The following is a 55,616-nucleotide window of genomic DNA, read 5'->3' on the forward strand; positions in this document are numbered from 1 at the left end:
GGGGTGCGCCCAGAACCTCAGGTACGGGGAATGCACTGCGCCGAGTATCCACTCCCGGAAGCCGCGGGACCCGTCGGTCCGCGGTCTGACCGCGCGCATGAGCAGGGTGATGGGAGCGCCGAGCACCATCGGCAGCGGAACTGCCATCACCAGCAGCATGTGCTGGATCATGTGGGCCGAGAACAGCACCCGGCCATACACGGCGGCGCCGCCCGAGGTGACGTAGAACAGCCCGGCCATGCCCACCAGCCACAGGATCAGCCGGTGCACAGGCCAGGAGTCACCGCGCCGCCGCACGCGGACGAATCCGGCGATGTACGCGACCGACAGGCCCACGGTGACGACCACCCACAGCGGGTCGATCTGCCACTCGAGGAAGAAGTTCGCCCAGCTCGGGGGCGGAGGCAGCGGCTCACGCGTGAGGATCTCGGCCGGGGTGGGGCTCGCCGACGGCTCATCGGGAACGGGGGGCTGCGAGCGCGAGAGCACCACGCCCAGCGACATCACTGCACCGAACAGCAGTGTCTCGACGCCGAGCAGACGCCAGAGCTCGGTGCGCGAGCTCGGGGCGCCGCTCTGCAGACGGCCGATGACGAAGGAGCGGTGCCAGTACCCGATGACTCCGAGCACCACGGTGATGAGGATCTTGCCGACGATGACCAGGCCGTACGGGCTCATCCAGTCGTCGAGCGAGCCGACTCGCAGGCTTGCGTTGACCAGGCCCGAATAGACCATGAGCACCCAGGAGAACAGCGCCAGCGCTGAGAAGCGGGAGACGAGCACCGGCAGGTCGTCGCGCGGGGTGAGCACGGGCGCCAGCAGCGCCATCGCCACCAGACCGCCGAGCCACAGGACGACGGCCACGAGGTGAAGGCCGATGCTGTTGACCGCCTGCAGGTGCCCGCTCGCCTCAGCGGCATGGCCCATGAGTGCCTGCGGGATCAGCGGCAGCGCGCTGAGCACGGTGGTCAGCGCGATGCCGGTGTGGCTGCGCAGGGCGAAGACGAGAGTCGACACGGCGGCTGCCAGCAGCACGATGAGGGTCCACATCTGGCCGTACGGCACCTGGGTGACGTAGACGCCCAGCTGCGCGGTGAAGTCTCCCTGGAAGGCCTGCGCGCCGGCGGTGTCGACGAATGTCAGGACGAGCACCGCCACGGCGCTGATCGTCCACACGACCGAGGCGACCTCGGCGACGAGCAGGCTGCCGGTCCACGCCGGGTCGAGTTCGACGGGCACCTCGGCCGCCTTCTTGCGGTCCCGGTTCCGGATCCGCCTGGCAGGGCTGCGCGGGAACACCAGGGTGGCCAGCACCAGCGCGCCGATCGTCACCGCCATCGCGGCGTCGAACAGGAACTCCGCGATCGGCAGCCCGAACCGACCGAGCGGACCGGCATCATTGAGGAGGGTGGGAGCGGCCGCGCCGGTGAAGTCCAGCGCAATGGCGCCGACGACGAACCCTGCGAGCAGGAATCCCGGAATGGTCGCCAGGCGCAGCCGCGCGGCTGAGCGGGAGGATTCCGAACGGCCGGTCGTGGAGGTGCGGGCTGCTGTGGTGCTCACCGGGACTCGGACAGGTTCAGCCGTCGGTCGTGGAGAGCGGGGAAGCTGCGCCTGCGCTCGTGGATCGCGTCGATGTCGATGTCTGCGACGATGACGGTCTCATCACTGGCCGCCTCGGCGAGCACTGAGCCCGAGGCGTCCACGATCACCGACTGCCCGCCCATCTCGGTGCCGGCATGGTAGCCCGCGGTGTTGCAGGCCACGAGGGCGAAGAAGTCCTCGGCCGCGCGGGCGCGGGAGAACAGGCTCCAGTGGTCCACCCGAGGCGCCGGCCAGGCCGCCGGAACCGCCACCACCTCGGCGCCGGCGTCGAGCAGAGCGCGGAACAGCTCCGGGAACCGGAGGTCGTAGCAGGTGGCCAGGCCCAGCGTGACAGTCCGGCCGTCGACGTCGAGCGGCACAGTGACGATGTCCTGGCCCGCCTCGATGAGCTTGGGCTCGCCGGAGCCGAAGCCGAAGCGGTGGATCTTGCGGTATCGGGCGACGACCTCACCGGCCGGCGACACCACGACGGACGTGTTCCACAGTCCTCGCGAGCCGTCGGGCAGCTCGGGCATCGCGGTGACATCGTAGTCATGGGCGGCGATCCGCTCCAGGGCCTCCGCATCCGCCTCGAGGATCGAGCCCAGGTGGACGTAGGCGCCGATCTCCCGCGCGACGGCGGACAGCGCCTGGACCGTCGGGCCGCTCTCGACGGTCTCCGCGCGCCGGCCCCAGTCCCGGTAGGAGAACCCGCCGGGCGACCACAGCTCCGGCAGCACGACGAGGTCAGATCCCCGCTGGGCGCGGACGAGCTGGACGGCCCGTTCGATTCGGGCCGGCTGGGAATCCTCGTCGGTGTAGGACAACTGAATCGCTGAAACTCGCATGCATCAAGGGTAGTCGCGCGGCGGTTGAGGGACCAACGGCGGCCCTGCCGCTCACTGCCCGAGAACAGCAGAAAGGCCCGGATCCGCAATGGATCCGGGCCTTCGAGCCTGGTGCGAGGACTTACTTGTCCGGAGAACCTGCAGCGGCCTTGAGCTTGGAACCGGCAGAGAGCTTGACCGAGTAGCCGGCGGCGATCTGGATCTCCTCGCCGGTCTGCGGGTTGCGACCCTTGCGAGCGGCACGCTCGGTGCGCTCGATGGACAGCCAGCCCGGGATGGTGAGCTTCTCACCCTCGGCGACGACATTCGAGAACGACTCGAAGATTCCGTCGAGCACGTCGGAGACCTGCTTCTGCGTCAGTCCGGTGCTTTCTGCAACCTCGGAGACGAGCTCACTGCGGTTCTTAGCCATGGTGTGTCCTCCTCGGGACATAGGGTCCTTTGCTAACCGGTAACGAACCTACCAGAGATTACCAGCTGGACTTGGTAATTCCGGGCAGTTCGCCCTTGTGCGCCATTTCACGGAAACGGACGCGCGACAGGCCGAATTTGCGGAGGTATCCGCGGGGGCGGCCGTCGACCTGGTCCCGGTTGCGGAGGCGGACCGGAGAGGCGTCACGGGGCAGCTTCTGCAGACCCAGGCGAGCCTCCTCGCGCTGCTCATCGGTGCTGTCGGGGTGGACGAGCTGGCGCTTGAGGGTGGCGCGGCGCTCTGCGTAGCGATCCACGATCTCGCGGCGCTGCTCGTCGCGGGCGATCTTCGATTTCTTGGCCATCAGCGCTCAGCGCTCCTCTCGGAAGTCGACGTGCTTGCGGATCTTCGGGTCGTACTTCTTGAGCACGATCCGGTCGGGGCTGTTGCGGCGATTCTTCCGGGTCACATAGGTGTATCCGGTGCCGGCCGTCGACTTCAGCTTGATGATGGGGCGGATGTCCTGTGCTTTGGCCATCAGAGCTTCACTCCCTTGGCAATGAGTTCGCTGACCACGGAGTCGATTCCGCGGGCGTCGATGACCTTCATCCCCTTGGTGGAGACGGTCAGGGTCACGCTCCGGCGCAGCGAGGGCACGAAGTAGCGCTTCTTCTGAATATTGGGGTCGAACCGGCGCTTGGTCTTCCGGTTCGAGTGGGACACATTGTGTCCGAAACCGGGTACGGCTCCGGTCACCTGGCAGGTTGCTGCCATTTCTCTCCTCCAGTTTCACTAATGGTGGCGGTCCTCCCCGCAGGGGGCCGCGTGGTCGTCCAGGACCCGCGTTGGACGCGCCGCAGACATCACACAGTTGCGTCACCGGCGATTCGATCCCCGGTGAAGGGATTGTGTCGGCCACTTCCGCGCACGCCTCGAAAGGCACACGAATCCGTGACGAGATGTCTCATCAGCGCTGAGCTGAAGCCTGTGAGAGAGGGCCGAAGCTATGATGCAGCGCTCAATGAGCACTGTGCCGACGAACGACTGCGTTCGGGAGAACCCGATCAATCGACGACACAACAGATGACAATGATATTGGAAGGCGAGGGAGGCAGGCAAATTCAGTTGCCGGACGTCGCGCATCGTGCAAGAGTGTTCGCCATGGACTGCCCACAGGCCGCCCACGAGGCTAGGAACATCATCATATGAATCCATCCTCTCCCCACGGCGATGTGCCTGGTCAGGAGCGGAATCGGCCTCGGATCAAACCCGCGCAGAGTGACAGCTGGGGATCCGTCGCGGCCGACCGTGCCGACGCCGCACAACAGCAGCGGACCGAGGCGCAGCACTGGACCGGGACGCAGCATCAGGCCGGGACGCAGCACTGGACCGGGCCAGACGGCGTCGAATACTGCCGGACCGCCGACGGCGCCGAGTACTGGCGCGCAGGCGATGGCCGCTTCTATCCGCTCTCGTCGGCCCAGCCGGAACCCGCCCCGGTCGAGCAGTCGACCTACTACGACTACATCGCCGCGCACACGGGCGAGTTCCAGCGCACGGGTGCTGCGACCCCGGTCGGCGAGGAGTCACGCGCCGATGTGGGGCGCCGCAGAGGCCGTCGAACCGTCGGCGTCGTCCTCGGCAGCCTGGCAGCAGTTGCGGTCGTCGCCGGAGCAGTGGTGCTGGGCGGTCAGGCGTTCGGGCCCGATCAGGGCATTCGCGCCACCGAGCTGCCCGCCTCGAAGACCGCCGAGGCGCCGGTTGAGTCGGAGCCGGCTCAGGATTCGTCGACCGCCGCAGGCACCGTGGACCCCGGCGCGGTGCTGCAGGCACGCGCGGAACAGGACACGGCGAAGGCGATGGAAGACCTCGAGGGAGCATGGGTCGTCCAGCTCAGCGCCAAGCAGGAGGGCCTCAAGACGGAGGGCAGGACCTGGACCGAGGCGGACATCCTCGCCGAGTTCGAGCAGAACAGCTCGGAGCATCCCGACGCCCTGCTGCTGTGGAGCGGCGACTGGTCGACGTTCCAGTTCGACGACTACTGGGTGACGGTCCTCGACCAGGCATACGACACCCCGGACGATGCCCTCGCCCAGTGCCGGGAGATGGGCATCGACCGGGATCACTGCTTCGCGAAGAAGCTGTCGACGACCGACGGGCCCGAGGAGTCGACGAAGCTCAACCCCTGAGCCGCGACCCGCTCAGGCGAGCATGACGAGCGGCTCTTCGAGCGCCCGGCCGACATCGGCGAGGAAGCGGGAGATCGCCTCGCCGTCGACCACGCGGTGGTCGGCCGACACCGACAGGGTCGTGACCTCGCGGACGACGAGCTCGTCGTCGATCACCCACGGCCGCTTCCGCACGCTGCCGAACGCGAGGATCGCCGATTCCCCCGGGTTGATGATCGGGGTGCCGCTGTCGACGCCGAAGACGCCCACATTCGTGATCGTGATGGTGCCCCCGGCCTGCTCGGCGGGTCCGGTGCGGCCGGCACGGGCGGTCTCGGTGAGGTCGGTGAGCGCGGCTGCCAGCTCGGCCAGGCCCATCCGGTGGGCGTCCTTGATGTTGGGCACGATCAGGCCGCGCGGGGTCGCCGCCGCGATTCCGAGGTTGACGTAGTGCTTGACCACGATCTCCTCGCCGTCGAGCACCGCGTTGATCCGCGGAGTGCGCTGTGCGGCCCAGATCACGGCTCGGGCGACGACGAGCAGCGGCGAGACCCGGACGTCCTCGCCCAGCAGCTTCGTCGTCTTGAGGTGGCGGACGAATTCCATGGTGCGCGTGACGTCGACGTCGAGGAACTCGGTGACGTGGGGGGCGGTGAAGGCGGAGTCGACCATCGCCTTGGCCATCATCCTGCCGACGCCCTTGAGCGGGATCCGCTCCTCTGCCCCGGTCCCGGTCCCGGTCCCGATCGCCGAGGCGCCGGCAGCCGCGGTGTCGACCGCAGCAGCATCGGTTGCAGCAGCGGTCGTGTCGGTGCCCGCCTCGAGGTGGGCCAGCAGGTCCTCACGGGTCACCTCTCCCCGAGGACCCGTCGGCGTCACCTCGGACAGGTCGATGCCCCTGTCCTTGGCGAGCTTGCGCACCGGAGGCTTGGCCAGCGGGCGCGGACCGCCGGTTCCGGAACCGGCTGATTCGACCTGCTGGGCGAACGCCGCCGGGTCAGCGCCGGTCGACTCCGGTGCAGTACCCGGCAGCGCGGCTCCGGCGGCGGGTGCGGAGGTGTCTCGGCCCGCTGGTGCCGGCGCAGCAGCTGCTCCAGCACCCCTGCGGGGACGGCGCTTCGAGGAGGCGGCCTTGACGCCGTACCCGACGAGGTTGGGTCCGGCCGTGCCGGAATCAGCCGGCTGGCCGCCCTGATCGGCAGGGGCGGCGGGCGCCTCGGGCCGGCCTGCCGGCTCCGGCTGCGCGGTCTGCTCCGGTGCCTGCGGCTGTTCGGCGGTGCCGCCGGGCTCGCCGAAGCGGACGATCGGGGTGCCGACCTCGACGGTCTGGCCTTCCTCGACCAGCAGCGCGCCGATCGTGCCCGCCTGCGGGCTGGGCAGCTCGACGAGGGATTTGGCGGTCTCGATCTCCACCAGGACCTGGTTGACGGTGACAGTGTCGCCGGCGGTGACCTTCCAGGTCACGATCTCGGCTTCGGTCAGTCCCTCGCCGACGTCGGGGAGGATGAAAAGTTCTGACATGGGTACCCTTCAGCAGAGGTTCGGGCCGACGATGATCAATAGGCCAGGACGCGGTCCACACCGTCGAGGATGCGGTCCAGATCCGGCAGGTAGTGGTGTTCGAGCTTCGAGCCGGGGTAGGGCGTGTGGAAGCCGCCGACTCTGAGCACCGGTGCCTCGAGGTGATAGAAGCTGCGTTCGGTGATGCGGGCGGCGATCTCCGCGCCGAGCCCGAGGAACACCGGGGCCTCGTGCGTGACGACCAGCCGGCCGGTCTTCTTCACCGATGCCTCGATCGTGTCGAAGTCGATGGGATTGAGGCTGCGCAGGTCGATGAGCTCGACGCTGGTGCCCTCGTCGGCGGCCGCGGCCACCACATCGGCTGCGGTCGGCATCAGCGGTCCGTAGGCCACCAGCGTGACGTCGGTGCCCTCGGTCACCACCTGGGCGGTGTGCGGGCCCGGCCCGCGATTGTCGGTGTCGACCTCGCCGCGCAGCCAGTACCGGCGCTTGGGCTCGAAGAACATCACCGGGTCGGGGCTGTCGATGGCCTCCTGGATCATCCAGTAGGCGTCGTGCGGGGTCGACGGGGAGATGATGCGCAGGCCCGCGTGGTGGGCGAACACCGCCTCGGGGCTCTCCGAGTGATGCTCGGGCGAGCCGATCCCTCCCCCGTACGGGACCCGGATGACGACCGGCAGGCTCTCATGCCCGCGCGTGCGGTTGTGGAGCTTGGCCAGCTGCGTGACGATCTGGTCGTAGGCGGGGTAGATGAACGCATCGAACTGGATCTCGATGACCGGCCGATAGCCGCGGATCGCCATCCCGATCGACGTGCCGACGATCCCGGACTCGGCCAGCGGCGCATCGATCACCCGCCGCTGCCCGAAATCCTTCTGCAGGCCCTCGGTGACGCGGAAGACGCCGCCGAGCTTGCCGATGTCCTCGCCGATGAGCACGACCTTGTCGTCATCCTCCATCGCCTTGCGCAGACCGGCGGTGATCGCCTTGGACAGAGCCAGGGTCGGCATCTCAGCGGGCTCCTTCGGTCGAGTCCTCGAAGGAGGCCAGGTAGTCGAGATACTCGGCCCTCTCCTCCTCCACGAGGGAGTGCGGTTCCCGGTAGGCGTAGGCGAAGATCTCGGCCGGGTCCGGCTCCGCCATGCTGATGCAGTTCTCGCGGATCCGCGCAGCCAGGGCGTCGGCCTCCGCGTCGACCTCGACGAAGAACTCCTCGGGAGTGCCGAGCGACTCCAAGTGGGCCCGCAGCCGCGTGATCGGATCCTTCGCAGCCCACGCCTCCGTGGTGGCCGCGTCCCGATACTTCGTCGGATCGTCCGCGGTCGTATGAGCACCCATCCGGTAGGTGAACGCCTCGATGAGCATCGGCCCGTGGCCGGCGCGCACGCTGTCCAGCGAGGCACGGGCGACGGCGTACATCGCGATGATGTCATTGCCGTCGACCCGCACCCCGGGGACACCGAACCCCTGCCCGCGCATGAACAGCGGCACCCTCGTCTGCACGGAGGTCGGCTCGGAGATCGCCCACTGGTTGTTCTGGCAGAAGAACAGCACCGGCGCATTGAAGGCCCCGGCGAAGGTCAGCGCCTCGGACACGTCGCCCTGAGAGGTCGCCCCATCCCCGAAACAGGCGACTGTGGCGGTGTCGCGGGCCGGATCACCGGTGCCGACCTCTCCGTCAAGACCGACGCCCATCGCGTAGCCGGTGGCGTGCAGGGTCTGGGACCCGATGACGATGGTGTAGGTGTGGAAGTTGTGCTCCTGGGGATCCCACCCGCCGTGGTTCTGTCCACGGAACAGGCCGAGCAGGGTTTCGGGGGCGACACCGCGGCACCATGCCACCCCATGCTCGCGGTAGGTCGGGAACACGAAGTCCTGCGGCCGCAGCGCCCGCCCCATTCCGATCTGGGCGGCCTCCTGGCCCAGCAGCGGCGCCCACAGGCCCAGCTGTCCCTGCCGCTGCAGGGCGTTGCCCTCCGCGTCGACCCGGCGCACCAGCACCATGTCCTTGTAGAACCCGCGCAGATCCTCGTCGTCGAGCTCCGCGGCGAAGGCGTCGTATTCTCCCGAGCTGATGCGTTCGCCATCGGGCGTCAGCATCTGAATCATCCGGGGCTCAGAACTCGTCCTCGAGTCCGAAGCCTGCGCAATGTTCGATGTCATAGCAGTCTCCTCACGTTGTGGCAGGCCGGAACGAGATTGTCGTCCGGTCACCAGAACCTCACGGGGTGGTGCGCGGGTGTGCGCCCGACCCCGACATGGTGATGCGTTTCACATGGTGAATATACGCTAACGGAAAGTCAGGCACCGTGCCACTCCTGCATCCCGCACCACCTGTGCATCCGCACCACCTGTCGCAGCCGAGCTCCTGAATGGTCGTGACTTCCACGCTATGTCCCCACGCAGGCGCTTGTGGTCCGGCACCGAGGGACGCGGCCGAATTTCCACTCCCCTCACAATTGCTCGGACATCGGAGTATCTGCCCATGTCAGCGCCGTCGGCCCGTGTACTCGCGAGTGCGGGTGACCTCGCCGGAGAAGAACCCGGCGCTGCGCGCCGACCAGGCGAGCAGGGCCGCGTTGCCCCCGGCGTACAGCGACGCGATGGTCGTTTCGTAGACCGCCCCGCCGTGGGGGAACCCCGGGGAGGCGAGCCGCTGCCCGATCTCCTCATCGGTCATGCCCTCGAACATCGGGTCGTCGGCGAGCGCCTCGAAGTCGAGATCGACGGTGATCGTGCTCCAATGCGGATGGTCCGGGTTCTGATTGCCGTCGAGGTCGGGCACCAGGTCCTGCTCGTGCTCGATGGACAGGGTCGACACTTCAGGCGGGATGTCGAAGTCGGAGACCGGGCTCGCCACGGTGAACAGGGCCGTGACGTTGACGTCGGCGAGGAAGCCGGGGTCGGCCGCCAGTGAGGCCGCGGTCAGGCCGCCCTGCGAATATCCGACGAGCATGACCTCCTCGTCGGCGGCGATCCCGGCGTCTGCGACAGCCTGTCGGATGACTTCCCGCATCACGGTATCGTGGCCTGCCGCGCCTTCGACGTTGGTCGTCAGATCGGTCGAGTTGGCGCCCGGCGCGGTCGACCAGTCCGTCGTCGCAGGCACGTAGACGATCCACCGGGTGGTGCCGTCGGCGCTCTCGATCCGTTCGATCTGCACCATCCCGTTGTCCAGTCCGCGATGGCTGTCGAGTTCGCGGGAGAAGAGCTCCACGGCGTTCGCCGGGGCCGCCCGGGTGCCGCCGGGTGGCTGCGGCCGCTCGGCAGCGCTCACCTCGACTCCGGTCCTGCCGAACTGGCCCGCCAGCCGTCCGCCGCCGATCAGCATCTCGGTCAGCGACTGCGAGTCGTGCGGCCAGGGTGCCGCGTCGCCGAAACCTGCGTGAATTCCCGGCGGGACGCCGGCGAATCCGGCGACGAAGCCCGGCAGGACGTGCTCGATGACGACTCCGACCGAGTCGGACTCGGCGAACAGCGCCCGGCCGACTCCCTGCAGCACCTCGTCGGTGACCTCGGACAGGTCGATGCCGAGCGCCTCCTCCAGCGCGTCGTCGAGGCCGGTGCGGTCGATGACATAGATCGCACCGCCCACGAACCCTGCCCCGACGATGACAGCCGGCGTCATCAGGGCGGTGCGCGCGGCGTGCCCGAGCAGGTTTCCCATGCCCGAGAGGACCGCTTCGAAGGTGCGGGAGAGGAATCCCTCGGTCTCCCGATAGCTGAGGACGGCGTGCGCCAGACCCGTGCCCAGCAGGGCGAGCCGGGCCGACACTCCGGCCGCACTGAACGCGAATGCCGCGGATTCCCGTTGCACCGCGAACGCGGTGGCGGGTGAGGCCAGGGCAGAGGCTTCGAGGACCGGGTCGAGCTCGCGGACAGTGGCATCCATGAGCACCCCGGCGAGCTCGTCGGCGATGCGCAGCAGCTCGGCCGCCAGCGCATCAAGGTCCTCCATCGCGGCGCGCGTGCCTCCGGAGCCTCCGGTGACGGTGATCTCATGGGCCATGGCCATCCTCCGCCGCCCGGGTCGTGCCGGCACTGACGTGCGGTCGCAGCGCTCCTCCCGCAGATGCCGCCACCAGGCAGGAGCGCAGCAGATCGGCGCGCACGCGCTGCCGCACGCGTTCGCGCATGCCACCTGCTGCGTCGTGTCCGCCCGATGGCGCAGCAGACTGGGCCTCGGCATCGGGGTCGCCGCCATGGGGACAGCCAGGGCAGTCGTGAAGCAGCCATGAGCGGCCACCGGCGTCCCCGGCCGCGGAGGCGCGGGAGTGCCCGGAGACGCTGCTCACCGGTTCTCCGGACCCCTGCCCGTCGGGACTGCGGAGCCCGCAGGCGCCCAGCACTGTCACGGCTCCGGCGGGCACGAGGCCGGCGATCAGGTCCGGCAGGGCCGACGCGGCATCGATGCGGCCGAGCAGATAGCCGCTCGCCGGGTCGACAGGGCTCGATTCCGCCGAGGCGCCCTCCCAGGGGTGCCAGCGCAGCACCGCACAGCAGCCGGTGCCGAGCACTGCTGCCCCGATCACGATCCGGAGCTGATCGGTGGCGATGTGGAATGCCGCCTGCACCGGACCGGCGGCCAGGATCACCGCTGCGCGGGTCACCCAGTCCTGGGACAGGTCCGTCTGGCCATCGTCCAGCCCGAGCGCCCCGGGCACACCTGCACCATCCTCTCCGGAGGCACCTGCACCATCCCTTGCACGCACACCTGCACCATCCCTTCCGAGGTCGACAGCGCAGGAGACCGTCGTCGGGCGAAGGTCCGCGGGCCAGGCCCGGTAGAGGTCGGCCGGCAGATCCAGCACCGAGTCGGCGCCGAAGGGAATCCACCGCGTCATGCTCAGAACACCGGAAGCCCGGCGGCGGGCGAGGAGCGAATGGCTTCGATGTGCTCGGCATAGCGATCGACGATCACCAGGGCCTGATCGCGCAGGCGCAGAACCTCTGCCGCGGACTCGGCAAGCTGCTCCCGGTACCGAACAGCCGAGTCGGACACCCAATCAGACGCGGCGGCTCTCAGGCACACCGCCTCCACCTCGATGAGCGCTTCCGCGGTGGTCTGCCAGTCGAGCCGATTGCGTTCAAGTTCGTCGATGATCATGCGGCAAGCCAAACCGCATCCGTGCTGCCTGCGCTGCGCCTGCCGGACCGCTGTGCACGCTGCCGTCCGAGTCCACAGCTGGGCCGCCCCGCCGCCGCCTCTCCATCCACACGCGATCACCGCACCCGATCCCACGTTGTCCACACGCTGCGGACGCAGTGGACGGCCGGCCTTCGACGGTCACAGCCGCGGCCTCGCGTGAGATCATGGGTCCATGACTCGCGTGACACTAGCCCAGCTCGATCCCGAAATCGCCCTCGGACCCCTCGACGGTCGCTACCGCAGGGACGCCGCTCCGCTCGTCGACTATCTGTCCGAGGCCGCGCTCAACCGAGAGCGGATCCACGTCGAGGTCGAGTGGTTCATCCACCTCGCCGAGCACACCGTGGTTCCCGGCACCCGCCGACTGATCGACGACGAGAAGGAGCAGCTGCGCTCGATCGTCGAGGGCTTCGACCACGAGACCATCGCCGAGCTCGCCACGTTCGAGGCCGTCACCGTCCACGACGTCAAGGCGGTGGAATACACGATCAAGGAGGCGCTCAGCCACATCGGCGCTGATGACCTCGCCGAGCTCGTGCACTTCTGCTGCACCTCCGAGGACATCAACAATCTGTCGTACGCACTCAACATCAAGGGCGCTGTGGAGGACGTGTGGCTGCCGCGCGCGGCCGCGCTCATCGACGCCCTGGCGGACATGGCCGCCGACCTCGCCGAGGTGCCGATGCTCTCCCACACCCATGGGCAGCCGGCAACGCCCACGACCGTAGGCAAGGAGCTGGCGGTGTCCGTGCACCGCCTGCGCCGTCAGTACGAGCGGATCGCCCGGACCGAGTTCCTGGCCAAGATCAACGGCGCGACCGGCACCTACGCCGCCCACACCGTCACCGTGCCGGAGGCCGACTGGCCGGCGCTGTCGCGGGAGTTCGTGGAGAAGCTGGGGCTGACCTTCAACCCGCTCACCACGCAGATCGAATCGCACGACTGGCAGGCTGAGCTCTACTCCGACCTCGCGCGCTTCAACCGGATCGCCCACAACCTCGCCACCGACATGTGGACCTACATCTCGATGGGCTACTTCAAGCAGATCCCGGTCGAGGGCGCGACCGGCTCCTCCACGATGCCGCACAAGGTCAACCCGATTCGCTTCGAGAATGCCGAGGCGAATCTGGAGGTCTCCTGCTCCCTCCTCGACACCCTTGCAGCGACCTTGACGACCAGCCGCCTCCAGCGCGATCTCACCGACTCGACGACCCAGCGCAATATCGGCGTGGCAATGGGCCACTCCCTGCTGGCGATCAACAATCTGATCAAGGGACTCGAGAAGCTCGCAGTCAACACCGAGGCGCTCGACCGGGACCTGGACGCGAACTGGGAGGTGCTCGCCGAGGCCATCCAGTCGGTGATGCGCGCCGCCTACCTCAAGGGGGTGCCGGGCATGGACAATCCCTACGAGACGCTCAAGGACCTCACCCGCGGACACCGGGTGGATCAGGCCGAGCTGCAGGAATTCGTGCGCGGGCTGGGACTGCCCGACGAGGATGCGGAGCGGCTGGCGAACCTGAGCCCGGCGACGTACACCGGGCTCGCGTCCGAGCTCGCCCGCGAGGAGGTCGCCGCGTGGCGAGCCTCCCGTCCAGAGGCCTGAGCGGCGGCCTGGGGCGAGCGCCCTGCGCCTGCTCGTCCCGGTCGGCTGCGGGGACAGCAGAAGAGTCGGACGGGGCCGGTTTCTCGACGCCGTCCGACTCTGGTCCAAGCAATGGTTCAGGTGTCACCTGGACTCAGGGCACAGCCCGAGCTCAGCACCGGAGCCCGCCTCAGTTCCGCATGCTCGCCGCTGCGCTCTCCGACAGACCGGATGGCTCGGCGGCAGGAGCAGAAGGCGCCTCGCCGTCCTTGACAGCCTCGGATTCCCGGAGAGCTTCCAGCTCGTCGATGTCGGCCTGCTCGGCGACGGAGGGCTGATCGGCTCTCCAGCCGGTCTTCTGCAGCAGGATGAGGGTGCAGACCAGGGACACCGCGGCGTACGCGGCCGAGGCGATCGCCACGCCGACGATGCTGCCGGTGCTGTTGACGATCCACTGGGCCAGGGCCGGGGTTCCGCCGGCGACCACCATCGAGCACAGCTGGTAGGACAGCGAGAGCCCGGTGTAGCGGATGCGCGCCGGGAACACCCGAGCCAGGATGCCGCCGATCGCCGCATAGAACATGGCGTGCGGGATCGTCGCCAGACTCATGCCGATGACGGCCACCCAGAAGCTGCCGGTCTGGATCGCGAAGAACATGAGCGGCATGAGGACGAACTCGGGGACCACGAGCAGGGTGATCGCCTTGCGCATGTCCATGTTCTGCACGAGCAGCGCGCCGAACGGCTGCACGATGAACTGCACCACCAGGGCGATCGCGATGACTCCGAGGAACGCGGAGCGCTCGAACCCCAGGTCCTCGGTCGCCCATGCCAGTGCGAAGGTGTTCTTGAAGTAGGTGACCTGGACCAGCGGCAGCGCTCCGGCGCCCAGCAGCACCAGCGGCCAGTACTTGACGAGGACCTCGCGGAGCGGCAGCTTGGACTCCTTGTTCGCCGCCTTGACGGCCTTCATCTGATCGGACTCCTCCAGGGTGAGGCGGATGACCAGTCCGATGACGATGAGGATCGCCGAGGCGAGGAAGGCGATGCGCCAGCCGTACATGATGAAATCCGGGGTCGGCATCTGCGCGAGCAGGAAGAAGACGAAGGTCGACAGCAGGTTGCCTGCCGGCGAGCCCTGCTGCGCGAAGGCGGAATACAGAATGCCCTTGTTCTTGGGGGCGTTCTCAGAGGCGACGAGCACGGCTCCACCCCATTCGCCGCCGACGGCCAGGCCCTGCACGATGCGCAGGAGGGTCAGCAGAATGGGCGCCCAGATGCCGATCTGCGCATAGCCGGGCAGCAGACCCACGCCCACCGAGGCGACGCCCATCAGGAGCAGCGTGGTGACGAGAGTCGTCTTGCGACCCAGCTTGTCCCCGAAATGGCCGAAGATGATCCCGCCCAGCGGTCGGGCGAGGAATCCGGCCCACAGCGTGATGAAGGAGAGCAGCGTCGCCACCCCCGGATCGAGGGTGCTCGAGAAGAACACCTGTCCGAACACCAGCGCGGACGCGGTTCCGTAGATATAGAAGTCGTACCACTCCACGGTGGTCCCGACGAACGACGCGATGCCGGCCTTGCGAGCCTTGCGATTCACTTCGGTTTCAGCAGCTGTGCGGACTCCGCCGGCCATGCTGTTCCCTCCCCCTTGAGCTCCGGTAGCCGACCTCGACTGTGTGATCGACTGCACATGAAGAACGTTCGTTCTTAGGCGCTCGAGAAACCTACGCCCACGACCGGCAGTTGGAGAAATTCCCCGTTCACATACTGGACATTGGGCTAGGCGAAAAGATTGATACCTGTCAAGTGCGGCGCAGACTCTTTCCTGTGCAGACCGGGCCCAGGGGCGGCTGCACCCGCGTCACTCTCCGCGCGGCCGCCGAGCCGGGCAGGGCGGCTCAGTCGAGCAGGCGGTACTCCAGCACCGGCCGGCCGGCAGAGCCGTAGCGGGGCTGCCGATCGAGCAGCCCCGCGTCGGTCATCGCCTCAAGGTAGCGACGAGCGGTGACTCGGGAGACGCCGATCGCCTTGCTGACCTCTGCCGCTGACAGCGCGTCGTCGCCGGTGAGCGTGGAGCGGATCTGCTCCTGCACTCCCTCCGGCACGCCTCTGGGAGCGGCCTTGGCAGTGGTCGCACCGAGAGCCGCCAGGGCGGCATCCACCTCGGTCTGGGTCATCTCGGACGTCTCCTCGGTCGTGTCGAGCGAGGCCCGATAGCTCAGGTACGCCTCCAGCTTGCTCTTGAAGACCGGGAACGTGAAGGGCTTGATGAGGTACTGCACGACGCCCAGCGACAGCGCCTCCTGCACCACCAGCATGTCCCTCGCCGCGGTCACGGCCACGACATCGACGGGGACGTGCTTGGCACGGATCATCCGCAGCAGCTGCAGGCCGTGGCCGTCCGGCAGGTTCATATCGAGGAGCACCAGCTGGATCCTGCCGGGATCCATGCCGGTCACCCGACCGGTGAGCGCAGCCAGTGCCTGAGTGGCGTTCTTCGCGATGCCCGCCACATGGAACCTGCTCAGACGCGACACGTATTGAGCATGCGCCTTGGCCGCGATGCTCTCGTCCTCGACGACGAGCACGCCCACGCTGTCCGAATCCGGGGAGCTCTTCATTGGTCTCATCTTCCGTTCCACTGTAATACCGCCGACGCAGGGCAGCGGTAGCGGATGTGACCATCCAGCAACGTCCGGCGACCATCCGGCAACGTCCAACGGCCATCTCGCAACGTCCGACAACCGTCCGGCAGCACCGGACGAGCGCCGGCAGCCCCCGAGGCCGGCAGCAGAGAACCGCTCGACCGGTCAGTGCGGTTCGGCGGAACTGCTCAGTCCGCTGCAGCAGCTCGGCTCGCACCGTCGGGCCCGTTCCCGCCCGGCAGCCACACCTCGAACGCGGCGCCCGCCGGGTCGCCCTCGCATTCCGGTCCGCCGCGCACCTCGATCGCGCCGCCGAGGCGCCGGACGGCCTGCACCACCAGGGACAGGCCCACCCCGCGCGACCCGCTCTCGGATCTGCCGCTGCCCGAGTCCGCCTCGACTCCGTCGTGCTTGGTGGAGAAGCCGCGCTCGAAGATCCTCTCGACGTCTTCCTCGGCGATCCCCGGCCCGTCATCGGCGACCTCGATCTCGTAGCCGCCCGCGTCGGAGCCGGCGATCCGCAGCTGGACGCGCCGGGCCTCCGCAGGCACCCCCGGCCGGGAGACCGCGTCGAAGGCGTTGTCGAGCAGATTGCCCAGAATGGTCACCAGGTCGCGGTCGTCGGCGCGCAGCGACCCGCACAGCTCCTCGGTGTCCACTGTCAGCTCGATCCCGGCCTCCTTGGCCTGTGAGTACTTGGTCAGCAGCAGGGCCGACAGGATCGGGTGGTCGAAGCCGCCCAGCAGGTTGTCGGCAGGTCGATCGAGCTGGCTGATCTCCCGGGTGGCGAAGTCGAGGGCCTGGTCGCTGTTCCCGGTCTCGATGAGCGAGACCACCATGTGCAGACGGTTGGCGTACTCATGGGTCTGCGAACGCAGCGATTCGGAGAACGAGCGGACGGAGACGAGCTCACCGCTGAGCTCCTGGAGCTCGGTATGGTCGCGCATCGTGGTCACCCAGGTGTCGGACGACTTCTTGGTCGGCTGCTGGTTGACGACGAGGACGTGGGTGTCGGTGTAGTGGATCTCGTCCTGGGCCCACCTGCCGCTGACGAGCAGCTCGTGCAGGGAGCTCGGCAGATTGAGCTCCACTATGCTGACCGGCTCGCCGGCGGTGCGCGCCGGTCCGCCCTCGGCGTCGTCGGGCAGGTCGAGCAGCACGGCCGCCTCCGCATTGTGCAGCACGATCCCGTGCTTGCGGTCGATGAGCAGCAGCCCCTCGCTGACCGCCTGCAGCACGGAGGAGTAGAAGCGCAGCATGTCGCCCAGCTCCTCGGACCCGTAGTCGCCGGTCGCCCGCTTGAGTCCGCGGGAGGCCAGCCACACGGCCGAGGTGCCCAGCAGCATGTCGATGGCAGCGGTGATCAGCAGCAGCCGGCCCTGCGGCGCGAAGTCGGCGCGGATCGTGTCGGCCCGCAGGCCGGTGACCACAGCGGCCGCGACCTCGTCGTCGGCACTGGGCTCCTCGCCGGGCGCCGTGGGGTAGACGGGAGCGACTGCGTAGAGCGCGCCACCGTCGGCGTCGTCGACGAACTGGACCACGGTCTCGCCGCGCAGCACCGCCCGCCGGTCGATGCCCGCCGGGAATCCGGTGTCGCCGCCCAGCTGCGTGGATGTCGACCGGATCGTCTCCCCCGGGGCCGGCGCCCGGCCGCTGAGCTCGGGCCCGCGCAGCACCGCGGCGGAGTAGACGCCGATCCCGTCGAGCCCGTAGTCGTTCTGGAACTCGGTGATCTGGACCGTCAGGCTGTCACGTCCCTCGGTGCCCTCGATCCAGCCGGCCCCGGGTCCCGGCGCGAAGCCGGATGCGGCCGCCAGTACGCTGTCGTCGCCGGACATCTGTCCCGAACCAGCGCCCGGTGATGGGAACGCGGCGGCGGAGAACAGCGCCGCGTGCACTCCCGGCGATTCGGCCAGGGACTCCGCCGAGGCGGTGAGCAGCTCCCGCGCACGCTCGCTGTTGGCCTGGGAGAGCTGGATGTAGAGGACCGAGGTGGTCAGCAGCACGATCCCGAGGAACATCACCGAGATCGCCACGAGGATCTGCTCGGCCACCCCCACCCGAAGACGTGCAAACCGGCCGCGCGCTCTGCGCGGCCGGCGCAGCGGCGCGACGCGGCGCGCACGCGGATCCCCGGATGCCATGACCACCATTGTGCAGGACATCCCGCCGGCCCATCCGCAGGTCCGGTCGATCAGGCATTGAAGGATACCCCTCAGGGGTATAAGCTGAGCGCATGGACAGTCACTCCGGTCACGGGTACACCGAGCAGAAGGACGCGTACCTCAAGCGCATCAGACGCATCGAGGGGCAGGTGCGCGGCATCGGCCGGATGGTCGACGAGGACAAGTACTGCATCGACATCCTCACGCAGATCTCGGCGGTCACCGCCGCCCTGCGGGCCGTCTCCGTCGGACTGCTCGACGAGCACATGAGGCACTGCGTCGTCACCGCCGCCCAGGAGTCACCGGAGGCCGCGGACGCCAAGATCGCCGAGGCATCCGCCGCCATCGCCCGCCTCATCAAGAGCTGACAGGCACCAGCCACCGCAAGGGAGAAGCATCATGAGCACCACCACCATCACCGTCACCGGCATGACCTGCGGGCACTGCGTCTCCGCAGTGCAGGAGGAGCTCGGCGCGCTGCCCGGGGTCACGGGAGTTGACGTCGAGCTCGTGGCCGGCGGCGACTCACCGGTCACCATCACCTCCGACCAGCCGCTCGACTCCGCCGCCGTCGAGGCCGCGGTCGACGAGGCCGGCTACGAGGTGAAGTGAGGTGACCACAACCGGCGCGAAGACCGGCACCGCGGACCGCACGGACCGGGAGCTCGACCTCGACATCACGGGCATGACGTGTGCGTCCTGCTCCGCCCGGATCGAGAAGAAGCTCAACCGCCTCGACGGCGTGACCGCGACCGTCAACCTGCCGCTCAACTCCGCCCATCTGGTGATTGCCGGGGATGTCAGCGACGAGCAGGTCACGGAGACGGTCTCCAAGGCCGGCTACTCCGCCACGGTGCGCGCCCCGCTGACCGGCGCCTCGGGCCCGGAGATCGTCGACTACGACCCGCGACAGCTGCGCCCGCGGCTGCTCGGCTCGGTGATCCTGGGAGTCCCGGTCATCGCGATCTCCATGGTGATGGCCTGGCACTTCCCCGGCTGGCAGTGGGTGGTCGCGGCCCTCAGCCTGCCTGTCGTCACCTGGGGCGCGTGGCCGTTCCACCTCGCGGCGTTCAAGGCCGCCCGCGGCGGATCGACGACCATGGACACGCTCGTCAGCGTCGGCATCACCGTCGCCTCGCTGTACTCGCTGTTCACCCTCGGCCGAGCGGTGGCCGACGGCCATGTCCTGGAGCTGCCGGACGACTACCACGTCTGGTTCGAGGCGGCCGTCGCGATCACCGTGTTCCTGCTCTTCGGCCGCCTCATCGAGGAGCGCGCCAAGGGCACCGCCACCCAGGCGCTGCGCGAACTCCTCAGCCTGGGCGCCCGCAGCGCCACGCTCATCCGCGGCGAGGGCGCCGAGCGCGTCGAGGCCGAGGTGCCCGTCGAGCAGCTGCGTCCCGGCGATCGGTTCCGCGTGCGGCCGGGCGAGAAGATCGCCACGGACGGACGCGTCGTCGACGGCCACACCGCCGTCGACGAGTCGATGCTCACCGGTGAGAGCGTGCCCGTCGAGGTCGCGCCGGGGGATGCCGTCACCGGTGCGACGGTGAACACCTCGGGCTCCGTGATCGTCGAGGCGACCCGCGTGGGCGCGGAGACGACCCTGGCCGCGATGGCCGAGCTGGTCTCCCGCGCGCAGACCGCAAAACCGCCCGTGCAGCGGCTGGCCGACCGGATCTCCGCAGTCTTCGTGCCCACCGTCTTCGCCATCGCCGCGCTCACCCTGCTGGCGTGGGGCCTGTTCGGCGGCACCTGGACCGGTGGCCTGCACGCCGCGCTCACCGTCCTCATCATCGCCTGCCCCTGCGCGCTCGGCCTGGCCACCCCGACGGCGCTGGCGGTGTCGTCGGGGCGCGGCTCCCAACTGGGAATCCTCGTCTCCGGCCCCGAGGTGATGGAGAGCACCCGCAAGGTCGACACCATCGTGCTCGACAAGACCGGCACCGTGACCGAGGGCCGGATGCAGGTCCTCGGGACCGACCTGCCGCCGGAGCAACTGGCCCTCGTCGGGGCGGCCGAGGACCACAGTGAGCACCCGATTGCCCGGGCCATCGCGGAGTTCGCGAAGTCCGCCGAGGCGCCCGCCGGCTCCCGCGCGAGCGGCGTCTCGACCCACGCAGTCACCGATTTCGAGAACATTCCCGGCGGCGGAATCCGCGCCCGGGTCGCGGGGCACGAGCTGCTCATCGGGCGCCCCGGCCTGCTCGCCGAGCACGGAATCCCCGCGGTGCCGACCGACAGTCCCCGCCTCGAGGCGACGATCGTCGCGGTCGCCGTCGACGGTCGATATGCCGGTCGGGTCCTGGTCGGCGACACGATCAAGGAGTCTGCCGCCGCAGCCGTGGCCCAGCTGCGGGCGCTGGGACTGGAGCCGGTGCTGCTGACCGGCGACCATCACGGGGCGGCGCAGGCTGTGGCGGATGCGGTCGGGATCGACCGCGTCCACGCGGATGTGCGACCGGCCGACAAGGTCGCGGTGATCGAAGAGCTGCAGAGCGCAGGGCGTTCGGTTGCGATGGTCGGCGACGGGGTCAACGATGCGGCAGCTCTGGCCAGGGCAGATCTGGGACTGGCGATGGGCAGCGGCACGGATGCGGCGATCGCCGCCTCGGACATCACGCTGGTGCGCAGCGATCCGGAGCAGATCCCGCAGGCCGTCCGGCTGTCGCGGCGGACCCTGGCGATCATCAAGGGCAACCTGTTCTGGGCCTTCGCCTACAACACGGCGGCGATCCCGATCGCCGCGCTCGGGCTGCTCAACCCGATGATCGCGGGCGCGGCGATGGCGTTCAGCTCCGTCTTCGTGGTGCTCAACAGCCTCCGGCTGCTGCGCTTCCGATGAGCGCCTGCCGGGTCAGCCGGGACGGGCCTCTGTCAGTCGAGGACCGGGAAGTCGCGGTTCTCGTGCTGCTTGTCGTTGCGGGTCAGCCACTGCATGCCGAGCGCGCTGAGAGAGACCACTGCGAAAGTGATCAGGGTGTACAGCACCACCAGGCCCAGCGCCGTCAGCGAGGTCCACGCCTTGGTGAAGACGAGCGTGGAGACGAACACGACCATGGCCGCGATGAACCCGAAGACCAGAGCGTCCTGGTTCGTCACGTCCTTGCCGGGACGACCGGCCGGGCCAGCGGGGTTCAGAGATTCCTTCATAATGCCGACCATTCTACGCCCTGTCGCGCGGCGGGCACACGGGGAGTGGGCGGCGGGCACACGGGGAGGCGCACGTCTTGAGGGCACGTCGGCATCCCATGCACACTGAGAGCGTGACGACGCATTCCGAATTCCGTCACGCCCGTCGGGCTCTCCGGCCCCTCGCCGGCGTGCTGCTCGGAGTGCTCCTGCTGGCCGGCTGCGCACCGGACCCGGGGCTGCGGGTCGAGGACCCGGGTGTGCCCGCCCCCACCGTCACCGCCTCCGAACCCGCGGGACCACCCGATGAGCCGTTCTCGGCCGGAGAGGTCCGGGAGGCCATCATCAGCGCGAACGGACCGGCCCGCCAGCAGGGCATGGACCAGGTCCACGAGGTGCTGCTCGTGTGCTCGGGCTGCCTCCGCCTGCACGACCCGTTCATCGCCGGCGGCCAGAAGTTCCAGATCGCGATGGTCTCCACCCCGAGTGACCAGCAGCTCTTCGCCGGCGTAGTGGTGTCGGAAGAGGACGGCGAGCCGGAGGTGAACCTGATAGTTTCAGGCCATGATCTGACACTCACTCCAGGGCGCGGCGGCACGCTCGTCGCTCAGGAGTCGACGTACCGGGAGCGCGACCCGGAATGCTGCCCGTCCGGCTGGTCAGTCCGCGTCTATCGCTACCATGACGGTCGGTTCGAGGCGGGCCAGCGGATCAGCCAGAACAGCGGGAACTGAGGAACGAGGGGAACCATGCACATCGTGCTCGTCGAGGATGACGAAGTCATCCGCGAGACCACGCAGATCTCGCTCGAGCGGTTCGGCTACACCGTCACCTCGTTCGAGGACGGCCGGGACGGCTACGAGTTCGTCACCGCCAACGGCGCCGACGTCGTGCTCCTCGACCTCATGCTGCCCACGATGAATGGCGCCTCGATCTGCCGCGCCATCCGCGAACGCTCCACCGTCCCGATCATCATCATCTCCGCCCGCTCCGAGCCGATCGACGTCGTGCAGGCCCTCGAGGCCGGCGCCGACGACTACCTCACCAAGCCGTTCGACATGCAGGTCCTCAACGCCCGGATCCGTGCCGTGGTCCGGCGATTCATCACGGCGGGAACCGGGCGGCTGGGCTTCTCCCCGGACGAGGTGGAGGCGGCTCCCGCGACCACCCACCCGACCGGCCGGTCCTCGGAGCCGCTGCTGGGCGCCTCGGGCGCGATGGGCGCGATCGACACGGACGGGATCCCGGAGGTCCTCGGCCCCAGCCCGGGAATGGACGATCCGGCCCACCTCCAAGCGCGCTCCGCCGGATTGCCCGCGCGGCCTCAGCAGCCGCCGACGGCGGCCCCGGCGCAGCCCGCGCGCACGGAGGTCGGACCGCACCGGACCCAGCTCGGGTCGCTGGTCCTCGACACCGCCCGCCTCACCGTCGAGGTCGAGGGCAAGGAGGTCCATCTGACCCCCACGGAGCTGCGGGTGCTCCTGCTGCTCACCGAGGAGCCCGGTCACGTCTACTCCCGCGAGAAGATCGCCTACACCGTCTGGGGCTACGAATGGGCCGGGGACTCCCGCGTCGTCGACGTCCACATCCAGCGGCTGCGCAAGAAGATCGGCGCCCGCAGGATCGAGACGGTGCGCGGCTTCGGCTACCGCTTCGCCGGCTGACAGGAGCCGTACGTGTCCCTTCGCTGGAAGATCGTCCTCCTCATCGTCGCGTCGGTGATCATCGCCGTGCTGTCCTGCGGGGTGATCGTGCGCCAGAGCGCTGCCGCCGCCGAGGACGACCGGATGCGGCAGAACATCAGCAAGCAGCTGTCGGACGCGATCGCGATCTACTCCGACACCGGCGTGCTCACCCTCAACACCACCGTCGACGACCCCCAGCTGCCCGATGAGGCCCGCGAGGCCGCGCTGGCCGGGCAGAGCGTGACGATCCGGGCGACGGTCGACGGGGCGAACATCATCTGGGCCGCCGCACCGATCGAGGTCGGCTCGCACTCCGCGGTGATCTCGGTGCGCGCCTCGACCGCGGAGTCCCAGGCCCTGCTCGACAGCATCGACCGGGCGATCCTCATGGGCATGATCGGCTCGGCAATCGTGATCGGCGGGATCGGCTCGCTCATCGCCGGGCAGATCTCCCGGCGACTCACCCTGGGCGCGCAGGCGGCGCGCAAGATCGCCGCCGGGGACACCACGGTGCGGATCTCCGACGTCATCGAGGCCGGTGACGACGAGGTCGCGGCCTTCGCCGAGGCAGCCGACTCCGCCGTGCAGCGACTGTCCGAGAAGCTCGACTCCGAGCAGCGCTTCACCTCCGATCTGGCTCACGAGATGCGCACGCCGCTCACCGGGCTCGTCAACGCCGCCAACCTCCTGGAGGAGGAGTCGCGGCCGGCCGAGCTGGTCAAGGACCGCGTGCGCCGCCTGCAGGTGCTCGTCGAGGACCTGCTGGAGGTGTCCCGGCTCGACGCCGGACGCGCCCAGCCGGAGTTCGCTCCCATGGCCCTCGACGCCAGCATCCGATCCCTGCTGACCACGCTCAGCGCCTCGGGCGCGACCACCGGACACGAGATCGAGCCGCAGCTCCTGGCCGGGGACCGCACGGTGGTCACCGACCAGCGCCGGTTCGAGCGGATCGTGACCAACCTGATCGTCAACTCCACCAAGCACGGCGCCGACCCGATCCGGGTCTGCACCACCCCCCACTCGGTGATCGTCGAGGATTCCGGCCCCGGCTACCCCGCCGACATCATCGACGCCGGACCCACCCGCTTCGTCTCCGCCGGCGGGGGCGGGATGGGACTGGGCCTGGTCATCGCCCAGGGCCAGGCGAAGCTGCTGGACATGCACATCGTGTTCAGCAACCGGGAAGTCGGCGGTGCCAGGGCCGAGGTGTTCCTGCCCGAGGTCGATCCGCGATCGGCGGCCGCGCCCGAGGCGGTCCCCACCGCAGGTGAGCGGACTCCCCGCGGCAGGTGAGGCGGCTCGGAATCGGGCCATCCCCGGCGACGCTCGCCGGCCCCGGACCGGTCAGGACAGGTAGGACTGGTAGAGATTGTCAGGACCGGCGAGCGGTCACGATGTCGACGATGCGCAGGAGCTCACCGCGCGGTGAGTCTGCGATCGGCAGGTCGGCGAGCAGGCTCCGCGCGGCCGCAGCGTAGTCCTCGGCCAGCTCACGTGCCTGCTCGTCGATCCCGAGCCGTGCGAGCACATCGCGCATCGCCGCGCTGCCCAGTCGGCCCGCCCGCCACGCGCGGAATTCCGCGGCCGCTGCGGGACATGCCTCTGCGAGCGCGATGAGCACCGTCCGCTTGCCCTCGTCCAGGTCGGAGTCGATGGGCTTGCCCGTCACCGCGGGATCGCCGAAGGTGCCGAGCACGTCATCGACGATCTGATAGCTGATCCCCGCCCAGCGGCCGACCTCCGCGAGCCGATCGGCCGCATCCGCGGGTGCTCCGGCGAGCAGGGCACCGGTGCGCAGCGGCCCCTCGAAGGAGTACGCCGCGGTCTTGAGCCGGTGCATCCGCAGCACGTCGGCGAGCCCGGCGGGGGCGACCGCGGCCGAGTACAGCACGTCGTCCAGCTCCCCGGCCGCCGAGCGCAGGATCACGTCGTGGAACGCCTCGATCACATTCTCCTGGCCGGGAGCTCCGGTGGCCGCCCGGCCGATCAGCCGCACGGACTGCGCGATGAGCACATCCCCGGCGATGATGGCGGCAGCACCGCCGACGCGCGAGGCTTCCTCGGCATCGCGCCCGGCGCGAGCGGCCGCGTCGCGGAAGCGCGCCGACAGCGTCGGCTCGCCACGGCGGACGAAGTCGTCGTCGATGACGTCGTCGTGGATGAGCAGGCCGGTGTGGAGGAGCTCGAAGGCGCAGCCGGCCTCCACGGTGCGCTTCAGGTCCGCCCCGCCGAACGCCCGATGCGCCAGCTCGACGAGCACGGGCCGTGTCCGCTTGCCGCCCTGCACGGCTGCCGCGATCTGGCTCCACAGGCGCGCGAACTGCGTCGAGTCCGCGCCGCGGATCTGCTGCTCGAGCAGCTCCTGCAACCGGGTGTCGAGCGCTGCCCGGAACGAGCTCGCGGCGGCATCGGCCTCGGCCCTCGGCGCTGACGCGGCCGGCGCCGGGGCAACGGCCGGCGCCGGGGCAGCTGCCGGCGCCGGGGCGGTCATCCTGGTCTCGATCCCGGCGGCGCCGCTCATGTCTGCTCCGCAGGGGTGTCGCTGGCCGCGGTACCCGCGGGCAGGACGGTGACTGCGTCCGCGGACTGGCCGGGGAGCGCATCCGCGGAGGAACCGCCGAGGAGATCCACCGGCACCTCCGGTGGCAGCCCGCTGACCGCCGACTGCAGTCGGGAGATCGTCGAGCGCATCGCGGCGATGACGCCCTCGAGGTAGTCCACCACCGCCTGCTGGGCCGGAGGCGGCATCTCCTGGACGACGGAATCGGTCTCGCTGATGAGCGGCCGCACCACGGACATCACGCGGTCTGCGGCCGCGCGATCCGGCCGGATCAAGGTCCGCCGCCGGTCGGCCGGGTGCGGCGCGCGCACCGCATGGCCCCGCCGGACCAGCCGGTCGATCACGGTGGTGGTGGCGGCCGTGCTCAGCCGCAGCGCCTCGGCCAGCTCGGTGGGAGTCATCTGCCGCTGCCGCATGAGGTGCTGCATCGCCCGCAGATCCGTCTCGCTCGTGTCGATCTGCCGCTGCAGCCGGTGCTCCACCTCCTCGTTGAGCACGAGGACCTGCCTGAGCAGCACAGAGGCACGGTGCAGGGCAAGGCCCTCTCGGCCGGGAGCGCGTCCCTCCGTCTCGTCCGGCATCTCGCACCTTTCCGCCGCGGCTCATTCGAATTTCTTATTACATGGTTGGCTAAACAAGACTCCTTGTCTAGTGTGGATGTGTGAAGCAGCAGCAGACCTCGTGGTTCATTCCCGTCCTGACCGTCGTCGCCGTTGCTCTGTCGATCGTCGCCGCCTTCTTCGGCAGCGGCGCCCTCGGCGGCACCCCGATCACGGAAGCCGCTGGTGGCTGGCTCACGGCGGACTCCACGCCGGTGGCCCCCGCCGGTCCGGCATTCAGCATCTGGAGCGTGATCTACGCAGGGCTGATCGGCTACGCCCTCTGGCAGCTGCTCCCCGCCGCGCGCGCCTCCGAACGCCAGCGGCGGCTGCGGCCGTGGGCGATCCTCTCCGCTGTCCTCAACGCCGCCTGGATCTGGCTGGTCCAGCTCGGCGTGCTCGTCCTCACCGTCGTGGTGATCCTGGCGCTGCTCGCGGTGCTGATCCGAATCCTCGTCATCATGACCGCCGAGCGGCCCGCGGGGTGGGCCGAGACGGTGCTCACCGACGGCACCTTCGGGCTCTACCTCGGCTGGGTCTGCGTCGCGACCGCGGCCAACATCGCCGCATGGCTCGCGTCGCTGGGGCTGGCCGGGATCGCCGGCTGGCAGGTCCTCGGGTGTGCTGTGGTCCTCGTCGCCGCCGCCATCGCGGTCGCGACCGCGGTGTGGACCCGCGGCAGAATCGCTCCCGCCCTCGCCACGACGTGGGGGCTGGCGTGGGTGGCCGTCGGGCGCCTCGACGGCGGACTGATCTCGCCGCTGGTCGCGTGGTGCGCAGCCCTGGCCTCGGTGGCGGTGATCGCCGTCGCGGTCATCGTCCGGCTCCGCGCCGGCGTCATGGACGGCGGCAACCGGCCGGTGCCCGCTCGGGACACCCGATGAGGGGCGCGCAGGACGGCGGTCCGTTCGACGGTCGACCCGACCGGCCACTCGACGAGGCGGAGACGAGCCTGCGCGAGGCCGACGTCTGCTGCTCGGTGGTGGTGCCGGTGCGTGACGATGCCGACCACCTGGCCCGCTTCCTCGACGCCCTCGCGCTGCAGACGCGAGCGCCGGACGAGATCGTCGTCGTCGACAACGACTCCTCGGACCGGAGCGCGGACATCGCCCGCAGCCGAGGCGCCCGCATCGTCAGGGAGACGCAGGTCGGGATCCCCTTCGCGGCGGCTGCCGGCTACGATGCGGCGACCGGCGACATCGTCATCCGCGCCGACGCCGACACGCTGCCGCCGCGCGATTGGATCGCCCAGCTCCTCGAACGCCTGGACCAGGACCCCAGAGCAGTCGCCGTGACCGGCTCGGGGCGGTTCTACGGGCTTCCCGCACTGTTCGGCGACGTCGCCTCGGCCGTCTACATGGGCAGCTACCTGTGCGCGGCCGGGCTCGCACTCGGCCATCTGCCGCTGTTCGGCACCAATCTCGCATTCCGAAGAATCTGGTGGAACCAGGTCAAGGACGATGTGCACCTCGACGCCGGCGTCCACGACGACATGGACCTGGCCTTCCGGGTGCGCGCCCACGAACGGGTCCTGTTCGCGCCGAGCATCCGGGTCGGCATGTCCCCGCGGCCGCTGCACAGCAACGGCCTGGTGCGCCTGGGGCGCGGCATCGAGACGATCCGCGTGAACTGGCGCCGGAAGCGCCCCTGGGAGCGGTGGAGCGAACGCCTGGGCGAGCGGCGGCTGACTGCATGAGCGCCGGGCGCGTGCAGGTGCTCGTGGTCCGCTGGGCCGCGGTCGCCTCGGTGCTCATCTGCCTGCTGCTCGGCGACGTGCAGACCGCGCTCGTCATGCTGCTCGTCTGCCTGGGCACCACGATCGGCTGGCGGCTGCGCACCTCGGCGACCTTCGAGATCGCCCTCAACGTCACTCTCCTCGTCTCGGCATGGTCGGGGAAATGGGACCTGTACGAGTCGTGGATCGGGTGGGACATGCTCGTCCACTTCGCCGCCACGGGAGTGCTGGCCCTGCTCGCCCGCGAGATGCTGGAGCAGTGGTGGCCCCGGACCCCGTTCGACCCGGCCGCGGCTTGGCCCACCTTCGCCGCCGCTGCCGTCCTGTGCGTGGTGTGGGAGTGCCTCGAGTTCGCGGGCATGGTCCTCATCGACCCGGACGTCTACATGACTCCCCTCGACACCATCGGCGACATCGCCGCCGGCATGGTCGGCGCGGCGGCAGCCGAGTGGTGGCGCAGGCGCAGGCTGTCGCCTCGGCCGCAGGCACCCCGCCAGGAGCAGCGGCAGCGTTCGGGCTGAGGGACCGCCCGGGATCCGGCCGGCCCGCTCAGCGCTCCTCGACGATCTCCAGGCTGCCGGTCGTCACACTCGCGGTGTCCTGCACGCCGACCAGCTCGTCGAGCATCCGCGCCACCCGGATGTAGCCCAGGTGCGAGTAGGCCTGCGGGTGGTTGCCCAGGTGCGTCTCCGAGGCCGGGTCGTACTCCTCGGGGAACAGCCCCGTCGGACCCATGAGGTTGTCGAGGCGCCGGAACAGGTCGCGGGCGTCGTCGAGCCGGCCGACCATGATGAAGGCCTCGATGAGCCAGGTCGTGCAGATGTGGAAGCCGCCCTCCAGGCCGGGCAGTCCATCGTCGTAGTGGTAGCGGAACACGGTGGGGCCGACCCGCAGGTCCCGCTCGATCGCGTCGACGGTGGCGGCGAACCGGGGGTCGTCGGCCGACAGCAGGCCGGAGAGTCCGACGAACAGGCAGGCCGCGTCGAGGTCGTCCTCCCCGTAGGCCACGGTGTAGGCGCCGACCTTCTCGTTCCAGCCGTTCGTGATGACATCCTCGGCGATCGTCTCCCGCAGCTGCCGCCATGCGCCAGGCATCGTGCGCTCGAAGCGCTCGGCGATCGCGATCGCGCGGTCGACTGTCAGCCAGCACATCACCTTGGTGTAGACGTTGTGCTTGGGCGGGCGGCGCGCCTCCCAGATGCCGTGGTCGGGCTCCTCCCACCGCCGCTCGACGGCGGTGACCATGTCGCACGTGAGCTGCCAGTACTCCTCGGACAGGTGGCCGAGGACGAAGGTCAGGTCGCGCAGCAGCTCGGTGACCGGGCCGAACACGTCGAGCTGCACCTGGTGCTCGGCGGCGTTGCCCACGCGCACCGGCCGGGAGCCGGCGTAGCCGGGCAGATGCTCGAGCACCGCCTCGGTCGTCAGCGCGGAGCCGTCCACGGCGTAGAGCGGATGGAGCTGCTCGGGGCCGGCGGCGTCGGCCAGGATGCTGCTGAGCCAGTACAGGAAGCCCTCCGCCTCCGCGGTCGAGCCGAGGTCGATGAGGGTGCGGGCGGTCATCGCACCGTCACGCAGCCAGGTGTAGCGGTAGTCCCAGTTGCGAATGCCGCCGATCCCCTCCGGCAGCGATGACGTCGCCGCGGCGAGGATGCCGCCGGTCGGCACGTGGCACAGGGCGCGCAGCGTGATCGCCGAGCGGGTGACCTCTTCGCGCTTGAGCTCCGGCAGGGTCAGGCTGTCGGCCCAGTTGCGCCAGTAGCCGGCGGCACGGCGGCGGACGAGCTCCTCGCCCCCTTCGAGGATGTAGCCGGTGTCCTCGAAGTAGCCGCCGCAGACCAGCACGAGGACCACCCGTCCTGCCCGGGTGGAGCCCGGGCGCACGCGGGCGACGGCGGTGTCCGAGCCGTGCTCGCGGACGAGTTCGAACTCGACGTCCGGCGCGTGGAGCATGATCGGCTCCGCGGTGCCGAGCACTCGGACGCCCTCCTCGACGACCTCCAGCCGGGTGGGGTAGGCGCCGAAGTCCGGACGCGGCGCGAACCGGATCTCCGCCTCGGCGTCGCCGGTGAGCACCCGGACCAGGACGGTGTCCTGGCTGTCGGCGGGCACCGGCGCGAGGTAATCCCGGGCGGTCAGCCCGGGCCAGCGGGTCTCCACGATCATGGTGCGCGGCTGATACCGCTGGGTCAGCGGCTTGCCGCCGGCCACCGTCGACACGGAGTAATAGCCGGCAGCGTCGGAGCCGAGGATCTCGGAGAACATCGACGCCGAGTGCGGCAGCGGGTGCGGCATCCAGCAGATGCTGCCCATGGGGTCGATGAGGGCCGCCGACTGGCCGTTCGCCAGCATCGAGTGGCGCTCGATCGGCACCGCGTCGCGGCCGAACAGCCAGGACCGGCGCAGCTCGAAGATGCTGGTCAGCAGCAGCGCGACGGTCTCCGGGTCGGGGACCGTGTAGCGGGCGTTCGTCCCGATCCCCGCGCGCCCGACCTTGATCCCGAGGTCGCTGGGGGCGAGGGTGGCCAGCGCCGCCTCATCGGAGGTGTCGTCGCCGATGTAGATCACGGCACCGGCGCCGAGGCGCTCGCGCAGCTCGATCAGCGCGTCGCCCTTGGACGTGGTCACCACGGTGAGGTCGGCGACCTCCTTGCCGCGGACGAGGTCGACCGGGGTGCTGCGCACGATGCGGCCGATCGCCGCCTCGGCGACGGCGCGGGTGGCCGCGTCGAGGCCGCGGAGGTGGATCGCGGCACCGGTGGGTTTGGGCTCGATGTGGAGGTCCGGCAGCTCGGCGACGAGCTCGCCGACCGCGGCGCGCAGCTGCGACAGCGCCTGCCGCTGGTCGTCGGTGAGGGCGTCGACGGCGTCGATGTCGGTCTCGCTGCCGTGGGAGCCGACGAGGTTGACCTCGCGCGGCAGCCGCGACATCGCGGCCAGGTCCCGCAGGGAGCGCCCGGAGATGACGGCCACCTGGGTATCGGGCAGCGCCGCCAGGGCGCGCATGCTCACCAGCGAGATCGGCAGCGGGAAGGCGTGGGTGGGACGATCGACGATGGGAGCGATCGTGCCGTCGTAGTCGGTGGCGATGAGAAGCCGGGGAGTGCGGGACAGGGCCACGAGGTCACCGAACAGCTCCGCGTCGAGGGTACGCATCGCCTCGGCGAGGTCACCGAGCGGGCCGGCGGTCGGGGCAGCCGGGTCCCAGCTGTCGATTCCTGATGTGAAGGCAGTCATTGATTCCTGAGCTTCTGGGGGGGGGTGTGGTGCTGGCGTCCGCTTGCGCTCAAGCCCGAGCGCGTGATCGGCGGGAGTACCCGCCCAACATATACAGTACCGAGGAGATCAGCACGGCGGCACCGGCGAAGCCGAACACCGTGAGCGCGCCCATGTCCGAGCCGAAGGCCACGATCACCCCGAGCAGCAGGTGGCAGCCGGCGGCGATGAGGTGGTCCGAGGCCATCGCGGCCGAGCGCTGCATCCAGTAGATCCACAGCTCCAGCCCGCCGTGGAGCAGCGCCCAGATGCACACTGCCGCGCGCAGCTCCGGCGGGGTGTCGGAGATGAACAGGAAGATCACGGCGGGGATCACCACGACCGCCTGGCCCAGCAGAGCGGTGCGGACCCCCGGATCGGCGCGGCGGCTCTGCCCGATCAGCAGGACCGCGCTCAGGACCAGGTAGGCGATGAGGACGAGGTCCACCGTCTGCACGCCCAGGGTGAGCTGGGTGGCGTTGGCCAGCGTCTCACGCGGCCAGAAGATCGTGGCCATGCCGAACGCAAAGCCCAGCACGCCACGGACGAACATCCAGGTGCCCATGCTGCGCGCGTGAGAGACCGTCGACTCGGCCGCGCGACCGGAATCCTGCTCGGAGTCGGGGGCGCTGTCGGAGACGGGGTCGCTGCTGCCTGACATCACCGCACCAGTGTAGTGGACACCCTTGTCCGCACCGTCCCCTCCCATTCATGTCCGGGTTCTCCGGCGTTTCCCCGTGCTCGATAGCGTGCTGAGCGTGCCGGACATGGTCAGCACCCTGCCGGGAACCTCAGCTTCCCAACGTCGCGAAGCGCCCCTGGGCCGTGCGGCGCTCTGGTTGTGCCTGGGACTCGGCGCAGGTCTGGGCATCACCGCACTCCTCATCTTCCTCATCACCGGCGCGATCCCCACGCCCGGCATCCTCGATGAGACGCCTGCGCTGCAGCTGCTGGCGCTGATCTGGCCGGCCGTCCTCGCGCTGGCCGCTGCCGTGCTGCTGGCGGTGGGCAGCATCCCCCGGGCAGTGCACATCACGCGCGGGGCAGCGGAGCCCCTCCTGCGCTCCGGGGTGCGCGGCCTCGCCCGGGTCGTCCGCATCCGCGCCACGCGCACGGGCGCTCAGTGCCGCGTGAAGATCGCCCTGGACGCGCGCCTGCCCGGGGGTCGGGCGGTGCCCGCCCGGCTGCAGTGGACCGTTGATCCGGTCGACGCGGAGATGCTCAGGCTCGGGGCGGTGATCCCGGTGCGGATGGATCCGGCCCAGCCGCGGCGGATCGTGCTCGACAGCCGCGCGGACTCGCGGACCGCGCTCGCCGGCGTCGATGTCGGCGCGCAGTTCTCCCGGAAGGCCACCCTGCGCACCCGGATCCGGATGATGAAGACGCCATCGCGCTGGTCGCTGCTCCTCGGCTTGCTCGGCGGGATCCTCACCGCGCTGATCGGCTAGGCGGGACTCAGCCGCGGCGGTGGCGCAGCTCCTCGGGGAAGCGGTCACGCTCATAGGTGATCTCGGTGAAGCCGTGGGGTTGGGGATTGCCATCCTCGTCGAGGCCGACGAACACGATCTGGTCGATCGAGAGGATCACCTCGGACGTGATGATGTTGCGCACCTCGCACCGCATGGTCAGCGAAGTGCGGCCGAAGTTGATGGCCTGCAGTCCGATCTCGATGATGTCGCCCTGCGTGGCAGATGAGCGGAAGTTGATCTCCGAGAGGTATTTCGTCACGATCCGCTGGTTGCCCAGCTGGATCATCGCGTAGACCACTGCCTCGTCATCGATCCAGCGCAGCAGGCTCCCGCCGAACAGCGTGCCGTTGGCGTTGAGATCCTCCGGCCGCACCCACTTGCGGGTGTGGAAGTTCATCTCGTCGAAGCGGTCCCGGCCCCGCTGCTCGTTGAGCGACTCCGCGTCCGTCACGGGTGCCGCAGCAGTGGCCGGTGAGGTGGGGCGCGGTTCGGACGCGGGCTCGGGGCGCGCGGCGGCGGTCTCCGCGGAGTTCGAGACGGCGTTCGGGGAAGCGTTCAGGGAAGCATGCGGCTCAGGGGTGGAGGTCATGAGTCGATTCTAGGAGCTGCTGCACGAGCGGCTCACGCACGACGGGTGGCGCTACGCCGGGCTGATCGTCAGCTCGCCGTCTGATTCGGTGACGACGGCCGCCGCCAGCGCGGTGCTGGCAGGACCGGAGATCACGGTGCCGTCGGTCGTGGAGAAGCGCGAGGAGTGGCAGGGGCAGACGATCTCGGTCGGGGTGAAGTTCTGCACCAGGCAGCCCTCGTGGGTGCAGACCGCCGAGAACGCGTGGAACTCGCCCTCGGCGGGCTGCACGACCGCATAGGTGTTCTCGACGACGATGCCGGAACCCACGGGCACCTCGGCGACGGGCACCGTGACGGTGGGCAGCTCCTCGCCGCCGGAGTCGCCGTCGCCGGAGCCCTCATCGCCGGAGCCGCCATCGCCCTCGGACCCCGAGCTGCACGCAGCGGTCGCCCCAGCGCTGAGCAGCCCGCCGGCGATCCCGGCGGCCTGAAGCACGCGACGGCGATCGGGCAGCGCCCGGTCGGCAGAACGTCGAGCGGGGAGCACAGTCATGAGATCCTCCTGGATCCGGCTGGGTCGTCGAGCACGGCTCGGATCACCGGCCACGCTCGCTTCATGCGGCTGCGGCCGAAGGCGGCCGCGAAGCTGTCGGGCGGTGCGGTGAGGGCCCGAGTGGTCCACGTGCACGCCGCGAGGCAGAGCCGGGTGATCGCGGCCTGCTCGACCAATGCCAGCTCACCGGCGCTCAAGGCTGCCGTGGCGCCTGCCGCCGGTCCGCCACCTTCCGCACCTGCCGCCGGTCCGCCACCTTCGGCACCAGCCGCCGGTTCGGCACCTTCCGCACCCGAGGCGTCTGCCGCCTCGGCATACCCGGTGCACGTCTCGCGGATCGCTGCCAGCGGGTCCTGCGAACTGAGCATCGCGTAGGCCGCGGCGACCGCCGGCTCCGCCACCCGGGGCGCCGTGCGCGCGTCATTGAAGTCGATGACCCCGGCGATCGCTCCGTCCGCGATGAGGATGTTGAAGTCGTTGAGGTCCTGGTGGACCACCTGGTGGGGCAGTCCGGTCAGCTGGGGTCGGATCTCGGTCTCGAAGGTCTGCGCATGGGCGCGCGCGAGGGCCAGATCACCCGACAGCCGCGCGCCGTACTCGACGGGGACCTGGCCGGCCGACTCGAGCGCTGCGATCCGGTCGCAGGCGAAGATGACATTGGCCCCGGTCGTCTCGAATGCCCACGCGTGGAGGATGGGCTCGGGCTCCGCGGGCACCCGAGCCAGCGCGGAGACCAGCCCGGCAGCCAGGCGACCGACCTGTGCGGGGTAGTCGGCGGGCGGTTCCACCCCGGCGGCGACGCGGCCGGGCACGAACTCGTGGAGGCGGACCATCGCGGAGTCCTTGCCGATGGGCGCGAGTGCGAGGGCACCCGAGGACTCACCGGATTCGGCGTCGGCGTACGGGGTGGCCGACGGCAGCTGGGCCGCGACGGGCAGCCCGGCGGCCCGCGCCGTGGCCTGCACCCGGCACACCCAGTCGAAATGCCGCGCGGTGGTGGTCCGTGAGGGGTACTCGACCTTGAGGACATACGCCGAACCATCGTGATGGAGCAGCACGTTGATCGCGACCTCGCCCGGCAGGAAGGAGTCGAACTCGACGGCGAGACCGAAGTGCCGCGCGCAGAGCTCGACGATCTCGTCGGGGGCGAGCGAACGCAGCGGACGAGTCATGACCGCAAGCCTACTCGTCGCCGTCCGAGGCGTCCTGCGAATCTGTGCGTCTCCCCCTGCCGCGGAACACCGGGACCTTGGATCGCAGCTGCGCGTCGATCTCCCGGAATGACCAGCCGCGCATCGGCGAGGGCACGTGCCACTGGAGATGCCAGGCGGCCATCCGGAAGGCGAAGACGACGGCGACGATCCCGACTCCGACCCATACGTTCCACAGCTCGTTCTGCTTGCAGATCGCGCTCAGGAGCGCACCGAAGAAGGCGGGGATGACGTAGAGGTCCGAGCCGTTGAACACCGCCGGCTCCTCATTGGCCACGACGTCGCGCAGGAGTCCGCCGCCGCATGCGGTGATCACCCCCATGAGGAGCGAACCCGGAAAGTTCATCCCCGATTCGAGCGCCAGCACCGTGCCGGTGGTGCAGAACAGCGCCAGCCCCATCGCGTCGAAGGTCACGATCAGCACGCGGGCGTTCTCCGCGCGCTGACCGGCGAAGTAGACGACGACGGCGGCCAGCACGGGAGGGAGCAGGTAGATCGGCTCGCGCAGGGCCACCGGGGTGGTGTCGAGCAGCAGGTCGCGGATCACGCCGCCGCCGAGCCCGGCGAGGAATCCGAGGATGAGTCCGCCGGTGATGTCGAAGTTCCGCCGGGCCGCCAGCAGATTGCCGGACAGCGCGAAGGCGAAGACCCCGACGAGGTCGAACACCAGCAGCACGGTCGTGGAGGAGATCACGGCTCCAGCGTAGACGTCGGCTACCGTCCCACTCCGACGACGGCGATCATCACCGGCACCAGCGCGACGATGAGGATCGCCCCGGCGATGTCGAACACGATGCCGGTGCGGATCATCCGGGTGATCGGGACGGCGCCCGTGCCGTAGACGATCGCGTTCTGCGGCGTCGACACCGGCAGCATGAACCCGAAGGACGCCGCGAAGGTCGCCGCGAGCGCCGGGACGAACGGATCGATGCCGGCCGCCTGGCACAGCGGGATCACGATCGGCACGACGACGGCCGCCGAGGCGGTGTTCGAGGTCGTCTCCGAGATCATGATGGCCAGCACCACCGACAGCGACGTGATCATGATGACGCTGGTGAAGCCCAGCGTGTCCGCGAATCCGTTGCCGATGGTCTCAGCGAGCCCGGTGTCGTCGAGCAGCGATCCGAAGATGATGCCGCAGCCGAACAGGACGATGGTGCCCCAGTCGATCTTCGCCGCCTCCGACCAGGTCAGAGTCGGCTTCCGCGCCTTCCAGTCTATCGGCAGGATGAACAGCAGCGAGGCGCCCAGGACGGCGACGATGCCCTCGTCGAGGCGGGAGTCGAGGAATGTGTACAGCGCCGAGTCGGTGCCTGTGAACAGGGCCGCGAACGCCGGCAGCAGCCACAGCAGCACCGTGATCCCGAACGCGAACAGCGTGTTCTTCTCCGCCCGTGAGATCGGCCCGAGGTCCTCGCGCTCCTTGCGCACGAACTCGGCGACACCCTCCACGTGGCGCAGCTCGGGCTTGTTGAGCAGGAACATCACGATCGCGAGCACGACGAACATCGCCGCGCAGACGGGCAGCGCGATGACCATCCACTGTCCGAAGGAGATCCGCTCTCCGGTCGCCTCCTCGATGAGCCCGCGCCCGATGAGGTTCGGCGGGGAGCCGACCGGCGTGAGCAGCCCGCCGACGCTTGCGCCGTAGGCGAGCATGAGCAGCAGCGCCGCGCCCACCCGCAGGCGCAGGGGGTCGAAGTCCGGCTTGACGGTGCCGCGCTCCTGCATCAGCTCGCCGATCACGGCGAGGATGCCCAATGCGGTCGGCATCAGCATCGCGACCGTGGCGGTGTTGGACACGAACGCCGACAGCCCGCAGGTGATCAGGCCGAACGCGATGATCACCCGGTACACCGACGAGCCCACGCCGGGCATCGACAGCACGGCCAGCGCCACCCGCTGCGCGATGCCGTGTCGGAGCATCGCCTGCGCCAGGATGAACGCGCCGATGAAGGTGAAGATCGTCGATGAGCCGAAGGGCGCGACGGCGTCCGCGGCGGGCACGACACCGAGCACGACCACCGCCCCCACTCCGATCAGACCGCCGATCGGGATCGGCACCGGCTCGGTGATCCACAGGACGATGACGCCCAGCAGGATTGCGGCGAGGAGATGCTGCTGGCGCTCCAGGCCCATGGGCAGCAGCGCGAACACGATCGCCACCAGCGGGGCCAGGATGAAGCCCGAGGTCTGTCGGGCGCGCTCGAACTTCTCCTCCCGCGGGGAGAGCTTCTGCTCGCTGAGGCTGCGGAAGGTCTTGCCGCCCAGCAGCGCGGCCCGCACATCCGTCTTGGTCTGGTCGATGGTCGATTGCAGGCCGCCCCCGGCCCGCGGTTCCGGATCGCTCACCGTCATCGGTCCTTTCCATCGGGCCGGGTCCCGCTCCGCCGATCGGTGCGTCACGGTCGGATGTCCCGGCAGGCTCGGTCGGCAAGTCCCCGTCGACCTGCCAGCTCGACGTGCGCCGGGCGGCGCGCATCGGCTGACCTGCTCATATGTTCCGCCCAACCGCCTGGAGCGTCCAAGGCAAGTTTCCTTGAAGTCGCATAGGATTCACCTATGGATGCTCGGCAGCTCCGCTGCTTCCTCGCCGTCGTCGACGAGGGGAGCTTCACCCGCGCGGCCACCGCGCTCCTCGTCGCCCAGCCCTCACTGTCGCAGACGATCAAAGGCCTGGAGCGCGAGCTCGGCATCACCCTGTTCCATCGCCTCGGCCGCTCGGTTCGGCTCAGCGAGGCGGGCCGGGAGCTGGAGGGGCCCGCCCGCCTGGTGCTGCGCGATCTCGAAGCGGCCAAGTCGCACATCCAGAGTCTGCAGGGCCTCCGCGCCGGGCGGGTGCAGATCGCCTCGATGCCCTCCCCCGGGATCGAGCCGCTGACCACGCTCGTCGCCGGCTTCACCCGTGAGCATCCGGAGATCGTGCTCGACATCGCGGGCACGTTCACCGTGGAGGAGACGATCGAGGCGGTGCGCCACGGGCAGGCCGAGATCGGGCTCCTGGGCAGCCACATCCCCGTCCGAGTGGCCCGCCATTCGGTGATCGACCTCGGCGAGCAGCCGTTGATGCTGGCGGTCAACCCGCACGAGGACCGCTGGCCCGACCAGCCGGAGATTCGCCCCGAGGGGCTCCGCGGAGCACGGATGGTGGTGTCGCAGACCGGATCGGCGATGCGCGCCTACGCCGACGAGCTCATCGCCTCCGGCGTCGCCCTCGAGATCGCCGCCGAGGTGACTCACCGGACCTCGATCCTGCCGCTGGTCTCGGCAGGGGTCGGGCACGCGATCCTCCCCTCGGCCTGGGTGAGTCCGGTCGATCGCATGGGCCTGCGCTTCCTCACCATCGCCGAGGCGCCGTCCCTGCACGTCTCCGTCGTCGCCCGTGCCGACGGGCTGACCCCCGCTGCCGCCCGATTCATCCGGCAGGTGGAGCACCTCGCGGAGCACCACTGATAGTCGACCCCTATGGGTGCGATCGCTTCCATGTCTTTGACGTCTGCAGCCGCCAGTGCCTGAATGGTGGGTAGACCCCCACTCAGGGGCGCGTGCCCGCGAACCCCAGCGGGCGTCTCGGCCCGGCCTGCGAAAGGAAACCCATGGCTGCCCAGCAGAGCTTTGCGATCGCCTCGATCCCCGGCGACGGGATCGGCGGCGAAGTCATCGACGCCGGACTGCAGGTCCTCGACGCCGTCGCGGAACTGTCCGGCGGGGCACTGGAGTTCCGCGTCACCGAGTTCCCCTGGAGCTCCGCGTACTACCGGGAGCACGGTCGCTACATCCCGGAGGGGGGACTCGAGGAGCTGAGGAGGCACGACGCGATCTACTTCGGCGCCGTGGGCTCCCCCGAGGTGCCCGACCACGTGAGCCTGTGGGGGCTGCGGCTGGCGATCACCCAGCCCTTCGATCAGTGGGCGAACATCCGCCCGGTGACCTTCCTGCCCGGGGTCACCTCGCCGCTGCGCAAGGCCGACGACGTCGAGCTCGACTGGATCGTGGTCCGCGAGAACAGCGAGGGCGAGTACGCCGGGCTGGGCGGTCGCAACCTCAGCGGGCGCGGGCCCGGCGAGGAGGTCGCGGTGCAGACCAGCCTCCACACGGAGAAGGGCTGCGAGCGCATCATCCGCTTCGCCTTCGACCTGGCACGGACGCGGCAGGTCGCAAAGGTATCCAGCGTTACGAAGTCCAACGCGCAGCAGCACGGGATGGTGCTGTGGGACGAGGTCTTCGCCCGGGTCAAGGAGGACTACCCGGACGTCGAGACCGAGCGCGTCCTCGTCGACGCGATGAGTGCGAAGTTCGTCCTGCACCCCGAGCAGCTCTCGGTGGTCGTGGCCTCGAACCTGCACGCCGACATCCTGTCCGACCTCGGCTCCGCGCTGGCCGGCAGCCTCGGGATCGCCGCCAGCGCGAACCTCAACCCGGAGCGGCGCTTCCCCTCGATGTTCGAACCGGTCCACGGTTCGGCCCCCGACATCACCGGCCGGGGGATCGCGAATCCGATCGGCGCGATCGCCTCGGCGGCTCTGATGCTCGATCATCTCGGGCTGCCGGCGGAGGCCGACGCCGTCCGCGCGGCGATCGAGGCGACCACCGCCTCCGGAATCCTGCCGCTCGACCTGGGCGGTCAGGCGGACACGCGGCAGCTGACCCAGGCCATCGTCGAGGCGCTGCGGAACTCCTGGACCGAGGCGCCCGCGGAAGGTCCGGACCAGAGCTCGGCCCCACCGGCGACGGCCGAGGCAGGCAGCTGAGACCGGTCGGCTGGGATCGGGAGACCGTCCGGCTGGGATCAGGAGACCCGCTCCTGAACCCAGCCGGATGTCATACGTACTTCTCGATCCGCCGGATCATATCGATGCTGGGGAACCTGTCGGCGCGGACGCGATCGAGGAGCTGCTCGAGGTAGTCCGGGACCTCGTGGGGTTCGAGCAGCGACTCGATGAAGTCGAGGATCGTGACCGAGGGATACGGGTCGTCCTCGACCTTGTCCAGCAACGCCTCCAGGAGGCTCCGGCGGGCGCGGTCACGCTGCTTCTCCAGCTCCTCGGCGATCTGGACCAGTTCGTTGGTTGCCATGTCCTTCTCCTCAGCCTTCGGTGTCGAGCGACGGATGTGGGTGACTCACCAGCACTCACAACGGTACAAGGCCGCGCGAGTGCAGTCGAGGGGTCAAGGGAACCTGCCGGATCAGCGGCGGTGCGCCGAGGCGCCGAGCGCGGCGAGCTGCACCAGGGACTGACCAAAGGCTGAGAGGTCGAACCTTTTCGTTCCCAGGAAACACAAGGTCTCGGGCGTACTGTGGACCAGGAAAACCAGCTCCGGCACTCTCGAAGGGTCTCCATGTTCACGCAGTCGGCGAAACTGTCCAATGTCCTCTACGACATCCGCGGACCGGTTCTCGAAGAAGCCGAGCGGATGGAGTCCGAAGGTCACCGGATCCTTAAGCTCAACATCGGCAACCCGGCCCCGTTCGGCTTCGAGGCCCCCGACTCGATCCTCGTCGACATCATCAAGCACCTGCCCGAGGCGCAGGGCTACAGCGACTCCCGCGGAATCCCGTCGGCCCGCAGGGCCGTCGTCCAGTACTACGAGACCAAGGGCATCCGCAACCTCGACGCAGACGACGTCTACCTGGGCAACGGAGTCAGCGAACTCATCACGCTGTCGCTGCAGGCATTGTGCGATCCGGGTGACGAGATCCTGGTGCCGGCACCCGACTACCCGCTGTGGACCGCCTCGGTGGCGCTGTCCGGCGGCACGCCCGTGCACTACGAGTGCGATGAGCACGACGGCTGGAACCCGGACCTGGAGGATCTGCGCTCGAAGATCACGCCGCGGACCCGCGGCATCGTCGTCATCAACCCGAACAATCCCACCGGCGCGGTGTACTCGCGCGAGCTGCTGCAGGGGATCGTCGACATCGCCCGCGAGCACGAGCTCATCGTCTTCTCCGACGAAATCTACGAGAAGATCACCTACGGCGACGCCGAGATGATCAACATGGCCACGCTGACCGGCGAGGACGTGCTGTGCATGACCTTCTCGGGCCTGTCCAAGGCGTACCGGATCGCGGGCTACCGCTCCGGCTGGCTGGCGATCACCGGCCCCAACTGGAAGGCCGCCAGCTACATCGAGGGCATCAAGCTGCTGGCGAACATGCGGATGTGCGCCAATGTGCCCGCCCAGCACGCGATCCAGGCCGCGCTCGGCGGCTACCAGACGATCGAGGATCTGGTGCTGCCGACGGGACGGCTCGGCGCCCAGATGGAGCTCGCCACCGAACGCCTCAACGCGATCGAGGGCATCAGCTGCAACCCGGCACGCGGTGCGCTCTACCTGTTCGCGAAGCTCGACGTGGACCGGTTCGGCATCGTCGACGACGAGCAGTTCGCGCTCGACCTGCTGCGAGAGCAGAAGATCCTGATCAGCCATGGGTCCGCATTCAACTGGGACCAACCCGACCACTTCCGGCTGGTCACGCTGCCCAGCACCGAGGTGCTCTCCGAGGCGCTCGACCGCCTGGAGGACTTCCTCGATGGCTACTACCAGTCGGGTCCGCGGACGGGTCAGCTGCAGGTGGTCAGCGCCTCGAGCTGAGCGGAGACTCAGGCTCGCGCTCCCGAGGCAAGCGCGCACCTGGGGCAATCGTGCGGTTACTTCTCGTCGATATCACGAGCGATCTCGACGAGAAGTAACCGCACGCTGGTTCACAGACCAGGGAGCACGAAGCTCAGCCGGCGGCCGGCGCCTCGGACTGTGCCAGCTTGGCGAGCGCCCCGCGGTACATCTTCTCGATGCCGCCCGTGAGCTTCTGCTCGAGCTCGGCGGAGCCTCCGCGGGCGGCGAAGTCGGCCTTCCATGTCACGGACGAGCCGTCACCGTCCTCGTCGACGCGGATCGTCGACACGTAGTGATCGACCGGCAGCGGCCCTTCGAGGTACTCGTAGCTGTAGGTGCGGGCAGCGTCATCGTGGGCGGTGATGCGCTCGCTCATCTGGCTGCCGTCGGCAGAGGTGATCCAGCGGACGTCGTCTTCGCGGCGGGTCTCGACGCCGAGCAGCTCCTTGAGGTCGTAGGGATCGCCGAGCTTCGCCCAGATCGAGTCCGGGGATTGCGAGTACTGCTGAGTCACTTCTACCTGCGCCATTGCGGGTCCTTCCGGTTGGGTGGGATTTTCTCAGATAAGCAGTCACAGCTGACTGCTGTCAAGCACATCGCCGGCCGAGTGTCCCGCAGCTCCACGCCCAACCCTCTTTGTCAGGCTGGTTGCGAGTCACGCATCTCCGCGCTCAGATCACGCGTGTCCACGCCCACGCCACCCTGCGTCGGCGTAGCGGACGCTCCGGACCCTGCATCCCGGGCGCTCCGGACCGTGAATTTCGGGCGCTCCGGCCGAGCCACCGCTGCTGGTAACGTGCACAGGGCACCTGAGCCCAGACCACCTGCCGCAGGAGACTCTCGATGCGGAGCAGCGCCGAACTCGAACGCATCCTCAGGGGAATCGACGGCAAGGGGTACGGCGCCTACCGGCAGCTCCGCGGCAGCTATGACTTGGGCAGCTGCGGCTTCGGCAGCCGCGACTGCGGCTCTGATCGCGGTCGATTCCGGCTGGCGATCGACCATGTGCAGGTCGACCCCTACGCACCGCCCAGCAAGGTGCGGGTCGTCCTCGACGCCTCCACTGCGGATCTGCCGCCCGAGCTCACGGATGACCCATTCGGCAGAGCGGCGACGAGTGACTTCCTCACGCGGCGGTTCGCGGAGGCCATCCGCCGGTTCGAGCCAGGACCCGGCGCCCCCGGTGGCCCCGAGGCCCCCGACGCCCGCGCCTCCCCCGACGCCCGCGAGAACCGCCGTGCGCGCGGCACCGGTCGCGAAAGCACCGGTCGCGGGAGCACCGGTCGCGGGAGCACCGGGCACGGAAGCGCCGGGCGCAGGGCGCTGAGCATCGGCACGCCCGGCCAGCAGGTCCTCGACCGCACGAGCGTCCTCATCGCCGAGGATCGGGTCGAGGCGCGCTTCGAGATCGGCCTTCCCGCGGGCGGTCGGCGTTCGGCCGATGGCCGGGTCGCCGCGCGCCTGCTCACCGAGGCGGTGCCCGCGATCGTCGGATCCTCCCTGCTCCACGCGAACCTCGACGCGGCGGCGCTGCGCGAACACGTCGTCCTGCTGCGCGACCAGGAGCACCTGCGCGCCCAGCTCGCCGGGGCCGGGCTCGTCGCCTTCGTCGGCGACGGCGCGATCCTGCCACGCCGCTCCGGGGATTCCGACCTGCCGCTGGGCACGGACGCGGCGCCCTTCACCAGTCCGCCGTCGCTGCGCACGTCCTTCCAGCTGCCCAGCGGACGCCGGGTGAGCGGAATGGGCGTGCCGGTCGGAGTGACCGTCATCGTGGGCGGCGGGTACCACGGCAAGTCCACGCTGCTGCGCGCGATCGAGCGCGGCGTCTACCCGCACATCGCCGGCGACGGGCGGGAATGGGTGATCACCCGGGCGGACGCGACGACCGTGCGCGCGGAGGACGGACGAGCGGTCACCGGCGTCGACATCTCCCCCTTCATCTCCGATCTGCCGTCGGGCACCGACACCCGCCGCTTCACCACCGCCAATGCCAGCGGCTCGACCTCGCAGGCGGCGAACCTCGTCGAGGCGATCGAAGCCGGGGCGAGCGCGCTGCTCATCGACGAGGACACCTCGGCGACGAACTTCATGATCCGCGACGACCGGATGCGCGCTCTCATCCCCGGCGATCGTGAGCCGATCACCCCGTTCGTCGATCGGGTGCGCCCGCTCCACGAGGAGCTCGGCGTGTCCACTGTGCTGGTCGCGGGCGGATCCGGGGCCTTCTTCGACGTCGCCGACCAGGTGATCGCACTCGACGCGTACCGGCCGTCCGACGTCACCGCGCAGGCGCATGAGATCGCCATCACGGTTCCTATCGCCGCATCACCACCGAGCGCCGGCCACGCCGCTGCATCACCCAGGGACGTCGGCCCCGCTTCCGCATCACCACCGGACACCGGCACCGCCGTCGACTCGCTGCTCGGCGCGCGCCGAGTGCCCACTGCCGCCGGGCTCAACCCGCCGCGGAAGACCAAGCCGGCCCGTGCCCGCGGGGATTCGAGGATCCAGTACGGCGAGGCGGACATCGATCTGCGAGCGGTTGCCCAGCTCGTCGATCCCGCCCAGACCGAGGCGCTCGCCCGCGCACTCGACCGGCTGGCCGAGGCAGCTGACGGGCAGCGCACCATCGCCGAACTCGTGAGCCAACTCTGCCGGCACCTCGACGAGCAGGGTCTCGACTGGCTGTCGTCGTTCTCCGGGCACCCGGGTCACCTGGCCCGGCCGCGGCGCCAGGAGATCCACGCGGCGCTCAATCGCTATCGCGGTCTGGAGATCCTGCCGAACCGAGCTCCGTGACCGGATCGGATTCCGTGAGCAGCCGGACCGCGTCCTCCAGCACGGCCGGAACCCCGCCGCGGGCCAGGGCGCGCCGCTGCCGTCCCGCGCCCCCGCCCGTTGAGCAGAGCCGAGCTATCGCGGCGCGCACGAACCGTTCCTCCTGCCGATCGGCGAAGAACGGCTGAGCCGCGGTGAGCGCTCGCTCTGCCGCCTCCACGGCCGGGACCGAGGCGGCAGTCACCGGATCGAGGAGCCGCCCGGTCAGACCCAGCTGGGCCGCCTGCCAATGGGCCAGGTCCAGCAGCTCGGGAGTCCACGGGCTGCCTGCCCGGGTCACGTCCGCTGCGGCGCCCGGAACCTCACTGTCCGGGCCGGCCAGCGCTCCCTCCATGCCGGCCGTCACCAGTGCCCGGGTGAGCAGGGCGATCGCTGCCGCATCCGCCGCTGTGAGCTGCACGTCGCAGGTGCGGATCTCGATGGTCGGGTGCCGATGCGAGAGTCTGCCCAGCCAGCCGATGAATGCCGGCCCTTCCGCTGCATCCGAGGTCAGCAGAGCGCTGACGCGCGCGTCATGGTCGGCTGCATCCGCGAACAGCGGCGGGATGCCGGTGATCATCCAACGGCGATAGTGGATCGACCGCCAGCTGGCGAAGCCGCTGTCGCTGCCCCGCCACAGGGGCGAGTTCGCGCCGAGCGCGGTCAGCACGGGGTACCAGGGGCGCAGGCCGTTGAGTGCCCGCACGCCGGCTTCGCGGTCCGGGATCGCGACATGCACATGCATCCCGTTGATGTACTGGTCAGCCGCGATCGCCGGAAGCAGCTGCGCAAGATGCTGGTAGCGCGCATCCGCGCTGATGGCCGAACCGGCGTCGGGCAGCAGGGGCGAGGTGCCCAGCGGCACAGCACTCATTCCGAACCCTGTGACCGTTTCAGCGACGGCCCCCCGCACTGCCTGCAGGGCCTCCAGGGCTGTGCCGCCTTCGGTGAGCACCGGGGTGCCGTGCTCGATCTGACAGCTCAGCCATTCCCGGCTGAGGGTGCACCCGCCCGCATCGATCGCAAGCAGTCCGGCCGATTGCTCCGGAGTGGGAGTGGCGGGCGATCCCGTGTGCTGAGCGACGAGGAGGAACTCCTCTTCGATCCCGAACTGAGTATTCACTGACCAATACTGCATCACGCGGGCGTCGGTCCTCGTGCGAATCGCCGTCCTGCCCCGGAGCGGTCTGGAGCAGTCCGGACCGCGGCGGATCGCCGTCCCCCTGCGGAGCGCGGCGGATCCTCCCCCGGCAGCCGGTCCCTACTGAGCGGTGCCGAGGGCGCTGGCTGTCGCGCCTTCGAGGTGCTGCTCGTCCTCGAAGCCCACGAACACGGTGGCCTCCGAGACCGGCTTGCGCCGGGAGACGACGGAGTTCGCCGGGAAGGAGGAGTCCGGGTGGCCGATCGCGATGCTGATCATGATGACCTGGTCCTCCGCGACTCCCGCATGCTCGCGGACGACGGGCGACTGCATGATCCCCTGGGAGTTGATGACGCACCCCAGGCCCCGGGACCACGCGGCGTTCACGAGAGCCGTGGCAACCGCTCCGCAGTCGAACACCGGGACGTCCCCGCCGTGGAGCTCCCGGTCGTAGGTGACGATGATGATGGCCGGGGCGTCGAACTGGCGGAACCCGCGCACCACCCAGTCATGCCGAGCCGGCTTGTCCTCCCGGGCGATGCCCATGGCGGCGAACAGCTGCTTGGCGATGCCCACCTGACGGTCGCGGTGCACCCCCTGGTACTTGTCTCCCCCGCGGAACTCACGCGACTCCGGCACGCCGGCCAGATTGCGCTCGACATTGCCCTGCCGGATGCGCTCGAGCGGCTCCCCGGTGATGACGTAGAAGTTCCAGGGCTGGCTGTTGAGCGAGGATGGCGAGCGCATCGCCAGCTCGATGATCTCCTCCAGCACCGGGCGCGACACGGGCTCATCGGTGAAGCCGCGGATGCTGCGGCGGCCGAGCACCACCTCGTCGTAGCTCGGCGCAATGCTGCCGTCGGCGGCCGGCGCGCTGGTGTGTGCTGTCGGCTGAGCGGCGGTTCCGAGTTCGGTGTGCTCGACTCTGAGTTCGGTGTGTTCGACGTCCTTGTCCATGCCTCAGAACTATCACAGGATGACCTGCTGAACACCACAGGGGTCACGAGCGACGCACAGGGGTCACGAGCGACTCGCATCCCACCGCAGAGCTTCGGCGAGCACCTCGCACCCCAGCGCCAAGGCGGGCGCCTCTCACCCCAGCGCCGCGGCGAGCACCTCGTCGAGCCCCCGAGGCGGACGCCCGAGAATCGCCGTGGCGGCAAGCGAGCCGGTCGGAAGGCCGAAGTCGTCGTAGTACGCGAACATCGCCTGCAGCCACTCGCGTTCCCGGGTCGCCAGCCGGGCGCCCGGTCCCGCAGCCCATTCCTCGGGCGAGGAGGCGACGAGCTCGACCGAGGTGCCCAGGACCCGCTCGGCAGCGGCGACGACGTCCCGCACCGACACCAGCCGGGGCCCGCCCAGCTCGCAGGTCGCGCCGATCTGGGCGGGGTCGAGGAGCACCTCGGCGGCAACCGCGCCGACGTCGGCCAGGCCGATCATTCCGAACAGGCGATCCGGGTCGTAGGCGACAGCGATCCGCGGAGAGCTCTCGCGGAGGCCGGGGAGCAGGTTCTCGACATACGCGCACGGCTGCAGGATCGACCAGTCGAGACCGCTGCGGCGGACCAGGTCTTCTGCGATCGCCTTGCCGAGGTGGTGCGGCATCGCCGGCGCATACGGCGCGCTCACCGAGTGGTAGACCACGCGCCGGACGTGTGCCGCTGCTGCGGCTCGGAGCAGCCGAGCGACGAACGCCGGCTCGTCGGGGTGCAGATTGGGAGCGATCAGATAGACGGCATCGCAGCCGCGCAGTGCCGCGGAGAGTTCGTCGAGCTCCGCCCGGCCCAGAGCGACGGCGTCGGCGCCGCGGACGCGAAGTGCGGCGCAGACTGCCGAGCCCGTCTTGCCCCGACCCCCGACGACGGCGATCCGGCTCCGCTGCTGATCCACCATGCGCAGGCGCTCCCATCCGTCCGGTCGATTCCACCGGTCCCGACCCGGCCACCGGTCCCGACCCGGCCGGCGGCTCTTATCCGAGCAGCTGGTCCAGGGCCCAACTCGGGACGTTCTCCGCGCCGGACAGCAGCTCGGCGGCCGTCACCGCAGTCACGGCCTCCAGCCGATACTTGCGGGCGAAGGTCCAATCCTGCGCGGTGACGACAAAGATCTGCCGCGTTCCGCTGCCCGCGTGAGGGAAGTGCGTGAGGTATCGATTGGTCGACTCGACCGTCACTAGCGAGGCGCCCGGCGCGTCCTGGATGAAGGCCGCAGCCAGCTCTTCCCGCAGCCACGTGGCGACCCACTCGCGATTGCGACGGCCCAGAGCGATGACGACCAGACTGTCGCCGGCGGGAATCAAGGCGCTGACCCGTTCGGGGACAGTGGGGATTCGGGCCAGACACTCGGGTCCCAGGACCCTCGGGCGCGTGAGGTCGATGTGTTCGGCCAGAGATTCTGCGATCGCCGAACCGGTCCGACCGGCAGCCTCGATGAGGTCAGCACGATCGGGGTGGATTCTGGTGAGGGACTCGACGATGTCGAAGGACTCGGTCGCGGTCATGGCGTGCTCCTTGATATGTTCTAAATTATCACGATCGAAGTGTGATGCGTATACCGAGATCACCGGTTGTTCTGCTGTCCAGATCACCAGAGGTTCTTCGGCCCCGCCTATGCCGTTGCTGTGCCGAGGCTGTGGTCGCGGCGCCCCGGAGAAGCACAGCCTGACCACAGGTTCAGCTGGTACTTCTGTCACGACGAGGAGACGCGTCCGGGAGAATGGGCTCTCGGTCGGACTTCCGCTCCATCGCCGCCGCACCCCAGGAGCAGATCGTGTCGCAACCACCGTCCGGATCAGTCCCACCCGCTTCGGGCAGTGCCCCCGCCAGCCCGAGCTCTCTCGCCGCCCTCCAGGAAGTCCTGCCCAAGCTGACGCACCCGGACGGCAGCCCCCTGCGCGCACTCGTCGTCGACGACGAGCCCGTGCTGGCGGAGCTGGTGTCCATGGGGCTGAGTCTGTGCGGCTGGGAGGTCCACGTCGCCCACGCCGGTCGCGAGGCGGTCCACACCGCCCGGGCGAGCGCACCGGACGTGCTCGTGCTGGACTGGATGCTGCCGGAGCTGGACGGCCTCGAAGTGCTGAACCGGATCAGGGCCTTCCGGCCCGAGGTGCCCGCGCTGTTCCTCACCGCGCGGGATTCCGTCGACGACAGGATCCGCGGACTGGCCGCCGGGGGTGACGACTACGTCACCAAGCCCTTCTCCCTCGAGGAAGTGCTGTTCCGCCTGCACCGGCTCGCCCAGCGGTCCGGCGCCGCCGAGCAGAGCGCCGACGAGCTCGTGGTCGGGGACCTGGTGCTCAACGTCCGGACTCGCGAGGTCACGCGTGGCGGTGAGCCGATCGACCTCACCGCCACCCAGTTCAGTCTGCTGAGGTTCCTGATGCTCAACCCCCGTTCCGTGCTGTCGAAGTCCCAGATCCTCGACCACGTGTGGCAGTACGACTTCGGCGGGCAGGCCAATGTCGTGGAGCTCTACATCTCCTATCTGCGGAAGAAGATCGATGCCGGCCGCGCGCCGATGATCCACACCGTGCGGGGTGCCGGCTACGTGCTCCGGCCGGCGCCCTGAGGCAGGGCCGGCAGCCGTGTCCCAGCAACCGCCCACGGCCGGCGGGCCCGCCGGCCCCGACAGGCCCGACAGCCCCGCCGAGCTCTCCGACCGGTCCTCCGGACGACCCGCCGAGCTCTCCGACCGCGCCGCCGACCGCGTCGCCGCCCGTTCCGCCGGCCGATCCTCCGGCCGGTTCACCGGCCGACCCGGCAGCCTGACGCTGCGGACGGTGGCCGGGGTCGTCGTGCTGCTGGCCGTGGTGCTCAGCGCCTTCACCCTGACCTCCCTCGTCCTGACCGGGCGGACGCTGGACGGCCAGCTGGAGCAGAGCGTCAACCAGGTGTGGGAGCGCTCGGCCGCCTTCCTCCTCCGAGGGCGCGACGATCCGGACGACGGCTATTCCCACCGCGACCCGGTCGAGGCCTCCGGCCAGCCGGCGGAGATGCTCGCGCTCGTCGTCGACCACGGGGACGTGATCCACGCCTCGCGCCTCGATGAGGACGGCGATGCCGAGAGGCTCTCCGAAGAGGACACGGAAGTGCTCTCCGCGATCGGTGCGGAGGCCCTGGGCGACGACGATCTGGTGGTCCGGACTGTCAGTCTCGATGTCGGGCGCTACCTCGTCCAGGCCGAGGAGCTGGGGCATGACGCGGTGGCGATCACGGGACTGCCCACGGCCCCCATTGCCGGCACCAAAGCGTCGCTGGCCGCGCTGCAGGTGCTGGGGTCGGTGGCCGCGCTGCTGCTGGCCGGGCTGCTGGGCTGGTGGTGGATCCGCCGCTCGCTGCGTCCGCTCGGGGAGGTCTCACGCGCCGCGGCACGGGTCGCCGAGGTGCCGATGAGCTCGGGCGAGGTGTCGCTGGCCCGGTGCCGGATTCCGGAGGAGCTGGCACGCCCCGCCGACGAGGTCGGCGCCGTGGGCCATGCGCTGAACCGGCTGATCGACTCCGTGGACGGGGCCTTCGAGCAGCGCAACCGCTCCGAGCGGCGGCTGCGCACATTCGTCGCCGACGCCTCCCACGAGCTGCGCACGCCGCTGGCCGGAGTGCGCGGCTACGCCGAGATGATCCGCATGACCGAACCCCTGTCGGAGCGCGGGAAGGCCTCGCTGGCCCGCGTCCTCCAGCAGGCCGACCGGATGGGCTCGCTGGTCGACGACCTGCTCCTCCTGGCCCGGCTCGACTCCGAACCGCGCATCCGCGGTGAGCAGACCGACCTCGGTGAGGTGGTCGTCGACGCGGTGACGGACGCCTCGGCCGCCGGACGCGAGCACCGCTGGACCCTGGACGTCCCCGACCATCCCGTGACCGTGCTCGGCGACCGCCGGCAGCTCGCCCAGCTGGTGGCCAACCTGCTGTCGAACGCCCGCAAGCACACCCCGGCCGGCACCTCGGTCGCGGTGCGGCTGGCGAACGGAGACGGGAACGCGGCCGAGTCCGGCACGCCCGTGGTGCGGCTGAGCGTGGAGGACGACGGCCCGGGAATCGCCCAGGACCTGGTTCCCGAGCTGTTCGACCGGTTCGTCCGCGGTGACGCCGCCCGCTCCACCACCGAGGGTTCGACCGGCCTCGGGCTGTCCATCGTCCGCTCGATCGCGCGCGCCCACGGCGGAGACGTCACCGTGGAGTCGGCCCCCGGCCGGACGGTCTTCACGGTTCAGCTCCCCGCCGATAGCCGCTGACCGGTGCGGGCATATACTCGAGCCACCCGAAATCCCGTCTGGAGGTCGTGCTTGCCCTTCACCCAGAAGGTCCTCGACATCGCCGCGAGCGACGTCGACCAGCTCGCCATCGTCGGCGCCGAGGAGCGCCTCACCTACGCGGAGCTCGTCCCCGATTCGCAGCGGGCCTGCGCCGCGGCCGCCCACCTCCACGCCGCCCAGGACCAGCCGCCGGTGCCCGCCCCGGAGACCGAGGGGATTCCGGTCACCGCGATCAGCCTGGCCTCGGCCTTCCACACCGCGCGCCTCATCGGCGGGCTGGCGGGCTTCCGCACCGTCACCGCCACGATCGACCCGCGCTGGCCGCTCGACCACCAGGTCCGCCTCATCGCCGCCACGGGCATCGGGCTGGTCATCAGCGACTCGCCGGAACTCGCCGAGGCGCTGCGCACCTCCGGCTGGACCGGCACCGTCGTCACCCTCGCCGAGTTCCGCCGCCTCGAGCGCGACCTGCCGCCCGCCGCGCCGCCCACTGCCCGCGCCGGCGCCGAGCCCTTCCTCATGCTGTTCTCCTCCGGCACCACCGACAACCCGAAGGCGTTCATCAAGACCCGGCAGCAGTACCGGGACAACTTCGCGGTCTCCAGCGCCCACCTGGAGCCGCTGCCGGGCGTGGCGACCCTGGCGCCCGGACCGGTGTCCTACAGCCTGACCCTGTACGCGCTCGTCGAGTGCCTGGCCTCCGGCGGCAGCTGCCATGTGGCGGACCGGTTCGACCCGATCGCCGCCGGGCGCCGCATCCAGGCCGAGGCGATCACCCGCGTCGTCGCCGTGCCCGCCGCGGTCCAGGGGCTGACGGATGCCGCGCGGCGGGACCCGCAGCGCTTCACCACCCTCGACCTGGTCGTCACGGGAGGCGCGAACCTGTCCGCGGCGATCCGCTCGAACTTCGCCGAGGCGCTGCCGGACGCCCGCCTGATCAGCTACTACGGCGCGGCCGAGATCGGGTTCATCGGCGACAGCCGAGGCGGCGACGGCACCCTCATCACGATCTACGACGGCATCGAGGTCAGCATCCGCGGCCCCGAGGATCCTGAGGGTTCCACCACGGCGGCGGCCGACGACAGTCCCGCCGCCGACCAACCCAGCGCCGAGCTCCCCGACGGCGAGCTCGGCACCGTGTGGATCCGTGCCCGCGCCTGCTCCTACGGCTACGTCGCCGCCACCACCGACGCCCGGCTCGTCGGACCCGACGGCTTCGCCACCGTCCACGACCAGGGCCGGGTCATCGACGGGAGGCTCAGCCTGGCCGGCAGGGCCGGTGACATCGTCGTCACGGGGGGCCACACAGTGTCGCTGCCCGAGGTGGAGCGCGCCTTCGAGACCATGCCCGGCCTCGGCGAGGTCTGCGCGGTCGGCCTCCCGAGTCCCCAGCTCGGCACCGTCGTCGCGCTCGTGATCGAAGGCGCTCCCCCGCCCAAGGCGGAGCTGCTCGCCCACGGCCGCGCACACCTGGCCCCGCAGTACGTGCCGCGCCGCTGGTTCTCCGTGCTCCGCCTGCCGCGCACCGTGGGCGGCAAGGTCAGGCGCGGTGCGACCGCGGAGCTCGTGCACGAGGACCACGGAGTGACCGGTGTGACCGGAGTGACCCGGCTGTGACCGCAGGAGGCGAGGGCACCCGAGCGCCGGGGCAGCAGCGCCGGGTCGCGATCACCGGGCTGGGTGCGATCACCCCCAGCGGCCTGAGCGCCGCCGCGACCTGGGAGACCGTGGTCGCCGGACGCAGCGCGATCGACGTGCTCGAGGGTCCGGAGTTCGCCGAGCTGCCGGTGCGGATCGGCGGTCAGGTCCGCGGCTTCGACGCGACGTCCGTCCTCCGGCCGGCTCTGGCCCGCCGACTCAGCCCCATGCAGTGCTGGGCGATCGCGGCCGCGGACGAGGCGATGCGCCAGGCCGGCCTACTGGCCGCCGACCCCACGGCGGAGCGCGGCGCCGCCTCGGGTTCGCCCGCGAACGCCGACCCCCAGGCACCCCAGGCCTCGCTCCCCTGCGAACCCCACCGCTTCAGCATCGTCTCCGCCACCGGCTCCGGCCCCGTGGACGCGATGCAGCACGCCACCCGGGCACTCATCGAGGGCGGACCCCGCGCCGTGCCGCTGACGCTGGCGATCTACGGTGCCCCGGACGCCGCCTCGGCGATCCTCAGCCAGCGCTACCGGGCGACCGGCCAGGCGCAGGGCATCGCGGCCACTTGCGCCAGCGGTGCCGTCGGACTGGGTGAGGCGCTGCGCCGGATCCGCCACGGCTATGCCGACGCCGTGCTGGTGGTCGGCCTCGAGGACTGCCTGACCCCGGTCAACCTCGCCTCGAACGCGAATCTGCGCTCGCTCGCCGCCGGATTCGAGGACGACCCGACGGCGGCGAGCCGGCCCTTCGATGCCGGCCGCACCGGATTCGTGATGGCGGCGGGCGCCTCGGCGATCCTGCTGGAGGCCGAGGACGTGGCCCGCTCCCGAGGCGCCACTCCCCTGGCCGAGCTCGCCGGCTCGGGTGCCGCGAGCGACGCCCACCACCCGACCGCGCCCCACCCCGAAGGGCTGAGAGCGGCGACGGCGGTGCGCGAATGCCTGGCCGACGCCGGGGCAGCACCGGAGGACGTCGATCACATCAACGCGCACGGCACCGGGACTCCGCTGGGCGATGCCGCGGAGCTGCGCGCGCTCGACTCCGCCCTCGGGGAGCGGGCCAGACGGATCCCGATCACCGCGACCAAGTCGAGCACCGGACACCTGCTGGGAGCCGGCGGCGTCGTCGAGGCGGTGCTGGCCGTGCACACCCTGCGCGAGGGGTTGATCCCGCCCACCCTCAACCTCGACGACCCCGAATTCCCGGACTACGACGTCGTCCGCGGCCGCGCCCGGCAGGCGGACATCGCGACCGTGCTCTCGAACTCCTTCGGCTTCGGCGGGCACAACGCCGCCGTGCTGCTGCGCCGCTGGGAGTGACGACCCGTGACCGACGGCGCCCCAGACCCCCAGTCGCTCAAGACCCGAACAGACCACGCGAAGGAGACGCCATGACCGACCGCGAGACCCGCCACGCCGAACTCGCCCGGCAGTACCTGCCCGACGAGCTGCTGGAGCGCGTCCGCGGCCGCGCCGGCGATTACGACCGCGAGAACCGCTTCTTCGCCGAAGACCTCGAGGAGCTGCGGGAGCGCGGCTACCTCACGCTGTTCGCGCCCGAGGAGTTCGGCGGCCCCGGCCTCAGCGTGAACCAGGTGTCGCGGCTGCAGCAGCGCCTGGCCGCCGCCGCCCCCGCCACGGCGCTGGGCATCAACATGCACCTGGTGTGCACCGGGGCGATCCGCGCGATGTACGAGCGCGGCGAGCGGTCCCTGAACTGGGTGTTCGAGGAGATCATGGCCGGGGAGCTGTTCGCGTTCGGGATCAGCGAGGCCGGCAACGACTGGGTGCTGCAGAGCTCGAACTCGACCGCCGAACCGCAGGACGACGGCGGCTACCGGATCACCGGCAAGAAGATCTTCACGTCACTGTCGCCGGCCTGGACCCGGCTGCTGGTGCACGGCCTCGACTCCTCCGATCCGGACAATCCCATGGTCGTCTACGGCTTCCTCGAACGCGGTGAGGACGGGATCTCGATCTCCGAGAACTGGGACGTCATGGGCATGCGCGCCACCCACAGCCGCTCCACCACGCTGGAGAACGTGCGGATGCGGCCGGAGCGAGTGGCCCGGAGGATCCCGGACGGCCCGAATCCGGACCCGCTGACCTTCGGGATCACCGCGAACTTCCAGCTGCTCATCGCCTCGGTCTACACCGGACTGGCGACCCGGGCGCTGGACGTCGCCGCCGAGGCGCTCACGGCGAAGCAGTCGGCCAAGCACGGCTCCTCCTACGCGGAGATCCCGCAGTACCGCGACCGGCTCGCCGACGCCGCGATGGACCTGATGCCGGTGCCGGCGCAGCTGGAGGCCTACAGCCGCGACTTCGACGAGCTCGTCGACCACGGCAAGGGCTGGCCCAGGCGCCTGGTCACCGCCCGGATCAACGCCGGGGAGGCTGCCCGGCGCTCCGTCGAGGCGGCGCTGCGCTGCGCAGGCGGCGCCGGGTACTCCAACGGCCACGAGCTGGGCCGGCTCTACCGGGATGCCCTGGCGGGGATGTTCCACCCGGCCGGCATCGACGCCGCACGCCCGATGTTCGCCGCCGCGCTGCTGGACGACTGATGACGAGCCCGTATCGGATTCTGACGTTCGACGTCGTCGGCACCCTCATCGACTTCGAGCAGGGCATCCTTGACTGCCTGCACGCCCAGCTGGGAACGGAGGCCGACCACGGCATCGATGATCTGCGGCTGCTCGAGGCCTACGCCCGGGCCGAGGACGTCCAGCAGCAGCTGACCCCGGACATGCCGTTCAGCGAGATGCTCGCCCCGGCCTACCTGCGGATGGCCGACGAGCTGGGCCTGCCCGCCTCCGAGGCGGTCGCCGGCTCGCTGCGCGCCGCCATCCCGGACTGGCCCGCCTTCCCCGACTCCGTCGAGGCGCTCCAGCGGCTGGGCGCCGACCACCGGCTGATCGCGCTCACCAACGCCGGGCGCTGGGCCGCGCGAGAGCTGGCGGCGACCCTGGGCGAGCCCTTCGACGACATCGTGACCGTCGAGGACGTCGGCGTGAACAAGCCGGACCCGCAGGTCTTCGCCTTCTGCCGCGGCCGGCAGAGCGTGCACGGCTACGAGCTCGCCGACTTCCTGCATGTCGCGCAGAGCCAGTACCACGACATCGGAGTGGCGAAGCGCCTGGGCTACCGGACGGCGTGGGTCGAGCGGCGCGCCGGCGAAAACTCCTTCGGGGCGACCCCGCGGCCGGAGTCGGTGACCGCTCCGGACTACCACGTCACGACGCTGGCCGAGCTGGCCGACCTGATCGAACTCCACCCGACTCACACTGAAGGCTG

At 70.0% G+C, this 55,616-nt stretch carries 53 protein-coding genes (2 of these 53 running past the window's edge); 22 read left to right on the forward strand and 31 right to left on the reverse strand.

Annotation, left to right across the window (positions count from 1 at the left end; all coding sequences use genetic code 11):
- From LXN01_RS05865 to rpmB, 6 genes are all read right to left on the reverse strand, one after another.
- Positions 1 to 1,563, reverse strand: the 5' portion of a protein-coding gene (locus tag LXN01_RS05865; RefSeq protein WP_236863682.1) for a bifunctional copper resistance protein CopD/cytochrome c oxidase assembly protein. It extends 510 nt beyond the left edge of the window; only the first 1,563 of its 2,073 coding nucleotides appear in the window; it begins with the start codon at positions 1,561 to 1,563; the stop codon falls past the left edge of the window.
- On the reverse strand, positions 1,560 to 2,432 hold the full coding sequence (locus tag LXN01_RS05870; RefSeq protein WP_236863683.1) for a nitrilase-related carbon-nitrogen hydrolase: 873 nt from the start codon (positions 2,430 to 2,432) through the stop codon (positions 1,560 to 1,562). Before LXN01_RS05870 ends, LXN01_RS05865 begins: the two co-directional genes overlap by 4 nt.
- Before the next feature lie 121 nt (positions 2,433 to 2,553).
- Positions 2,554 to 2,844: an HU family DNA-binding protein gene (locus LXN01_RS05875; protein ID WP_236863684.1), complete on the reverse strand. Its 291-nt coding sequence runs from the start codon at positions 2,842 to 2,844 to the stop codon at positions 2,554 to 2,556.
- A gap of 58 nt (positions 2,845 to 2,902) precedes the next feature.
- Positions 2,903 to 3,208 carry a 30S ribosomal protein S14 gene (gene rpsN, locus LXN01_RS05880; protein ID WP_236863685.1) on the reverse strand — a complete coding sequence of 102 codons (306 nt, stop codon included), beginning with the start codon at positions 3,206 to 3,208 and terminating at the stop codon, positions 2,903 to 2,905.
- 6 nt (positions 3,209 to 3,214) lie between these two features.
- Positions 3,215 to 3,382, reverse strand: coding sequence for a 50S ribosomal protein L33 (gene rpmG, locus LXN01_RS05885; protein WP_272902234.1), 168 nt, complete (start codon positions 3,380 to 3,382; stop codon positions 3,215 to 3,217).
- On the reverse strand, positions 3,382 to 3,618 hold the full coding sequence (gene rpmB / locus LXN01_RS05890; protein WP_236863686.1) for a 50S ribosomal protein L28: 237 nt from the start codon (positions 3,616 to 3,618) through the stop codon (positions 3,382 to 3,384). Before rpmB ends, rpmG begins: the two co-directional genes overlap by 1 nt.
- 431 nt (positions 3,619 to 4,049) lie before the next feature.
- Between rpmB and LXN01_RS05895 the strand changes: the two genes are divergently transcribed.
- Complete coding sequence (locus tag LXN01_RS05895) at positions 4,050 to 5,033, forward strand: hypothetical protein (protein ID WP_236863687.1); 984 nt, start codon at positions 4,050 to 4,052, stop codon at positions 5,031 to 5,033.
- A 12-nt stretch (positions 5,034 to 5,045) separates the two neighbouring features.
- On the opposite strand, the gene LXN01_RS05900 is transcribed toward LXN01_RS05895, so the two are convergent.
- From LXN01_RS05900 to LXN01_RS05925, 6 genes are all read right to left on the reverse strand, one after another.
- Positions 5,046 to 6,533 (reverse strand): dihydrolipoamide acetyltransferase family protein, encoded by a 1,488-nt coding sequence (locus LXN01_RS05900; protein WP_236863688.1) that lies wholly within the window; start codon positions 6,531 to 6,533, stop codon positions 5,046 to 5,048.
- 35 nt (positions 6,534 to 6,568) lie between these two features.
- Positions 6,569 to 7,543: an alpha-ketoacid dehydrogenase subunit beta gene (locus tag LXN01_RS05905; protein WP_236863689.1), complete on the reverse strand. Its 975-nt coding sequence runs from the start codon at positions 7,541 to 7,543 to the stop codon at positions 6,569 to 6,571.
- A gap of 1 nt (position 7,544) precedes the next feature.
- A complete protein-coding gene (gene pdhA, locus LXN01_RS05910; protein ID WP_236863690.1) occupies positions 7,545 to 8,696 on the reverse strand; it encodes a pyruvate dehydrogenase (acetyl-transferring) E1 component subunit alpha in 1,152 nt (383 codons plus the stop codon).
- A gap of 325 nt (positions 8,697 to 9,021) precedes the next feature.
- Positions 9,022 to 10,542, reverse strand: coding sequence for a hypothetical protein (locus LXN01_RS05915; protein ID WP_236863691.1), 1,521 nt, complete (start codon positions 10,540 to 10,542; stop codon positions 9,022 to 9,024).
- On the reverse strand, positions 10,532 to 11,377 hold the full coding sequence (locus tag LXN01_RS05920) for a hypothetical protein (protein WP_236863692.1): 846 nt from the start codon (positions 11,375 to 11,377) through the stop codon (positions 10,532 to 10,534). Before LXN01_RS05920 ends, LXN01_RS05915 begins: the two co-directional genes overlap by 11 nt.
- A gap of 2 nt (positions 11,378 to 11,379) precedes the next feature.
- Positions 11,380 to 11,640, reverse strand: a complete 261-nt coding sequence (locus LXN01_RS05925; protein WP_236863693.1) for a hypothetical protein — start codon at positions 11,638 to 11,640, stop codon at positions 11,380 to 11,382.
- A gap of 214 nt (positions 11,641 to 11,854) precedes the next feature.
- Here LXN01_RS05925 and purB point away from each other — a divergent pair, with 214 nt between their 5' ends.
- Positions 11,855 to 13,288, forward strand: coding sequence for an adenylosuccinate lyase (purB, locus tag LXN01_RS05930; RefSeq protein WP_236863694.1), 1,434 nt, complete (start codon positions 11,855 to 11,857; stop codon positions 13,286 to 13,288).
- 169 nt (positions 13,289 to 13,457) lie between these two features.
- On the opposite strand, the gene LXN01_RS05935 is transcribed toward purB, so the two are convergent.
- From LXN01_RS05935 to LXN01_RS05945, 3 genes are all read right to left on the reverse strand, one after another.
- A complete protein-coding gene (locus tag LXN01_RS05935; protein WP_236863695.1) occupies positions 13,458 to 14,867 on the reverse strand; it encodes an MFS transporter in 1,410 nt (469 codons plus the stop codon).
- 301 nt (positions 14,868 to 15,168) lie between these two features.
- Complete coding sequence (locus LXN01_RS05940) at positions 15,169 to 15,891, reverse strand: response regulator (protein ID WP_236863696.1); 723 nt, start codon at positions 15,889 to 15,891, stop codon at positions 15,169 to 15,171.
- A 212-nt stretch (positions 15,892 to 16,103) separates the two neighbouring features.
- Positions 16,104 to 18,059, reverse strand: a complete 1,956-nt coding sequence (locus tag LXN01_RS05945; protein ID WP_236863697.1) for a sensor histidine kinase — start codon at positions 18,057 to 18,059, stop codon at positions 16,104 to 16,106.
- Positions 18,060 to 18,151: 92 nt separating this feature from the next.
- On the opposite strand from LXN01_RS05945, the gene LXN01_RS05950 reads away from it, so the two are divergent.
- The 3 genes from LXN01_RS05950 to LXN01_RS05960 all read left to right on the forward strand — a co-directional run bounded on the left by LXN01_RS05950 (position 18,152) and on the right by LXN01_RS05960 (position 20,925).
- Positions 18,152 to 18,448, forward strand: coding sequence for a metal-sensitive transcriptional regulator (locus LXN01_RS05950; RefSeq protein WP_236863698.1), 297 nt, complete (start codon positions 18,152 to 18,154; stop codon positions 18,446 to 18,448).
- A 31-nt stretch (positions 18,449 to 18,479) separates the two neighbouring features.
- Positions 18,480 to 18,692 carry a heavy-metal-associated domain-containing protein gene (locus LXN01_RS05955; RefSeq protein WP_236863699.1) on the forward strand — a complete coding sequence of 71 codons (213 nt, stop codon included), beginning with the start codon at positions 18,480 to 18,482 and terminating at the stop codon, positions 18,690 to 18,692.
- Positions 18,693 to 18,765: 73 nt separating this feature from the next.
- A complete protein-coding gene (locus tag LXN01_RS05960) occupies positions 18,766 to 20,925 on the forward strand; it encodes a heavy metal translocating P-type ATPase (protein WP_236863849.1) in 2,160 nt (719 codons plus the stop codon).
- Between the two features lie 32 nt (positions 20,926 to 20,957).
- On the opposite strand, the gene LXN01_RS05965 is transcribed toward LXN01_RS05960, so the two are convergent.
- Positions 20,958 to 21,233 (reverse strand): hypothetical protein, encoded by a 276-nt coding sequence (locus tag LXN01_RS05965; RefSeq protein WP_236863700.1) that lies wholly within the window; start codon positions 21,231 to 21,233, stop codon positions 20,958 to 20,960.
- Positions 21,234 to 21,346: 113 nt separating this feature from the next.
- On the opposite strand from LXN01_RS05965, the gene LXN01_RS05970 reads away from it, so the two are divergent.
- The 3 genes from LXN01_RS05970 to LXN01_RS05980 are packed head-to-tail and all read left to right on the forward strand — an operon-like array spanning position 21,347 to position 24,190.
- On the forward strand, positions 21,347 to 21,946 hold the full coding sequence (locus LXN01_RS05970) for a hypothetical protein (protein WP_236863701.1): 600 nt from the start codon (positions 21,347 to 21,349) through the stop codon (positions 21,944 to 21,946).
- A 15-nt stretch (positions 21,947 to 21,961) separates the two neighbouring features.
- The gene (locus LXN01_RS05975; protein WP_236863702.1) at positions 21,962 to 22,876 is read left to right on the forward strand and encodes a response regulator transcription factor; all 915 of its coding nucleotides are present in this window, start codon (positions 21,962 to 21,964) and stop codon (positions 22,874 to 22,876) included.
- A gap of 12 nt (positions 22,877 to 22,888) precedes the next feature.
- On the forward strand, positions 22,889 to 24,190 hold the full coding sequence (locus LXN01_RS05980) for a sensor histidine kinase (protein WP_236863703.1): 1,302 nt from the start codon (positions 22,889 to 22,891) through the stop codon (positions 24,188 to 24,190).
- A gap of 79 nt (positions 24,191 to 24,269) precedes the next feature.
- Here the strand turns inward: LXN01_RS05980 and LXN01_RS05985 are convergent, their stop codons facing one another.
- A complete protein-coding gene (locus LXN01_RS05985) occupies positions 24,270 to 25,418 on the reverse strand; it encodes a polyprenyl synthetase family protein (protein ID WP_236863704.1) in 1,149 nt (382 codons plus the stop codon).
- Positions 25,415 to 26,038 carry a MarR family winged helix-turn-helix transcriptional regulator gene (locus LXN01_RS05990; RefSeq protein ID WP_236863705.1) on the reverse strand — a complete coding sequence of 208 codons (624 nt, stop codon included), beginning with the start codon at positions 26,036 to 26,038 and terminating at the stop codon, positions 25,415 to 25,417. The genes LXN01_RS05985 and LXN01_RS05990 overlap by 4 nt, the downstream gene beginning before the upstream one ends.
- A gap of 80 nt (positions 26,039 to 26,118) precedes the next feature.
- On the opposite strand from LXN01_RS05990, the gene LXN01_RS05995 reads away from it, so the two are divergent.
- From LXN01_RS05995 to LXN01_RS06005, 3 genes are read left to right on the forward strand one after another with little or no spacing between them, the layout of a single operon-like run.
- The gene (locus LXN01_RS05995) at positions 26,119 to 26,940 is read left to right on the forward strand and encodes a TspO-related membrane protein (protein WP_236863706.1); all 822 of its coding nucleotides are present in this window, start codon (positions 26,119 to 26,121) and stop codon (positions 26,938 to 26,940) included.
- On the forward strand, positions 26,937 to 27,752 hold the full coding sequence (locus LXN01_RS06000) for a glycosyltransferase family 2 protein (protein WP_236863707.1): 816 nt from the start codon (positions 26,937 to 26,939) through the stop codon (positions 27,750 to 27,752). Before LXN01_RS05995 ends, LXN01_RS06000 begins: the two co-directional genes overlap by 4 nt.
- Positions 27,749 to 28,312, forward strand: coding sequence for a DUF2238 domain-containing protein (locus LXN01_RS06005; protein ID WP_236863708.1), 564 nt, complete (start codon positions 27,749 to 27,751; stop codon positions 28,310 to 28,312). Before LXN01_RS06000 ends, LXN01_RS06005 begins: the two co-directional genes overlap by 4 nt.
- Before the next feature lie 28 nt (positions 28,313 to 28,340).
- Here the strand turns inward: LXN01_RS06005 and otsB are convergent, their stop codons facing one another.
- Both otsB and LXN01_RS06015 read right to left on the reverse strand, forming a co-directional pair.
- Complete coding sequence (otsB, locus tag LXN01_RS06010; protein ID WP_236863709.1) at positions 28,341 to 31,028, reverse strand: trehalose-phosphatase; 2,688 nt, start codon at positions 31,026 to 31,028, stop codon at positions 28,341 to 28,343.
- 49 nt (positions 31,029 to 31,077) lie between these two features.
- Positions 31,078 to 31,707 (reverse strand): hypothetical protein, encoded by a 630-nt coding sequence (locus LXN01_RS06015; protein ID WP_236863710.1) that lies wholly within the window; start codon positions 31,705 to 31,707, stop codon positions 31,078 to 31,080.
- Positions 31,708 to 31,804: 97 nt separating this feature from the next.
- On the opposite strand from LXN01_RS06015, the gene LXN01_RS06020 reads away from it, so the two are divergent.
- Positions 31,805 to 32,494, forward strand: coding sequence for a hypothetical protein (locus tag LXN01_RS06020; protein ID WP_236863711.1), 690 nt, complete (start codon positions 31,805 to 31,807; stop codon positions 32,492 to 32,494).
- A gap of 7 nt (positions 32,495 to 32,501) precedes the next feature.
- On the opposite strand, the gene LXN01_RS06025 is transcribed toward LXN01_RS06020, so the two are convergent.
- The 5 genes from LXN01_RS06025 to LXN01_RS06045 form a co-directional block, all read right to left on the reverse strand.
- Positions 32,502 to 32,912, reverse strand: a complete 411-nt coding sequence (locus LXN01_RS06025) for an acyl-CoA thioesterase (RefSeq protein WP_236863850.1) — start codon at positions 32,910 to 32,912, stop codon at positions 32,502 to 32,504.
- A gap of 243 nt (positions 32,913 to 33,155) precedes the next feature.
- Positions 33,156 to 33,638 carry a QcrA and Rieske domain-containing protein gene (locus tag LXN01_RS06030; protein WP_236863712.1) on the reverse strand — a complete coding sequence of 161 codons (483 nt, stop codon included), beginning with the start codon at positions 33,636 to 33,638 and terminating at the stop codon, positions 33,156 to 33,158.
- Positions 33,635 to 34,810 carry a phosphotransferase gene (locus tag LXN01_RS06035; RefSeq protein WP_236863713.1) on the reverse strand — a complete coding sequence of 392 codons (1,176 nt, stop codon included), beginning with the start codon at positions 34,808 to 34,810 and terminating at the stop codon, positions 33,635 to 33,637. The genes LXN01_RS06030 and LXN01_RS06035 overlap by 4 nt, the downstream gene beginning before the upstream one ends.
- A 10-nt stretch (positions 34,811 to 34,820) precedes the next feature.
- The gene (locus tag LXN01_RS06040) at positions 34,821 to 35,543 is read right to left on the reverse strand and encodes a trimeric intracellular cation channel family protein (protein ID WP_236863714.1); all 723 of its coding nucleotides are present in this window, start codon (positions 35,541 to 35,543) and stop codon (positions 34,821 to 34,823) included.
- Between the two features lie 20 nt (positions 35,544 to 35,563).
- Entirely contained in the window at positions 35,564 to 37,201 is a 1,638-nt protein-coding gene (locus tag LXN01_RS06045; protein ID WP_236863715.1) for an SLC13 family permease, read from the reverse strand.
- A gap of 210 nt (positions 37,202 to 37,411) precedes the next feature.
- Here LXN01_RS06045 and LXN01_RS06050 point away from each other — a divergent pair, with 210 nt between their 5' ends.
- Positions 37,412 to 38,302: a LysR family transcriptional regulator gene (locus LXN01_RS06050; protein ID WP_236863716.1), complete on the forward strand. Its 891-nt coding sequence runs from the start codon at positions 37,412 to 37,414 to the stop codon at positions 38,300 to 38,302.
- Positions 38,303 to 38,445: 143 nt separating this feature from the next.
- Positions 38,446 to 39,600: a tartrate dehydrogenase gene (locus LXN01_RS06055; RefSeq protein WP_236863717.1), complete on the forward strand. Its 1,155-nt coding sequence runs from the start codon at positions 38,446 to 38,448 to the stop codon at positions 39,598 to 39,600.
- Between the two features lie 70 nt (positions 39,601 to 39,670).
- Here the strand turns inward: LXN01_RS06055 and LXN01_RS06060 are convergent, their stop codons facing one another.
- A complete protein-coding gene (locus LXN01_RS06060; RefSeq protein ID WP_236863718.1) occupies positions 39,671 to 39,925 on the reverse strand; it encodes a hypothetical protein in 255 nt (84 codons plus the stop codon).
- Positions 39,926 to 40,189: 264 nt separating this feature from the next.
- Between LXN01_RS06060 and LXN01_RS06065 the strand changes: the two genes are divergently transcribed.
- Entirely contained in the window at positions 40,190 to 41,446 is a 1,257-nt protein-coding gene (locus tag LXN01_RS06065; RefSeq protein ID WP_236863719.1) for a pyridoxal phosphate-dependent aminotransferase, read from the forward strand.
- Between the two features lie 133 nt (positions 41,447 to 41,579).
- Here LXN01_RS06065 and LXN01_RS06070 read toward each other — a convergent pair whose 3' ends face one another.
- Positions 41,580 to 41,996 carry an SRPBCC family protein gene (locus tag LXN01_RS06070; protein WP_236863720.1) on the reverse strand — a complete coding sequence of 139 codons (417 nt, stop codon included), beginning with the start codon at positions 41,994 to 41,996 and terminating at the stop codon, positions 41,580 to 41,582.
- A 314-nt stretch (positions 41,997 to 42,310) separates the two neighbouring features.
- Between LXN01_RS06070 and LXN01_RS06075 the strand changes: the two genes are divergently transcribed.
- The gene (locus LXN01_RS06075) at positions 42,311 to 44,269 is read left to right on the forward strand and encodes an ABC-ATPase domain-containing protein (RefSeq protein ID WP_236863721.1); all 1,959 of its coding nucleotides are present in this window, start codon (positions 42,311 to 42,313) and stop codon (positions 44,267 to 44,269) included.
- Here the strand turns inward: LXN01_RS06075 and LXN01_RS06080 are convergent.
- The 4 genes from LXN01_RS06080 to LXN01_RS06095 all read right to left on the reverse strand — a co-directional run bounded on the left by LXN01_RS06080 (position 44,223) and on the right by LXN01_RS06095 (position 47,928).
- The gene (locus tag LXN01_RS06080; RefSeq protein ID WP_236863722.1) at positions 44,223 to 45,410 is read right to left on the reverse strand and encodes a carboxylate-amine ligase; all 1,188 of its coding nucleotides are present in this window, start codon (positions 45,408 to 45,410) and stop codon (positions 44,223 to 44,225) included. The two genes, LXN01_RS06075 and LXN01_RS06080, sit on opposite strands and share 47 nt — an antisense overlap.
- A 138-nt stretch (positions 45,411 to 45,548) precedes the next feature.
- Entirely contained in the window at positions 45,549 to 46,385 is an 837-nt protein-coding gene (locus tag LXN01_RS06085) for a nitroreductase (protein ID WP_236863723.1), read from the reverse strand.
- Positions 46,386 to 46,520: 135 nt separating this feature from the next.
- Complete coding sequence (locus LXN01_RS06090) at positions 46,521 to 47,321, reverse strand: SDR family oxidoreductase (protein WP_236863724.1); 801 nt, start codon at positions 47,319 to 47,321, stop codon at positions 46,521 to 46,523.
- Positions 47,322 to 47,397: 76 nt separating this feature from the next.
- Complete coding sequence (locus tag LXN01_RS06095; protein ID WP_236863725.1) at positions 47,398 to 47,928, reverse strand: hypothetical protein; 531 nt, start codon at positions 47,926 to 47,928, stop codon at positions 47,398 to 47,400.
- A 269-nt stretch (positions 47,929 to 48,197) separates the two neighbouring features.
- Here LXN01_RS06095 and LXN01_RS06100 point away from each other — a divergent pair, with 269 nt between their 5' ends.
- The 6 genes from LXN01_RS06100 to LXN01_RS06125 form a co-directional block, all read left to right on the forward strand.
- Positions 48,198 to 48,995: a response regulator transcription factor gene (locus tag LXN01_RS06100; protein WP_439098454.1), complete on the forward strand. Its 798-nt coding sequence runs from the start codon at positions 48,198 to 48,200 to the stop codon at positions 48,993 to 48,995.
- A 16-nt stretch (positions 48,996 to 49,011) separates the two neighbouring features.
- A complete protein-coding gene (locus LXN01_RS06105) occupies positions 49,012 to 50,658 on the forward strand; it encodes a sensor histidine kinase (protein WP_236863726.1) in 1,647 nt (548 codons plus the stop codon).
- 51 nt (positions 50,659 to 50,709) lie between these two features.
- Complete coding sequence (locus LXN01_RS06110) at positions 50,710 to 52,296, forward strand: ANL family adenylate-forming protein (RefSeq protein WP_236863727.1); 1,587 nt, start codon at positions 50,710 to 50,712, stop codon at positions 52,294 to 52,296.
- A complete protein-coding gene (locus tag LXN01_RS06115) occupies positions 52,293 to 53,642 on the forward strand; it encodes a beta-ketoacyl-[acyl-carrier-protein] synthase family protein (RefSeq protein ID WP_236863728.1) in 1,350 nt (449 codons plus the stop codon). Before LXN01_RS06110 ends, LXN01_RS06115 begins: the two co-directional genes overlap by 4 nt.
- Before the next feature lie 71 nt (positions 53,643 to 53,713).
- Complete coding sequence (locus tag LXN01_RS06120) at positions 53,714 to 54,886, forward strand: acyl-CoA dehydrogenase family protein (RefSeq protein ID WP_236863729.1); 1,173 nt, start codon at positions 53,714 to 53,716, stop codon at positions 54,884 to 54,886.
- Positions 54,886 to 55,616 carry the 5' portion of an HAD-IA family hydrolase gene (locus tag LXN01_RS06125; protein WP_236863730.1) on the forward strand. 1 nt of this gene lie beyond the right edge of the window, so only the first 731 of its 732 coding nucleotides appear in the window; its start codon is at positions 54,886 to 54,888; only part of the stop codon is in view: it crosses the right edge, with 2 bases visible at positions 55,615 to 55,616. Before LXN01_RS06120 ends, LXN01_RS06125 begins: the two co-directional genes overlap by 1 nt.

Origin of the sequence: Brevibacterium daeguense (assembly GCF_021729135.1) — a bacterium.
Classification (GTDB): domain Bacteria; phylum Actinomycetota; class Actinomycetes; order Actinomycetales; family Brevibacteriaceae; genus Brevibacterium; species Brevibacterium daeguense.

What these genes read in the sequence shown, in the direction of transcription:
- rpmB (WP_236863686.1), bottom strand. Translation starts at nt 3,618, where the DNA reads ATGGCAGCAACCTGCCAGGTGACCGGAGCCGTACCCGGTTTCGGACAC.
- LXN01_RS05985 (WP_236863704.1), bottom strand. Translation starts at nt 25,418, where the DNA reads ATGAGCGGCGCCGCCGGGATCGAGACCAGGATGACCGCCCCGGCGCCG.
- LXN01_RS05960 (WP_236863849.1), top strand. Translation starts at nt 18,766, where the DNA reads ATGACGTGTGCGTCCTGCTCCGCCCGGATCGAGAAGAAGCTCAACCGC.
- LXN01_RS06005 (WP_236863708.1), top strand. Translation starts at nt 27,749, where the DNA reads ATGAGCGCCGGGCGCGTGCAGGTGCTCGTGGTCCGCTGGGCCGCGGTC.
- LXN01_RS06050 (WP_236863716.1), top strand. Translation starts at nt 37,412, where the DNA reads ATGGATGCTCGGCAGCTCCGCTGCTTCCTCGCCGTCGTCGACGAGGGG.
- LXN01_RS05875 (WP_236863684.1), bottom strand. Translation starts at nt 2,844, where the DNA reads ATGGCTAAGAACCGCAGTGAGCTCGTCTCCGAGGTTGCAGAAAGCACC.
- LXN01_RS06030 (WP_236863712.1), bottom strand. Translation starts at nt 33,638, where the DNA reads ATGACTGTGCTCCCCGCTCGACGTTCTGCCGACCGGGCGCTGCCCGAT.
- LXN01_RS05950 (WP_236863698.1), top strand. Translation starts at nt 18,152, where the DNA reads ATGGACAGTCACTCCGGTCACGGGTACACCGAGCAGAAGGACGCGTAC.
- LXN01_RS06000 (WP_236863707.1), top strand. Translation starts at nt 26,937, where the DNA reads ATGAGGGGCGCGCAGGACGGCGGTCCGTTCGACGGTCGACCCGACCGG.
- LXN01_RS06060 (WP_236863718.1), bottom strand. Translation starts at nt 39,925, where the DNA reads ATGGCAACCAACGAACTGGTCCAGATCGCCGAGGAGCTGGAGAAGCAG.
- otsB (WP_236863709.1), bottom strand. Translation starts at nt 31,028, where the DNA reads ATGACTGCCTTCACATCAGGAATCGACAGCTGGGACCCGGCTGCCCCG.
- LXN01_RS06015 (WP_236863710.1), bottom strand. Translation starts at nt 31,707, where the DNA reads ATGTCAGGCAGCAGCGACCCCGTCTCCGACAGCGCCCCCGACTCCGAG.
- LXN01_RS05920 (WP_236863692.1), bottom strand. Translation starts at nt 11,377, where the DNA reads ATGACGCGGTGGATTCCCTTCGGCGCCGACTCGGTGCTGGATCTGCCG.
- LXN01_RS05965 (WP_236863700.1), bottom strand. Translation starts at nt 21,233, where the DNA reads ATGAAGGAATCTCTGAACCCCGCTGGCCCGGCCGGTCGTCCCGGCAAG.
- LXN01_RS06090 (WP_236863724.1), bottom strand. Translation starts at nt 47,321, where the DNA reads ATGGTGGATCAGCAGCGGAGCCGGATCGCCGTCGTCGGGGGTCGGGGC.
- LXN01_RS05945 (WP_236863697.1), bottom strand. Translation starts at nt 18,059, where the DNA reads ATGGCATCCGGGGATCCGCGTGCGCGCCGCGTCGCGCCGCTGCGCCGG.
- LXN01_RS06065 (WP_236863719.1), top strand. Translation starts at nt 40,190, where the DNA reads ATGTTCACGCAGTCGGCGAAACTGTCCAATGTCCTCTACGACATCCGC.
- LXN01_RS05990 (WP_236863705.1), bottom strand. Translation starts at nt 26,038, where the DNA reads ATGCCGGACGAGACGGAGGGACGCGCTCCCGGCCGAGAGGGCCTTGCC.
- LXN01_RS05900 (WP_236863688.1), bottom strand. Translation starts at nt 6,533, where the DNA reads ATGTCAGAACTTTTCATCCTCCCCGACGTCGGCGAGGGACTGACCGAA.
- LXN01_RS05955 (WP_236863699.1), top strand. Translation starts at nt 18,480, where the DNA reads ATGAGCACCACCACCATCACCGTCACCGGCATGACCTGCGGGCACTGC.
- LXN01_RS06120 (WP_236863729.1), top strand. Translation starts at nt 53,714, where the DNA reads ATGACCGACCGCGAGACCCGCCACGCCGAACTCGCCCGGCAGTACCTG.
- LXN01_RS05870 (WP_236863683.1), bottom strand. Translation starts at nt 2,432, where the DNA reads ATGCGAGTTTCAGCGATTCAGTTGTCCTACACCGACGAGGATTCCCAG.
- rpsN (WP_236863685.1), bottom strand. Translation starts at nt 3,208, where the DNA reads ATGGCCAAGAAATCGAAGATCGCCCGCGACGAGCAGCGCCGCGAGATC.
- LXN01_RS06035 (WP_236863713.1), bottom strand. Translation starts at nt 34,810, where the DNA reads ATGACTCGTCCGCTGCGTTCGCTCGCCCCCGACGAGATCGTCGAGCTC.
- LXN01_RS06095 (WP_236863725.1), bottom strand. Translation starts at nt 47,928, where the DNA reads ATGACCGCGACCGAGTCCTTCGACATCGTCGAGTCCCTCACCAGAATC.
- LXN01_RS05915 (WP_236863691.1), bottom strand. Translation starts at nt 10,542, where the DNA reads ATGGCCCATGAGATCACCGTCACCGGAGGCTCCGGAGGCACGCGCGCC.
- LXN01_RS06025 (WP_236863850.1), bottom strand. Translation starts at nt 32,912, where the DNA reads ATGAACTTCCACACCCGCAAGTGGGTGCGGCCGGAGGATCTCAACGCC.
- LXN01_RS05975 (WP_236863702.1), top strand. Translation starts at nt 21,962, where the DNA reads ATGCACATCGTGCTCGTCGAGGATGACGAAGTCATCCGCGAGACCACG.
- LXN01_RS06085 (WP_236863723.1), bottom strand. Translation starts at nt 46,385, where the DNA reads ATGGACAAGGACGTCGAACACACCGAACTCAGAGTCGAGCACACCGAA.
- LXN01_RS05905 (WP_236863689.1), bottom strand. Translation starts at nt 7,543, where the DNA reads ATGCCGACCCTGGCTCTGTCCAAGGCGATCACCGCCGGTCTGCGCAAG.
- LXN01_RS06055 (WP_236863717.1), top strand. Translation starts at nt 38,446, where the DNA reads ATGGCTGCCCAGCAGAGCTTTGCGATCGCCTCGATCCCCGGCGACGGG.
- purB (WP_236863694.1), top strand. Translation starts at nt 11,855, where the DNA reads ATGACTCGCGTGACACTAGCCCAGCTCGATCCCGAAATCGCCCTCGGA.
- LXN01_RS06075 (WP_236863721.1), top strand. Translation starts at nt 42,311, where the DNA reads ATGCGGAGCAGCGCCGAACTCGAACGCATCCTCAGGGGAATCGACGGC.
- LXN01_RS06070 (WP_236863720.1), bottom strand. Translation starts at nt 41,996, where the DNA reads ATGGCGCAGGTAGAAGTGACTCAGCAGTACTCGCAATCCCCGGACTCG.
- pdhA (WP_236863690.1), bottom strand. Translation starts at nt 8,696, where the DNA reads ATGACATCGAACATTGCGCAGGCTTCGGACTCGAGGACGAGTTCTGAG.
- rpmG (WP_272902234.1), bottom strand. Translation starts at nt 3,382, where the DNA reads ATGGCCAAAGCACAGGACATCCGCCCCATCATCAAGCTGAAGTCGACG.
- LXN01_RS05895 (WP_236863687.1), top strand. Translation starts at nt 4,050, where the DNA reads ATGAATCCATCCTCTCCCCACGGCGATGTGCCTGGTCAGGAGCGGAAT.
- LXN01_RS05940 (WP_236863696.1), bottom strand. Translation starts at nt 15,891, where the DNA reads ATGAAGAGCTCCCCGGATTCGGACAGCGTGGGCGTGCTCGTCGTCGAG.
- LXN01_RS05925 (WP_236863693.1), bottom strand. Translation starts at nt 11,640, where the DNA reads ATGATCATCGACGAACTTGAACGCAATCGGCTCGACTGGCAGACCACC.